Origin of the sequence: Sinorhizobium mexicanum, from assembly GCF_013488225.1 — a bacterium.
Taxonomy (GTDB): Bacteria; Pseudomonadota; Alphaproteobacteria; order Rhizobiales; family Rhizobiaceae; genus Sinorhizobium; species Sinorhizobium mexicanum.
Genome location: NZ_CP041241.1, coordinates 285,679 through 341,891, shown reverse-complemented (window position 1 = coordinate 341,891; position 56,213 = coordinate 285,679). Strand labels below are relative to the sequence as shown.

Below are 56,213 nucleotides of genomic sequence, written 5' to 3'. Positions count from 1 at the left end.
CGGCCATGTGCAGCATGTCACCCTGGCCGAGCAACTGCTCGGCGCCCTGCTCGCCGAGGATCGTGCGACTGTCGATCTTCGACGTAACCTGGAAGGAAATGCGCGTCGGGAAGTTCGCCTTGATCGTGCCGGTGATGACGTCGACCGACGGGCGCTGTGTCGCCATGATCAGGTGGATGCCGGCGGCGCGCGCCATCTGCGCCAGCCGCTGGATCGCGCCTTCAATCTCCTTGCCGGCGACCATCATCAGGTCGGCCATCTCGTCGACGATGACGACGATATAAGGCATCGGCGCCAGATCCATTTCCTGCTGTTCGAAAAGCGGCTCGCCGGTCCCCTTCTCAAAGCCGGTCTGGACCGTTGCGAGGATCGGTTCGCCCTTCTCGCGAGCCGCCGCCGCCCGCTGGTTGTAGCCGTCGATGTTGCGCACACCGAGGCGCGACATCTTGCGATAACGGTCCTCCATCTCGCGCACCGCCCATTTGAGCGCCATCACGGCCTTCTTCGGATCGGTCACGACGGGCGTCAAAAGGTGTGGAATTCCGTCGTAGACGGAGAGTTCCAGCATCTTCGGATCGACCATGATCAGCCGGCATTCCTCCGGCTTCAGCCGATAGAGCAAAGACAGGATCATCGTGTTGATCGCCACCGACTTGCCCGAACCGGTTGTGCCGGCGACGAGCAGATGCGGCATCTTGGCAAGCTCGGCGATCACCGGTTCGCCGCCGATGGTCTTGCCGAGGCAAAGTGCCAGCTTGTAGCCGGTCTTGCGGAAATCAGCGGACTCGATCAGTTCGCGGAAGTAGACCGTCTCGCGCGTGGCATTCGGCAGCTCTATGCCGATGACGTTGCGGCCTGGTACCACCGCGACGCGCGCCGAGAGCGCCGACATCGAGCGGGCGATATCGTCGGCGAGGTTGATCACGCGGGAGGATTTGACACCCGGCGCCGGCTCGAATTCGTAGAGCGTGACGACAGGGCCTGGCCGCACGTGGATGATCTCGCCCTTGACGCCGAAATCTTCGAGCACGCTTTCGAGCAGCCCGGCATTCTGCTCGAGTTGCTCCTGCGTCATGAAGAAGCCGCGTCCTTCCGGCGGCTCCTGCAGGAGTTCTTCGGACGGAAACTCGTATGCGTCGCCGGTCTGGACCGGCTCGATCGCTCCGATCAACGGCAGCGACGGCGAGGAGCGCTGCACGACGGCCGGCATGGTGACCATTGCTTTCGCCACCGGCGCTTCGGAAACCTTCACGGGCGCCGCGGCGAACACGATCGGCTCGGCGGGCGCTACGGATTCAGGCACGACCGCTGTGGCTGCCGCCGGAGCGGGTTCCTCCACCGGCGGCCGGTCGATCACGTCAGGCGTCGGAGCGGAAGCAGGCAAGTCGGCGGCCGGTGCTGGACGCCGGCATTCGACGACCCGGAACAGCGATGTGATTGCAGCCGTCGGCAGTGCGGGGATTTTCACCGGCCGGATAGGCGTCGTTTCTACCGCGACCACAGGCAAGGTTGCCACTGCAATGACCGATGGCGCAGCGACCGCAGCGGCTGAAGGGATCGCGACCTCGGGCTGCATGAATTCGAAGAAGGCATGATCGGAAAGATAGGCCAGGCGCGCATCGGGCTGAGCGCCGCTCTCCGTGACCGCAGAGGTGGTGATCGTCGGGGGCTCCGGGAACGCATCCCCAAGCTTCACGTCTTGTGCGGATGCCGGTGGCGTGACCACCGCTGTCGGGGCTTGCGGCGCTGCGGCCGGTGCCGAAGCCAACGCTGCCTCGACCGCACCGGTATCGTCAGCTTGGGAACTCCAAGAGGGAAGCTGCTGCATCAGGACGCGCAGGAGTTCGGATGGACTGTATTTGGCCGTTTCCGGCTCAACGGCCGGCACATCATTCGCCGGTGCCACTTCGACCGCCGCCGTCACTCCGGCATTCTCCTCGGCCGCGACAGTTGGCTCGGCAACCTCGGCCGCCACCTCTGCTTCCGTTTCGCCTTCCTCGATCGCCGGCGCGCGGCGCTTCATGAATTCGCGCTCGGGCGTGCGGGTGAAGCGGACGTTGGGCGACAGGAAGAAATGGCTCTCCCAGGTCGTATCGCCGGCATGGCCGGTGATTTCGGCAAGCGTCGGAAGCGGGTCTCGCGTGGAGGCAGTCACTTGCGCCGGAGCATAGGCCGAGCCCTGCCCATAGAGCCGCGCCGCGCGCCCGGCATAGCCTGTGTCGTCAGCTACCTGGCCGGCAGCCCGCCGCGGCGCTTCCGGCGCCTCGAACAGATGGTCGTGTTCGCTGGACCCTGCCGTCTGGGCGTGAGCGCTGCTCAAAGCACCCGGATGGGGAGCCTCGAAATCGTCCGCCTGGTTTGCATCATACAAAACTGCCGTCGAGAAATTTGTCCGGGGAATACGCATGGCCTGAAAACTCGAAATTCATTATCGAAGGGCTGTCCCTAGCGAATAGGAAATGAAGGTTAACAACTCCCTTCCAGGCATCGCGCGGGAAGGACCGCATGCTCACGGAAGAGCTTCGCAAAACGCCCTTCCGGCCGCCCGCATCCAAGGCTTTCAGGGCTTCGGCAGCCGGTTATTGCCACCGTTCAAATTCTGTTTCAGACCGGGAAGATTTTCGAAGCGTGAGCGCTATCTTTGCAAACATAGATTGCTATCGCGATCCGCCCCTGCCGAGGATCGGCGAAAGGCTTAATAGCGCTGGCGATGCGCGGTCGTCGCAAACCCTTGGTGTCGACCGCTTTGCCCCCCGCCCCCCAAGAAAGGCACCCGACATGAGCGACAACCTTGCACTTCAGAGCGTCCTGGCCTTCATCGGTCGTCTGCTTCTCGTTGCCATTTTCCTCTCGTCCGGCTTTGAAAAATTGGCGGATCCCGCAGGAACGATCGAGTATATAAGGGCGGCCAATCTGCCCCTGCCCTCGGTAGCCTTTGCCATCGCTCTCGTCGTGGAACTCGTTGGCAGCGTCCTTCTTCTCGTCGGCTATCAGGCCCGCTTGGCGGCACTCGCCCTGGCGCTCTTCACCGTGGCATCGGCACTCGGATTTCACACCAATTTCGCAGACCAAAACCAGATGATCCACTTCATGAAGAATCTCGCCATCACGGGCGGGTTCCTACAGATCGTCGCCTTCGGAGCGGGTGCTTTCAGTCTGGATCGACGCGCAGGCCGCGTCTGAGCGACATCCTCCCCGGGCAACCTTTGGTCGCCGAATCAGGGCCGGATAGCTTGCTGTGCTCGATCCCCCCATTATCGCCTTAGTCAGCCTCTAGGCAGTCCCTTGTGCGTCGCAACATGACACGCAGGCAGTAACCTTTACTGCATGTTTCCTTAAATCGTAGGCGATCTAAGGGCAAAAACATGCAGCACTTCAAAGTGCTACGGCGTCCTTTGCGCATAAGACGCGCGGCGCTGCAGTCGCCAACAAGGACGAAGATTGCTGATGGCTGACTATGATCCCCGCAAAATCCGAATCGATTGCCTGGATGGACTTCGAGGCGTGGCATCGCTCTGGGTGATGATTGGCCATGCGCTGTTGCTGACGGGTTGGCGCTTGCCGATCCTGTCGGAACCCGATCTCGGTGTCGACCTCTTCATCATGCTTTCCGGGTTCCTGATGGTGTTTCACTATCAGCTTCGGGCCGCCAAAGAGCCGTGGGAACTGACCTCGACCTGGGGAAGCTTCTGGATCCGGCGTTTTCTGAGAATTGCGCCGCTCTACTATGTTCTTCTCGCCGTTGCCTTCGCGCTCGGCGCCTGGCTGTTCGAATCGAGAATGATCATCGACGCCTTCCTCGGAAGAACGCCGCAGGCACCCTACCGCTATCTCGACAACGGATTAACCAACGGGCTGATGCACGCGAGCTTCCTTTTCGGCCTCTCTCCCGACTACGCCTACCGGACACCACTCCCGGACTGGAGCATAGGGCTCGAAATGCAGTTCTATGCCGTCTTTCCGTTCATCATGCTCCTGCTCAAGAAAGGCGGCTGGCTGAAGGGCGCGCTCTTTACAGCCCTTGTTGCCGTCGCGATCGTGTCGACGGCCGGCGTGCTGGGAGTCCGCTTTCCGATGCCGGCGTTCCTGCCGTTGAAGATGCATATCTTTCTTTGCGGAATGCTGTTGGCGCTCGGCCTTCACGCGGGCAGGTCGAAGGCTCTCCTCCACGGCGGGGCCGCCGTGGCGCTGGCGCTTCTGCCGATCGGCGGCGATATGACAATGACGAAAATGCTGATGCGCGTCATGCTCGTCGCCGTCTTCTTCGCGCTGCTCTATCATCGCCTGATCGACAACGTAGTGGGCATCAGGCTCCGCGCGCTTTCTTCGTCGCTCGGCAACGGGTTCTTTCACTGGCTCGGCGAACTTTCGTTCGGGGCCTATCTCTGGCACCTTATCTTCCTGCAGCCGATTGCAGCCTATTTCATTGCCGCTTTCGGCGACACGATCACGGCGCCCATGCGCTTCGCCGTGGTTACTGCCATTCTCGTGCCATTGGTTTACGCGGCCGCCTGCATGACTTTCCTCGCAGTCGAAAGACCTGGTCAGCGGCTCGCCAAACGTGTGATCGGGAGACGAAAACCTCAGCCGGTCAGTGCCTGACGCAGGTTGTCGAAATTCGCCCTGTCGGGCGGCGAAGTTGACGAAGGCAGGCACGTAGCTCGTACACGTGAGTGGAGCAGATTTGAAGCGCGCGTAGTCAACCGCGCGCCCCACCTATATCGTCGTCGTTAGACCCAGCATTTATTCGGCATTGGGAGCCGGCGCGGCGTCGCCACGGCGGATCACCGGCGCCGCTCATGAGATCGGCGAGCGCATCCGCACGCTCTTCTATATCGACGCTTATGCGCCTGCCGATGGTCAGTCGCTGGTCGACATCACGGGAGCCGAAACCGCCTTGGCCTTTCTCGACCAGGCGAACGGACACGATGGGATGATCCCGCCTATTCCCGCTGCCATATTCAACGTGAACGAGGCCGATGCTGCTTGGGTCGACGCAATGTAGGTGCCGCAGCCGCTCGCAACGTTCGTTCAAGGTGTCCGCGCGGGCACGGATTCGGCGCCTGTCGCCAATCGCACCTACGTCTTCGCGACCGCAAACGGCGGAGACTGGTTTGTCTCGGCTTAAGGACCATTCACAGTGGAAGGTCCACACAGGACCGTGTGGCCATTCGATCATGCTCGATCGTCCGGCGGCGCTGGCCGCGCTGCTCCTGGCAGAAACGACGCGCTGAGAGCGCTCCGCTTCGCCGGGTCGCAGTCCCCGTCAAGATTCTGGAAGCGGCATGGTGCGAGCGTCCCAGCACGTCAGCGCGACCTGCGCAACCACTTCCAGTTCGGCGCGTCCGACCCCGTCGCGCGCCAGGATGGACATGCCGAACTGAATGGTCTGCACGAAGCGAGCGAGCGCATGGATGTCGGTCGCGGCTGGAACTTCGCCATCCTCGATGGCCCGGCCGAAGCGCGCCTCCAGGCGCTCGAGCGTTGCGGCGCGCGCGGTACGAACACGTTCGCCGAGTTGCGCATGGCCCTCGCTGCCGACAGAGGAGAGCGTCACCATGCAGCCCAGCGGAAGATCCGCGACACAGCCCGTCAGGGCGGCAGCGGAGTCCATGAGTAAGGAGGCGACCGCCTCGCGCGCCGTGGCCGCGGAGAAGAACCCAGCCCACACCAGCGCCTCGTTGCTCTGGTGATAAAATTCGAGCGCCTCCGCATAAAGCGCCTCCTTCGAGCCGAAGGCCGCATAAAGGCTGGGCGACCCGATCCCCATCGCCTCGGTCAGATCGACCATCGAGGTGGCCTCGAAACCCTTGAGCCAGAAAAGGCGGGTGGCCTGAGCCAAGGCGGCTTCGCGATCAAACGCGCGACGGCGGCCCCGCGAGCGAGTAGGCGAGGATTCGGATTTCCGAGGGTCTTGGTCAGATTTCTGCATCGATCGTTATATAAACTTTCGCCCTCCGGCCAGCAACGCTCCGCATTTTGTGCTGATCGATACATAAATACCTTGACAGGCCGCAACCGCTCCCCCAGTTATTCTGTGTCGAACATTACAGAAAGGTTCAATGATGACTGAATTGAGTGGTAAGCGGGCGCTCGTCACCGGCGCCTCGCGCGGGATTGGCGCCGCCATCGCAATAATGCTCGCGGACAAGGGCGCGGATGTCGCCATCACCTACGAGCGTTCGGCCGAGCGTGCCGCGGAGGTCGTCAGAGCAATCGAGAGCAAGGGTCGTAGATCGGTCGCCATCCAGGCGGACAGCGCCGATCCGGCGGCCGTGAAGCGATCGGTCGACGAGGCGGTCCAGGCGCTCGGCGGCCTTGACATCCTCGTCAACAACGCCGCCATTGCGCTCTACGATACGATTGCCAACATCAGTGTCGGCGACATCGATGCCCTGCTGAGCGTCAATGTCCGGTCGCCCTTGCTCGCCTCGCAGGCCGCCATTCCGCATCTCAAGGAGGGCGGCCGTATCGTCACCATCGGCTCGGCCGGCGCCGAACGCATCGTCGGCGACACCGGCACGGTGTACTACATGACGAAATCCGCGCTGCATTCTTTCACACGCGGCCTTGCGCGCGAACTCGGGTCCCGTGACGTCACCGTCAATCTGGTCCAGCCAGGATCGACGGATACGGACATGAACCCGGCCAATGGTGAATTCGCCGATTTCCAGCGCTCGCTCAGTCCCCTCGGCCGTTTTGGCAAACCGGATGACATCGCCGCCGCCGTGGCCTTCCTGGCAAGCCCCGCGGCAAGGCAGATCACCGGCGCGATCCTTACGGTCGACGGCGGTCAAACCACCTGATCGGGTGGCGGCGCGAGATACCGGACCGACGAAGTTGCTCCCAGAAGCGATAGCAAACGGCCTCGATGCCATTACCGCAGACTTCGCCGCCGCCAGATGGTGTAAGCGTGCTTATTCAACACCTGGACCCCTGACTGCGTCATGATGATGACATTCCGGCCCGGCGGCCGAAAACGCCGGACCGGGGCGTTTCAGCGAATAATTCGAACCTTTCCGCTGAAACAGCCCTTAAAGACTGATCGTTCGCAGCCACTCCCTCCTCTCGATCCGATGCGCTTGCGCATCGAACCCTGCCTGGCCCTCAGAAACAGAGACCTACGAGGGGCGATGCATGGACACATGAGCAAGTGGGACGGTTACAGAATCTGCGTCCATCTCGAGCATGGGCAGGTGCGAATCCTGACACGCGGTGGGCACGATTGGACGCACCGGTTCCCGGAGGAATCATGCCCGTTGGAGCGCGGATTGCCGCAGCTACCCGTATCCGGGACTTCATGCCTGGATCGAAAGGTGGACTCATTCAAGTGATTATGGTCGAACGGCCCATAGCGGGGTAGGAATCTGAAGTCGGAGGCTGCAAGCAATGGCGACTTCGAGCAGAAAGGCGAGAAAGTGGTTGACCGCTTTGCGCGCCACTGCCGGACAAACCTCTCATGGTCGCAAGGCAAGCTCGCCGAGGTGACTGCGGACCCATTTTACCTCCTCTGAGGCGGTGCGGCGGAAGTGCCTTTTGAAGTCGCGGCTGAATTGGGCTGGGCTGAGGTAACCAACCGACAGCGCGGCCTCTGCGATCGTTTTTTCCTGGCGCGCCATGATCAGCCTTGCTTCGTGAAGCCGCATCGCTTTGACGTATTGCATTGGGCTGCTGCCTGTCAGCGCCTTGAAATGTGCGTGATAGGAGGGGACGCTCATGCCCGCTTCCTGTGCGAGCGCAGTCACTGAAATCTCCGAGCTGTAAGTTTCGCGCAATCGGGCGAGGCTTTGCACGATCTTGCCGGAGGTGCCTTTCTGCTGTAGCGCTGCAATCATCTGTGCGCCCTGGGGGCCGACGAGGATGCGATAGTGCAACTCGCGCAAGATGCATGCGCCGAGAACCACCATCTCCATGGGATCGTTGAGCACTCGCAACAGGCGTAGCACGGCATCCTCGACGTCGGGTTCCATTCTGCTGGAAATAAGACTTCTCGCCGTGGTGCTCGCCGGTCCGCAACGCCGTGCCTCGACGTCCGAGGCGATCTCGGCCGCAAGCGCCATGTCGAATTCGAGATAGACCGCAAGCAGGGGGCATTCTGCGCTGGCTACCGATTCCATCCGGAACGGAACCGGGACCGAGACCGCCAGATAATGCTCTTCGTCGTAAAGATAGACCTCGCCTTCAAGCATTCCCTGCTTGCGACCTTGCAGCACGAAAACAGCACCAGGCTTGTAGAGGACGGGGATGTCGTGGAGGACCTCTTCGGTCCTGAGGATGCGGACGCCATGAAGCCCCGTCGCATTGTAACCGTGATGCGGAGCAAGGCGTCCAGCCAATGCCACAAGCTCCCGGCGCTTGGATGGCGCACTCGCCATATTCATAGGATTTGGCAAGAAACTCATAGTTTTCGCAATCGATGAGCCTGAAGCGCAAGATTATCAGTCAAATGGTATTTCACCAATCAGGAAGAGATTGTCAAACATGTCACAGAAGACTTTCTTCATCACGGGCGCGAATTCCGGGTTCGGCCTGGCAGTCGCGACAGCGGCCAGCGAACAGGGGCATACGGTCATCGGCACCGTCCGCTCGGAAGCCTCGCAAGCAAGGCTTGCAGAACGCCTGCCGGCGGTCCGTTGCGCCCTTTGCGACGTGACAGAGTTCGACCGGATACCGGATGTCGTCGAGCAGGCCGAGAAAGACCACGGCCCGGTCGACGTCCTAATCAACAATGCCGGTTACGGCCACGAAGGGCTCCTCGAGGAGTCGCCGCTCGAAGAAATGCGTCGTCAGTTCGACGTGAACGTCTTCGGCGCGGTTGCGGTTGCCAAGGCTTTCCTGCCGCGGTTTCGCCGGAGGCGCCGCGGGTTCATCGTCAATGTCACGTCGATGGGCGGCATGATCACCATGCCCGGCATCGCCTATTACTGCGGCAGCAAGTTCGCGCTTCAGGGGATATCGGAGGTGATGCGTGCGGAAATGGCGCCGTTCGGTGTCCACGTCACCGCACTCTGCCCTGGCTCGTTCCGGACCGACTGGGCCGGACGCTCGATGGTGAGGACTGGGCGGTCCATCGACGACTACGACGCGCTGTTCGATCCGATCCGAGAAGCGCGGCAAGCAAGAAGCGGCAAGCAGCTTGGCGATCCCAACAAACTCGCGGCAGCCGTGCTTAACCTCATCGAGTCCGCCAATCCTCCACCGCAACTCCTGCTTGGCAGCGATGCGCTTAAACTCGTGTCTGGCAGGATCGAGCGCCTGCAGCAGGAGATTGAGGAATGGAAACCCGTCGCTGTCTCTACCGACGAGTGACAGCGCAGGGACAAAGGGAGACGTGAGGATTTCCGATCAGCGGTCTGCCGCTCTCCTCGATCCGGAAGATGAGCAACTCGGTCCCTGCCGGAGAGGCGTGGGTATGTAGAGGTCCCTCCGCTTCGATCCTCTTCACAAAGGTCAAAGAGCCAGCCGAGCCTTTGTAAATCACTGTTTCGTCTGTCCTGTCGCGCGGAAGAAGGGTTGCAGGCGAGCGCAACGATGAATAAGCTCCGCTGGCGGCGTTCAAGCCGCCCATCTCACGAGGATATTCATGGCGACCGGTACCGTTAAATTTTTCAATCAGGACAAGGGCTTTGGCTTCATCACGCCCGACAATGGCGGCGCAGATGTGTTTGTGCATGTGTCGGCGGTGCAGGGCTCCGGACCTCTTCGGGACGGCCAGAAGGTCAGCTACGAACTGGGTCAGGACCGCAAGACCGGGAAGTCGAAAGCGGAAGACGTAAGACCTGTCTGATCTGTCCTCTCACTGGTTCAGGCAGTTCTTGTGGCTGCAACTCGATTGACGGGACAGCAAGCCGCGAACATTCGGAGTCCGCCGGTTGTTTGCGGTCGAGTGATGGGACCGGCGGCGCTGTAGTCGCGTGGCGCCACGACATTCAAGCCGACGCTTCGGTCAGTTGCGTCAGCGTGATGCTGCGCGGAGCGAGGCGAGATCAGCCTCGCTCCGGAAATAGCGCGACGCAGCCTCCGTCCGGTTGCGCACGTCCATCTTCTTGCAGATGTTGCGGACATGGACTTTGACGGTGTTTTCGGAAAGCCCGAGACGATCGGCGATGATCTTGTTCTGCGTGCCCATGCAGATGAGCTCGAGAACCTGGATCTCGCGCACCGTCAGGAGGCCTTGGCCAAAGTCGTTCTTGCGTTCCAGACCTGTGGCTTGCGAAGACGCCTGTTGTTGCTCACCAAGGTCGCCTCCTGAGCGCCCTCTCGGCGCCAGGCGCCGAAGCAACGCGGCGGGAAAATGCTCACCGCCCTTCATCAAGAGATCGATGGCGGTAAGGCATACGTCGAGATTGAGGTTCAGCGGCAGCACGCCGTGAACCAACCCTTCGTCGACAACGCGCGTGATCGACGAGTCGAGCTCGTCCGCATCCTGCACCATCAGGCCGATTGCGGCCTTCGGATGGCACTCGCGGATCATCCTCATGATCGATTGAAATGCTGCCGCCGGCAGGCGGTAGACCATGACCAGGCTTACGTCGATAAGTTTGCCGTCCAGGAGACACTCGGCGTTGGAAAGGCTTACGACGTCCCGATCTTGAAAACGCGCGCTGATCGCCTGCGTCAAACATTCGGCGAACAGGTCGGTCTTAGCGAGCACTACAATCTTGCTTTTCTTCGGCGATACCTTGTTGTGATCTTCAAAATTGCTCAGGGACGAGCTCGTGCGGTACATTTATCCCTCCTTGGCACTCCCTGTCGTTCGCCGGCTCCTTGTCGCCAGCTGAGGGCGCTAAAATTCGCCCGAGAACATTTCTGCAAAATTTCAAAAAAAATCCTTCGTTACGATAGAATTCTAGTAGAAGTCCGAAAATAATAGATAGTGAAATGACGCAAATTCAACAAACTACGTCGATAAATACTTGACAATATCCATATGTTTATGAATACAACCATTGAGCGCCATTGTCATTATCGCCCAGTTCCGATAGTTATCCCACTGTTCATTTCTACGCAAAATGGACTAACTCAGATCGTCGTCAACCAAGGGCAGCGTCTGAGTTCGGCTTTTTGTTGCCTTCGGCTCTTTTCCTGAGCATCGCCTGCATGATGGCGGCCAGCCGCGGCCCGGCGAGCGCGATAGGAAGCGCTAACAACGGGAAATGGAATCGAGGCACGGCCTTGGATAAGTTACTCGCCCTCTGGGGAGGCCTCATTCATTCGCATCTGTCGCAACATGCTCCGTCCTGCCATGAGCATCTCAAGAAGGAATGCCACGAGCGATCCGATCAGCGAGAGGATCGCACCACCGAAAAACCAGAAGAGGTTTTCTTCGCGGAACCCAAACTTGAGTGCACCTGCAAGCAGATTCAGGATCGCCCATCCGGTGCAAATCGCGGCCAATGTTCCCAAGGCAACCGCTACCTCCAAGGCAAGTGTCCGCCGGCGCAGATAGGCCAGTTGAGAGCGTCTCGCTTCGCCTCGCTCCCCGCTCTCCTGGATCGCATTGACCCGATCCGAGACCCTGCCAAGGCGAAATTCATACACGCTTACAAAGCCAGCCGTACCTGCAAGGAGAAACACCGGCGCCAGAGCGGTTTGGACGATCAAGGCAAGGTCACTGACGCTTGGTGGCGGCTCCATGAGTACTCTTCCTCAACGCACGGATTACGATCAGCCGGAAGTCAGTAGCGCTTGAGTGAAGTAGAGCAGCGTCCAAAATAGACAAATCACCGGCTGCCGATCCCCGCCAGCGACTGGGCGATGTCGATGATGTCGTCCCGCCCAGCGGTCGGATCCTCGCTATTCCAGGCAATGCCAAGCCCGGCAATCACCTATTGAACGGCCGTCGCGCCGTAAACGAGGTTCGGTAGCCAGAGCGAAAGTTGCGGAAACATGCTGAGCATCAGCAGCAACACCATCATCATCGCGAGATAGGGCAACACCTCGCGTGCATAGGCCATCATTGGAACCTTCAGCACCATCGACGAGATGTACATCAGGCCGCCGACCGGCGGCGTGATGCCGGCGATGGTCAGGTTGGTGATGAAGACGATCCCGAAATGCACACGGTCGATACCGACGCCGTCGATGATCGGGATCAACATCGGCGTCAGGATAATCAACGCCGCCGAGCCCTCGATCGCTGTGCCGATGACGATCAGAAGCACGTTGATCAGCAGCAGCATCAGCAGCGGGTTGTCGGTTGCGCCTCCGAGCCAGCTCGACATCGCCTGCGGCACCTGTTCCCAGGCGAGGTAGAAACCGAAGGCCGCAGCGGCGCAGATCATGATCATGACCACGGCTGAATCGCGCACGGACTCGGCAAGTACCTCGGGGATCTGACGGATGGTGAACTCGCGGTAACCGAAGACGGCAACGAACAGCACGTAGACGACGACGACCGCGCCAGCCTCTGTGGTCGTGAACAGCCCATAGCGGGTGCCAACGAAGATGACCACCGGGATCGAAAGCGCCCAGATGCCATCGACAAGCGCCTTCACGCCTTCCGCGCGGGTGGCCCGCTCCTTGCGCAGCGGCTTGTAACCGCGCTTCCTGGCAATGAAGTAGGTGGTGATCATCAGCCCACCGGCAAGCACGAGGCCGGGCACGACACCGGCCGCAAACAGCCGACCGATCGAGGTTTCGGCAAGGAAGCCATAGACGATGAGACCGATTGACGGTGGTATGAGGCTGGTGATGATGGCGGCAGACGAGGTGATGACCGCGGCGAAAGCACGGCTGTATCCCCTCTGCGACATCTCGACACCGAGGGTCTTCGCCAGCATCGCCGCGTCGGCGTTGGCGGACGCGGTCAAGCCGCCGAGCAGCGTGCCGAGGACCGTGCACATTTGCGCGAGCGCGCCGGTCATATGGCCGACGAGAACGTCGGCGAGGTTGAGCAGCCGACGGGTGATGCCCGAGGCGTTCATGATGCAGCCCGCGAGCACGAAAAGCGGCAGCGCCAGCAGAGACACCGACTGACTTCCTTCGGCCATCTCCTGGGCGAAGTTGGCAAGCGGAATCATGTCCATGTTGAACAGGAAGAAGGCCAGCGCTCCGATCGCCATCGCCCAGGTGATCGGAGTCGAAAGCAGGAAGAGCACGACGACGAGCAACGATGGGCCGGCAAGATGAAAGAAGGTCATATCAGCGATTCCACATTGCGATGCATCCGGACGGTCCATGGTCTTTCGACAATGAGGTGCTGGATGAACATGCCGGCAGATGCCAAGGCGAGCGGGCCGTAGGAGAGGCTGCGCGACAGATCGAGTGCGATGGTGTGGACATGGCGCGACGTCCAGGCCTGCCACGCAAACAGTACCGTCATCACCACGAAGAAGACGGCGAGCAACAGGTAATTGAACCAGGCAATCGCCTTTTGCCAGCTCGCAGGAAACGCCGCGACCAGCACATCGATCGCCGCATGGGTGCCGAGACGGACGCCGGCAACGGCGCCGAAAAAGACGAGATAAGCGAAGGCCATGATCGCCAGCTCGTAGGTCCAGGCGGCCGGTTGAGGGAAAATGTAGCGGCTGACAACGCCCCAGAGGATCGAGAAGACGATGACGATGAGCGCGGCAACGCCGATCGCCTCGTCGGCTCGGCGAAAACTAAGAAGAGGAATGGTCTCTTCCGGCAAGGGTGAGGTTTCCATGGCGGCCTCAGTCATTTGGGGGGAAGGAGATGGGTGGCTCGATGGGCCACCCATTTTCGGCTCGGCTGTGCCTGTCTCACGTTCTGCGTCAGTTCAAATCACCCGATGCGGTGTCGCCGTCAGGCCAGCGCCGGGTGCCGGCAGCAGGCGGCTTCGTCGCCCTACTCCGCCATCGCCTTCTGTACGCGGTCGTAGATGCCCGGGGTGATATTCGGCACCTTGTCATAGGCGACGCGCGACGCTTCGACGAAAGCCGGAATGTCGACGTCTGTTACGATCTCGACACCGGAATCGGCCAACTGCTTTGCATAGGCGTCGTCGGTTTCAAGGGTCATCTGCGTCAGTTCCTTGGCGATCGTCTGCCCCTCCTCCAGGAGGATCTTCTGCAGGTCTTCGGGCAAGCCGTTGAAAAACTGGGTGGATGCGACCCAAGCGGTGAACATGATCTGATGGCCCGTCTTCGAGATGACCTTCCGGGTTTCGTTCAACTTCGCGCCGGCGATCGATCCGAATGGCCCCTCAGCGGCGTCGACGACGCCGGTCTGCAGCGCGTTGTAGACATCACCCCAGGGCAGTTCCGTCGGGCGCGCGCCGTAGCCGCCGAAGGTCGCCATCATGATCGGCGAGGACGGCACGCGGATCGTCACGCCGGAAAGATCAGCCGGGGTGCGGACCGGTTTGTTGGAGATGATGTGACGGTATCCGAAGAGACCGTTGGGCATGATGATCTTGATGCCCTGCGCCTCGAGCTTGCCGGACAATTCCTTGTAGAGATCGGATGCGAACAGGCGATCCGTGGCCTCGAGGCTCGGATAGACGTAAGGGCCGGCCAGGATCGACATGTCGGGCACGAACTGGCCGAGCTGGCCGTAGTCGGTGGCGCTGAGCAGGCTGGCACCGCTCATCACCATTTCATTGACCTTCTTCTGGGCGCCGAGCTGATCACCGGTCATCACGGTAATCGCGATTCGGCCTTCCGAGCGCTTCTCGACGCGTTCGGAGAAGGCCTTCATCGCCTTGACGATGGGCTCGTTGGGATTCACCTGCGAGGTCGAGAAACGCAGGCTGTATTCCTGCGCGTTCGCGCCGCAATAGGATAGAGCGGCCATGGCGACGGCGAGCATGAACTTCTTCATTAATCCTCCTCTTCCGGACTCCCCTCCGGATCATTCATAAGCGAATGAATAAGTTATTTACGAATGATGCAAGGGCGTCAAGAGGGATGTCGCAAGATGGCAGATGATACAGTGCAGGGCCCCTAAATCGCGCCAACTTCGGAAAATATAGAGCCGCCGCAGGATTCCTGCGACGGCCCATAAAACATGATTTAAATAGGTGCGTTATATATGAATACGCACCGGGTCTAACCTCGGAAGGTGTAGTCCTCGATCGATTGCGGCTTCATCTCGATCGAAAAGCCCGGCCGAAGCGGCGGCATGTAGGCCGCATCGCGGATGACGCACGGTTCAAGGAAGTGTTCATGCAAGTGGTCGACATATTCGATCACCCGGCCATCCTTGGTCCCTGACACGGCGACATAGTCGATCATCGACAGGTGCTGGACGTATTCGCAGAGCCCTACTCCGCCCGCATGCGGCCAGACCGGAAGCTCATACTTCGCCGCCACCAGCAAGACCGCCAGCACCTCGTTGAGACCGCCCATGCGGCAGGAATCGATCTGCACGATGTCGATCGCACCTTCGGCGATGAACTGCTTGAACATAATCCGGTTCTGGCACATCTCGCCGGTCGCGACTTTTACCGGGCCGATTGCCTCGCGGATCTTGCGATGGCCGGCGACGTCGTCGGGGCTCGTCGGTTCCTCGATGAAAAACGGCTTGGCAAAGGCCAATTGCTTGATCCAGTCGATCGCTTCCCCGACTTCCCAAACCTGATTGGCATCGATCATCAGATAGCGGTCCGGGCCGATTACCTCGCGGGCGATCGTCAAGCGGCGAATGTCGTCTGCGAGATCGCGCCCGACTTTCATCTTGATGTGGTTGAAACCCTGATCGATCGCGTCTTGGGCGAGCCGCCGCAGTTTGTCGTCGTCGTAGCCAAGCCAGCCGGCCGAGGTCGTGTAGCAGGCATAGCCCTCCCGCTCGAGCGTGGCGATGCGCTCGGACTTGCCCTGCTCCCCTTTCCGCAGAATGGTGATCGCCTCGTCGCGGGTCAGCACATCGGTCAGGTAGCGATAGTCGACGATGTCGGCGATCTGTTCCGGTGTCATCTCGGCGACCAGCCGCCAGACGGGCTTGCCCGCTTCCTTGGCCAGGAGGTCCCAGATCGCGTTCACGATGGCACCCGTCGCCAGGTGGATCGCTCCCTTCTCCGGGCCAATCCAGCGCAACTGGCTGTCACCAGTCAGATGCCGCCAGAACCGACCCGGATTGGCGAGGATGTCCGCGGTGTTCTGGCCGACGACGAGGTGACGCATGGCCCTGATGGCCATGCAGCAGATGTCGTTACCCCGCCCGATCGTGAAAGTCAGGCCATGCCCTGCCAGTGCCGGATCGTCGCTGTCGAGGATGACATACGCCGCGGAATAGTCGGGATCCGGGTTCATGGCATCGGATCCGTCGAGGCTCTGCGAAGTGGGAAAGCGCAGATCGAAGACGCGCAGATCGGTGATGCGGGTCATGTTTTGCTCCAATCGGTACGCGTTCAGGCGTCGGCGCGAACGCGTTGCTTCTGAGTGCCGAGGCCCTCGATGCCGAGTTCGACGACGTCGCCAGCCTTCAGATAGCGCGGCGGCTTCATGCCCATGCCGACGCCCGGCGGCGTGCCGGTCGAGATGATATCGCCCGGCTGCAGCGACATGAACTGCGAGAGATACGAAACGAGGTAGGCAACGCCAAAGACCATGGTCTTGGACGAACCGTTCTGCATCGTTTCGCCGTTGACCTTCAGCCACATCGGCAGGTTCTGCGGATCCGGCACCTCCTCCTTGGTGACGAGCCAGGGTCCGGTCGGCCCGAACGTGTCGCAGGACTTGCCCTTCGTCCATTGGCCATGGCGCTCGGTCTGGAAGGCGCGTTCGGAAACATCGTGGATAGTACAATAACCGGCGACATGGTCGAGTGCATCGGCTTCGCTGACATATTTGGCCGTGCGGCCGATGACGATGCCGAGTTCCACTTCCCAGTCGGTCTTTTCCGAGCCGCGCGGCAGGACGAGATCGTCGTTCGGGCCGCCGATCGCCGACGTCGCCTTCATGAAGATGATCGGCTCGGGCGGCACCGTCGCTCCGGTCTCGGCGGCGTGATCGGAATAATTGAGGCCGATGCAGATGAACTTGCCGGTACCGGCCACGCAGGGGCCGAGCCGCGGATCGCCGGCGACCGCCGGCAAGGTCTCCGCGTTGAGCCTGGAGAGCTTTGCCAGCCTTTCGGGATCGAGGATATCCCCGGCCAGATCCGCCACTTCTCCGGAAAGGTCGCGGATTGTGCCATTGGAGTCGATGAAGCCCGGCTTTTCGCGGCCCGGTTCGCCATAGCGAAGAAATTTCATGTGCTGTTTCCTTGGATAGAGGTCAGATGGTCCAGCCGCCGTCAATGGCGTAGGTCTGCCCGGAGGTATACGTCGCGCCGGCGAGGTAGAGAGCAAGATCGGCGATCTCTTCCGGCGTGCCGATCCGCCCCATCGGCTGGCGGGCGATGAATGCGGCCCGCGCCGTCTCGAAGTCGCCCTGAGCGCGCATGCGCTCATGCAAGGACGGACTTTCCACGGTGCCCGGGCAAATGGCGTTGCAGCGAATACCCTGCGCGACATAGTCGGCGGCGACCGATTTCGTAAGGCCGATCACCGCCGCCTTGGTGACGCCATAGGCGAAGCGGTTGGGCACGCCTTTGATGCTCGAAGCGACCGAAGCCATGTTGATAATCGAGCCGTCCTTGCGCGCAAGCATGCCCGGCAATACGGCGCGGATGGTGCGGATCATCGCCTTGACATTGAGGTCGAAGGCGAATTCGAGATCGGCATCCTTCATCTCGAGGATCGAGCCCGCATGCACGAACCCGGCGCAATTGAAAAGTACGTCCACTCGGCCGATCTTTGCGACCAGCGCCTCGACCGCGCTACCGTCGAGGACGTCGAGCCGGTGGGTTTTGACATTACCCTCCGTCGCCAGCGTTGCGAGCGCATCGACGTTGATATCGGTGGCATGCACCGTCGCGCCGGCCTTGGCAAAGGCGAGCGCGGTGGCACGGCCGATGCCCTGGGCTGCGGCGGTGACAAGGACGACCTTGCCAGAAAGATCCGTTGTCATGGTTGATCCCTTATGCTTTGCGTTCGACGATCAGGATATGGTCGGCGGCAAGGACGACCTCGCCACGCTGGTTGATAACTTCGCATCGCTCGACGACGCGCCCCGCCGTCGGTCGCTTCGGATCGCCCTCCTTGGCTGAGATCGTCACGCGGGTGCGGATCGTGTCGCCGATATGGACCGGACGCACAAACCGCAGCCGATCATAGCCATAAGAAAAGGCGACCGGATTGATCAGCGACGCTGTGAGGCCGACGCCGATCGAAAAGATCATGGTGCCATGGGCGATGCGCTGCCCGCCCGGCAGGGTCTTGGCGAATTCAGCATCCATGTGATGCGGGAAGAAATCGCCCGTATGTCCGGCGTGGACCACGAAATCGGTTTCCGTGATCGTCCGGCCCGTTGTCAGTCTGACATGGCCGAGTTCATAGTCTTCGAAGTGGATTGTCTGTTCTGTCATCGTCAACGTCCGGGAAGTGGCGCGATCGGGGTTGCGGGCCGCGCGCTGGATTGATAGGCCGCCTCGACCAGCGCCATGGTCTGCCAGGCGTCGTCGACAGAGCCGGTCAACTGCTCGTCCTCGCCGCTGGCGAAGCGTTGCAGGTTGGCCATGCGATTGGCAAAAGCGTCCGGGAACCAGGCGCCCTTGAGCGGTACCTCAACCCATTCCATGCCGCCGGCAGGACGGATCCAGAGTTCGTCGGGCTCGCCGCGCGGGTAGTCGAGATTGACACCAAGCTTGACGTATGCGGCGCCCTCCGTCCCCGAAATGCGGAACTCGCAAGCCTGGAACTTGCGGCCGAAATCGTGATCGTGATTGACCGAAAGCACACAGCGCACGCTGTCTCCGTAGTCGAGGATTGCGGCCGTGCGAGTCTGCGCCACCTCATGATTGGGGTGACCTATCGTCTTTGCATGCACACCGTTCGGATTGCCAAGGAACCCACGGATCAGGTCGAGATAGTGGATCGAGTGCATTGCAATCTCGATCCGCGGCAGTCCTTTCAGGAATGGCCAGAGGCCCCAGGGCGTGGCGAGAGCAAGCCACGCATCGAAATCGACAAGCTGGCCGAGGTAGCCCTTTCCGATTGCGTCGCGCAGCGCCAGCATCATCGGGGCAAAGCGCAGCTGGAAATTGACAGCCGCCTTCAGTTGCCGATCGCGGCAGATGTTGAGGATCTCCGTCGCAGCTGCGAGGTCCCCGCCCATCGGCTTCTGGATCAGCGCGGCCGATCCGACCGGCAGTTTCGACAGTATCAAGGCATGGGCGGCCGGCGGCGTTGCTAAGTCGAAAAGCGCATCTGGACTGGCCAGCGCCTCCGCTTCGGTGGCAAACGCCCGAATGCCCCAGTCGGCAGCAAGCGAGGCTGCCTTCTCGCCGTTCGGGTCGAAGATGCCGGCAACAGGAAAGCCCGCCTTTCGGTAGGCCGGAAGATGCGCGTCGCCAACAATGCTGCCGGCGCCGAAGATGACGATCGGCCGCGGGTTTTCAGGTGCCGGCCACGATTGCTTCAGGGACGTGGGGTCGAAGCGGTCAGCCATGATGGAAGACTTCCTCCATCATCGCCCACCATTCGCCGTGCTTGCGTGTTTCGAGCGGCTTCTGGCAAGGCATGCACACGGACCACCATTCCTGGTTCTTCGGGTGCGCCGCCATCTTGGCCATATCGGCGGCGAAGTCGTCGCCGACATATTCCCAATAGCCGAACAGCAGGTTCTCCGGTTCCTTCAAGAAGATGGAGTAATTCGTGACGTTGCAATCGGAGATCAGCGCTAGGATCTCCGGCCAGACGGCAGCGTGCAGTTTCTTGTATTCGGCGATCTTTTCGGGCTCAAGGCCGATCACCATTCCCATCCGTTGCATGGCAGCCCCCTATTTCGTAAATTCGCGGGTGAACTCGTCGATAGAGCGCGCGTTGACCGCATCCCAGTCCCAGGCAATGCCGATGCCGGCTTCCGACGGCGCGATCGCGCGTCCGTCGCGGATCTCCATGCCCGTCGTCGTCAGTTCATCAAGCTGCGGAATGTATTCGACATACTTGCCATTCGGCACGGCGCAGACGAGGCTGACATGCAGTTCCATCAGGAAGTGCGGGCAGACCGGAATATCGAACGCCTCGGCAGCATGCGCAACTTTCAGCCAGGGGGTAATGCCGCCAATGCGGGCGACGTCGACCTGCACGATCGAGCAGGCCCCCTTCTGCATATACTCCCGGAAATGCCGTATCGAATACATGGATTCGCCGACGGCGATCGGGGTCGGCGTCGAGCGGGTCAGGCGGATGTGGCCATCGAGGTCGTCGGCCGGCAACGGCTCCTCGATCCAGGCCAGATCCAGCTCCCTCAGGCGTGTGGCCCGGCGGATCGCCTCATCGACGGAGAAACCCTGGTTGCAATCGGTCATGATCTCGAAGCCATCGCCGAGCGCCTTTCGCATGGCCGAAAGGCGGTCATAGTCTTCGGATCCGTGCGGCTTGCCGATCTTGACTTTGGAGCCGGAAAAACCCCTGGCCTTGGCCTGGAGAGCATCCTCGACGAGGGCTTCCTTTTCGATATGCAGCCAGCCGCCTTCGGTGGTGTAGAGCGGGCAACTGTCCTTGGCGCCACCGGCGAGCTTCCAGAGCGGCAGCTTCTGCTTGCGGGCGCGCAGGTCCCAAAGGGCGGTGTCAACGGCGGCCAGCGCCAGCGCCGTTATCGCGCCGATCGTCGTGGCATGGGTGGCAAACTCCATCTTGTGCCATATGGCCTCGATGCAATCGGCGTCCTCGCCGATCAGGATCGGAACGAGGTGATCGGACAACAGGCGCATGACGGAGGATCCGCCGGTGCCGATCGTGTAACTGTAGCCGGTGCCGGTTGCGCCATCGGAATCCGTTATGGTGACGATCGGCGTTTCCTGGCTGACGAAGCTCTGGATCGCGTCGGTCCGCTTCACCTTCGGCTGCAGATCGACCATGCGCAGCTCAATTTTCTCGATCCTTGCCATGTCAGCGTCCCATCGCCTTTCCGGTCTCGATATCGAAGAGATGGGCGCGCGAAAGGTCGAAGCTCATGCGCACACGTTCGCCGGAGCGCAGGGGACGCGGATTGAGCATGCGCGAAACCCAGTCGCGACCATTGAATTGGATAAACACCAGAGTCTCGTTGCCGAGCGGTTCCGTAATTGTGACCGGTAGATCGGCCTCATGCACGGCAGCGGCATCGCCCGCATGAAGTCCATGCCCCGAGGGATAGATGTCATCCGGGCGCAGGCCGAAGGTGACCTTCTGTCCTGCACGAACAGCACCGACAAATCGGGGCGGGATCGGCAGGCGGATGCCGGTCGCAAAGACCAGCTGTCCTTGATCGACGATGGCTTCGTCCATGTTCATCGGCGGCGAACCGATGAAGCCGGCGACGAATTTCGTGGCGGGCCGCTGGAACACTTCCTCCGGCGTCCCGACCTGCTCGATATGGCCGTCGCGCATGATGACGATGCGATCGGAGAGCGTCATCGCCTCGACCTGGTCATGGGTCACATAGATCATCGTCGCCTGCATGCGCGCATGCAGCTTCTTGATTTCGGTGCGGACCTGGGTTCGCAGCTTCGCGTCGAGGTTCGACAGCGGCTCGTCAAACAGGAAGACATCGGGCTGACGCACGATCGCACGCCCCATGGCCACGCGTTGACGCTGGCCGCCCGAAAGTTGCGACGGACGGCGCTCCAGCAGATGGCCAAGGTCGAGAATGGTTGCAGCCTCTTCGACGCGCGCCTTGATTTCAGCCGCAGAGCGGCCGGCGATCTTCAGCGAGAAACCCATGTTCTCCGCGACAGTCATATGCGGATAGAGCGCGTAGGACTGGAAGACCATCGAGATGTTGCGGGCGCGCGGCGGCAGGTCGTTAACCTTGCGGCCGCCGATCTCGATTGCACCGTCGCTGACATCCTCGAGGCCAGCGATCATCCGCAGTGTCGTCGATTTTCCGCAACCGGAGGGGCCGACGAGCGCGATGAACTCGCGGTCCTTCACCTCGAGATCGATGCCGTGAACGACGTCGAGCGCGCCATAGCGTTTGACAAGTTTCCTGAGGGTGACAGGAGCCATGAATGTTATCCTTTCACCGCGCCGAAGGTGAGGCCCGAAACGAGGTGCTTTTGAATGATGAAGGTGAGCGTGAGCGCCGGAACGATCATGACCACGGCGAGCGCGCACATGCCGCGCCAATCGATCGTGAACTCGGCGGTATAGTCGAGCAGGCCAACGGGCAGGGTTTTCGAATTGACCGAGCGGGTGATTTGCGACGCCAGGCCATATTCGTTCCAGGAAGTTAGGAAAGCGAAGATGCCGGCGGACGCGATTCCGGGACCGGCAAGCGGAAACTCCACTTGCCAGAAAGCCTGCCAGGGCGTGCAACCGTCGATCTGCGCGGCTTCGGCGAGATCCTTTGGAACCTGGCGGAAGAAACCGTCGATCAACCAGATGGTGAACGGCACGTTCAGCGCGACATAGGTCAGGATCAGGCTGAAATGGGTATCGATGATGCCGGTGCGGGCATAGATCATGAAGAGCGGGAGCGAGAGCGCGATGCCGGGCACCGCCCGCGTCAGCATGAAGCCGAGAAAGATCGCCGACTTTGCCTTGAAGCGATAGCGGGCAAAAGCGTAACCGCCCGCCATGCCTATCGCCAGAGCAACCACCGTCGACGTGACGGAAATGATCAGCGAGTTGCGGAAATAGTCCCAGACGGGCACCCCGCCCTGCCCGGCCCCGGAGAACATGGCGCGATAGGCATCGAGTGACAGGCTTTCCGGGATCCAGACCGGCGGTTTTGCCATGATCTCGACCGTTGGACGCAGCGACGACAGCACGATCCACAGGCCGGGCAGGCAGATCACGGCCATAGCAATAAACAGCCCGATCAGATGCGCCGTTTTCAGGAGGCGCCGGCGCAGGCGATGCGACGAATTGATATCCATTACCACTCGGCTCCGATCTGCTGGCGCGCGGCGGCGAGCTTGCGGAAGAAATAGACGGTGAAGACGATCGAAAGCAGAATGGCGACGTAGGCCATGGCGTTCGCCATCCCCATGCGCGCGTCGGCATAGGCCGTACGGCCGATCAAGGTCCACAGAAGCTCGGTGCGCTTGGCCGGTCCGCCATCGGTCATGATTTTCACGATGTCATAAGCGCGTGCGACGTCGAGCGAGCGGATCGTCATGGCGATGAAGGCAAACGGCATCAGATAGGGCCAGGTGACGTAGCGGAAGGTCTGCCACGGCGTGCAACCGTCAACATGCGCTGCCTCGACCGGATCCTTGGGCATGGCCAGAAGTCCGGCAAGGATGAGGATGGCGAAGACTGCGGTCGATGACCAGACCTCGGCAATGATGATCGAGACGAGCGCAAGATTGCCGTCGATCAACCACGGGATGGCTCGATCCGTCAGCCCGAGCGACTGCAGCGCGTTGTTCACGAAACCGATGTTGTCGTTGAACATGAACTTGAATTGGAAGCCGACGAGCACGGGGGAAAACATCATCGGAAACATCATCACCGTGCGAAGCAGCCGCTGGCCGTGAGTGGCCTTGTCGACGAGCAGCGCGAGGCCCAGGCCAAGCAGCATCTCCGTGTTCAGGGCGATGGTGAGCAGCAGGACGGTACGGCCGAAGGCAATCCAGAAATCCCAGTTGCTCAACACCGCGATGTAATTGCGCAGACCGACGAAGATCCAGAGGGATTCAGGCTTGGTCAACCGAAACGGCGTGAAGCTCGAATAAAATGAAAAGACAAGCGGCAGCACGATGACCGCTGCCAGCACGACAAAGGCCGGCAGCAGCAGAAGGACCGGCGCAGACAGTTTCTTGAGCTTCATCAGGCATTCCTGAGGGTGACATGACAACGCCGCGCGTCAGGCGCGGCGCGCAAGGGGCGCTGCAAGGCTGAAACTTGCGGCATGATTTTCCCTCGGGTCGCCTTGATCCGAGGAGCTGCGCAGGAATGGGCGAAGGCGGCGCCGGCACCTTGGTATCGGCGCCGCCTTGCTTATTTACCGTTCAGAGCTTTCCAGCATCTTCCAGGATGCCGGTTGCCTTTTCGGCGGCGGCGTCGAGCGCCTCCTTCGACGTCTTGTCGCCGAGGATGGCGGCCTGGAGTTCAGGATAGACGGCGTTGGAGATTTCGATCCATTCCGCCGTCTGCGGAACCGGGAATGCGTGTTTGGCCGCTTCCTGGAACGCCTGCAACACCTCGGTCTTGTAGGCGTCGCCTTCGGCAGCCTTGATGTTGTACTCCCACACGGCGGTGCGCGTCGGCAGCGGACCGGACGCCGATTCCAGTTTCTGGCTGTCCTCGTTGGTCAGCCACCAGACGAGCGATGCGGCCGCCTCCTTGTTGGCGCAATCCTCCGTAACCGAGAAGCCATGGTGACCGGACCAGCCTGTGCGCTTGCCCGAGGAGCCTGCCGGTTGAACCTTGACGCCGACATTGCCGGCAATCTTCGATGACTTCGGATCGTTGAAGAAGCCTGCCCAGCCGGGCCAGTCGAGATTGACGGCGATCGAGCCGGACGCAAAGCCCTGACCAAGATCGTCCCAGAGATAGTTCGTCGTGCCCGGGGGCACAGCCTTGTCCTTGTAGAGCTTGACGAACCAGTCGAGCGCCTTGACACCCGCCTCCGAGTTGAAGGCCGGACGACCATCCTTGTCGAGGTATTCGCCGCCCTCGGCGACCAGCATTTCATAAAAGCGGCCATTGATGGCCTCTTCCTTGCCAGCAAACTGCGTGCCGTAGAAGTTCGGAGGGGCCGCGAAGAATTCGGCCTGGTCGCTGACCTGGGCCCAGGTATCCGGCGGCGCAAGGTCGTAGCCGTACTTTTCCTTGAAGGCGGCCTTCTTGGCGTCGTCCTGATAGAGGCTCTTTTGATAGTAGAGCGCCGAGACGTCGAACTGCGCGCGCGGAAGCATGACGAGCTTGCCGCCGAGCGTCGAGGCGTCGATTACGGCCGGAACGAACTTCGCGATCTCGTCCGACGGAAGCAGGGCGAAGAGATCGGTGTAGATATCGGGATACTGCGGGGCGAAGGAGGAGTGATTCGAGCCGACGCACCAGCTGATGCCGCCCGTGGCGATATCCGACTTGATCTCCTTGTCCAGTTCGAAGTGGTTCTTCTTCGACAGGATGTTGACCTTGGCGCCGGTCGCCTTCTCCCATTCCGCGATCCGCTCATAGAGCTTTTCGTATTGCTGTCCGCCAATCAGCTTGGCGTCGATGGTGACGCCCTCGAACTTGCCGGGCAGTTCCGCGGCACTGGCCGCTCCCACTGCGCAGGCGAGCATGATGACTCCGGCCGAGACGCCGGAAAGCAGCCTGTTCATAACCTCTCCTCCACTGAAGCGCCCCTATTCCCGGCGCGCATTTCTCATTTGTGAGAAACTAATTCATATACAAACAACGATTTTATCGTCCGTCAAGGGCAAACTTTCTTTTGTCGACGGCTCTCTCTGCGTATATGGATATTCCTATTCACTAAGGAGGACGCTCATGGACGCTGAAGACTCCGATCGCTACCGCGCCCCCGCGCTGGACAAGGGACTTGACATTCTCGAACTGCTTGCGAGCGTCGATGGCGGCCTGACGCAGGCTGAGATATCGAAGAGGCTCAATCGCAGCCCGAACGAATTCTACCGGATGCTCGACCGGCTCGTGCGCCGTGGCTATGTCACGCGTATCGATGGCGACCGCTATGCCCTGACACTGAAGCTTTTCGGTCTAGCCCAGTTGCACGCGCCGGTGCGGCGCCTCGTCTCCTATGCGACGCCTCTGATGCGCGACCTTGCGCAAAAGTCCAAGCAGGCAAACCAGTTGACGGTGTTCGATCGAGGCTCCGCCGTGGTCATTGCCCAGCAGGAAGCGCCGGACTATTGGGGTATCTCGATTAGGGTCGGCTCACATATCAGCCTGTTCGACACCGGTTCCGGGCATGTTCTGCTCGCCTTCCGCACCCCTGAGGAGCGTGAGATGATGATTTCCGAGCACGCACGCAGCAAGGACGAGATCTCGCTCGGGCCGGAATTCTATGCGCGTCTCGACCAGATCCGCGAGCGTGGCTACGAAATGATGGCGAGCGCGCAGACGGCAGGGGTCTACAACCTTTCAGCTCCCATTCTTGGTCCCGATGGACGCGGCATCGCAGCCCTGACCATTCCCTATATCGCGCTGGTCAACGCGCCATCTGCTCCCGATATCACCGAGACCATATCGCTCTTGCGCAACGCGGCGACACAGCTTTCGGTGCTCGCTGGATCGGACGTGGCGCAATCGTCTGAATGAGCAGGCGCCGACAAAAGCGTCGGCGCTTGACGTCACGATCAACCCGCAAAATTTCTTATTTGAATGGGTTCTTCTTATGTGAGAGGGTGAGGCATACGGAGGAGGCCTGATCTTGATCGTCGATACCCATCTGCATCTCATCAACAAGTCCGCGCTGACCTATCCTTGGCTAGGAGGTGTTCCCGCCCTGGATCGGGACTTTCTCTATTCGACTTATGAGGCGGAAGCTCGGCGTGTCGGCATCGATACCGCGTTGCACATGGAAGTCGATGTCGATCCGCGTGAGATCGAGATGGAGACCAGCGAAGTTGGGCAGCTTTCACGACGGGAGGGCAGTCTGCTCAAGGGCGCGATTGCCGCGTGCCGCCCGGAAGAGGATGGCTTCGCCGCCTATCTCGAACGGCAGCAGGGCGATCCTCTCGTCAAGGGTTTTCGTCGCGTCTTGCATGTCGTCCCCGACGATCTGTCCGACGGTGCCGTCTTCCGCGAGAACCTCAAGCGGCTTGCCGGCAGCCGCTTTACCTTCGATCTCTGCGTCTTGCCGCACCAGATCCCAAAGGCCATCGCTCTTGCCGATCTCGTGCCCGATCTGCAGTTCGTGCTCGACCATTGCGGTGTTCCCGATATTCGCAGCGGCGCCGAGCATCCCTGGTGCGAGCACATAAGCGAGATCGCGCGACGGCCGAACGTTGTCGCCAAGATTTCCGGCGTCGTCGCCTATGCCGATGAAAGCTGGAATGCCGAGACGCTGCGACCTTACGTCGAACATACGATCGGCGTCTTCGGCTGGGACCGCGTCGTCTGGGGCAGCGATTGGCCGGTCTGCACCCTCGGCGGCAACCTCTCCACCTGGGTTGCGACCACCCACGCGTTGCTCAACGGCTGCAGTCCTGACGAACGGACAAAGCTGCTCTCGGCAAACGCCCGTCGGATCTGGAGGCTCGCGTAGAGCGGCGCGGCCAGTCGTGGCAGCGCACCCGCAGGCAAGGCATAAGCCGCCGGTTGCGGACATATTGTGCAAGCGTCGGAGACGGGCCCATCGCACATCTCCGACGTTTGTCGTCACACCTTATTGGCGAAGCTCTCGACGAAGAGCCGGTTAAGATCGTCTACGACCTGCCTCGCCTTTTCCTTGCGCAGCAGCCCGCTGTTGATGCGATCCGAGGCCGCCTGCTGGAATGGCATGTAGCCATCGTGTCGCGGACGCACCCAGGCGGCTTCCAGCGTCGCGCGGGTCGCGCGGTAAAAGTCGGCCGTTGCCGCGTTCACCGCATCGTCGTCCCAGGCGTCGCCGTGTCCGGCTTGTCCGCCACCAAAGGCGTAGGTCTGGCGCTGCACCTCTCCGCTTGCAACCCAATAGGCAAAATCGCTCGCTTGCCTGATGGACGACGAGAAGGCGGAGACGGCAATTCCTGTTCCACCGAGCGCAGAACCGCTCGGGCCATTCTGGCCGGCAACCGGGATGTCGCCAAACAGGATAAGCGATGGCCTGAAACCGGCAATGGAATAGCTGACATAGCCGTAAATCAACGGGGCGCAGGCGGCCGTTGCCTCCGGTCCTGACATCGCCTCCAGTACAGCGATCGGATCCATCTCGAAGCAGGCTGGATCGATAAGCGAGACAAGCTCACGAAGCATCTCGAAGGCGGCCACACCCCCTTCGTGGTCGACGAGGTCTGTTTGTCCGTCCACCGCGCAGGGATGACCGAGATTGCCGCAGAGAGTATAGAAGCTCATCAGCGAATGCGGCGGCCGCAGCGGCAGCAGCACGGCACCCGTGCGGGCGAGGTAAAGCAGGTCGGACCAGTTCGAAACACGGTCGCCAAGGTCCGGACGCCAGGCCTGGACCTGTGTCGCAGCATCGATCGGAAAGGCCCATTGGCGCCCGTTCCAGGCGTAGCTTGGATAGGATTGCCCGACTGAGCTCGCAGCCAGCGCCTGACATTCGGCCTCCCGGCCGGCCACGTCGAGGGGCGCGAGGCACCCTTCGTTGGTGATCTGCCCGACATGCGGGTGATCGATAACGATCAGGTCATAAGCCTTGGCCAGTTCCTCGACCGGATAGGTCTCGAAATCCTGCAGCGAGCGCTTCTCCCAGTGGATGGCAACCCCGGTCTTTTCCTGCCAGAGCCGGGAACACGCCACCATGGGATCGTAGCCGCGCGGATGGCTCCACGTCATGCCTTTCAAGGTGATGCTCATAGGCCGAATTCCTCGCGAATGGATGCACTGTGTTCGCCGATCCGTGGGGCCGCGCGGTCGACCTGAGCGCGCCGACCGTTGACCCGCAGCGGCGAACGCGTCGTCAGGATCGACACGTCGTCTTCGCGATTGACGGTCTGCAGCATGTCGAGGACGCGAAAACCGTCGCTCTCAAGCAACTCGTTCCAGTTGAGCACGCGAGCGCACCAGATGTCGGCCGGTTCGAGCACTGCCAACCAATGGCCAACGGTGTTCTCGCCGATGCGCTCCGCGATCAGGGTCTTGATCTCGTCGCGCGCGGAGAACCAGGAAGACGGGTCGTCGCAATAGGGTGCGAGCTGCGGCATCTCGAGCAGCTGGGCAAGTCTTGAGATCGGCGTCATCGCAATGGCGAGATAGCCATCCTTGGCCGGATAGACCCCATAAGGTGCGGACAGATAAGCGTGAGCGCTGCGGAAATCGGAGCGCTTCGGCAGCCGTCTGCCATCGTTGAGGTGGGTCGTCAGCACCTCGAACTGGAAATCGACCAGCGCTTCGAGCAGGCTCGTTTCAACGAGGCTGCCTTTGCCGGATATGCCGCGGCGGACGAGGGCAGCGAGAATGCCCTGTGCGGCGGCGGCGCCGGCAAGCATGTCGCCAACGGCAAGACCGAAAGGGACCGGCCCTTGCGCTTCGTCGCCGTTCAGCCACATCACGCCGGAGCGTGCCTGCGCCAGAAGGTCTTGACCGGGGCGCGTGACCCAGGGACCCTCTTCCCCATAGCCGCTGATCGAAGCGTAGACGATGCGTGGATTGATCGCCCGAACGGCCTCGTAGTCGAGCCCGAGCCGTTGGATGACGCCCGGTCGGAAGTTCTGGATCAGGACGTCGGCCCTGGCGAGCAGCGCCTTCAGTGCCGCCACGTCCGCTTCGTCCTTGAGATCGATTGCCAAGCTCTCCTTGGCACGATTGATTGCGTGGAAAATCGTGGAGTCGCCACCGATCTCGGTGTCGCTCAGGTAGAGGCGGCGCGAAAGATCGCCGCCGTCCGGGCGCTCGATCTTGATGACGCGCGCACCGAGGTCCATCAGCCTCAGGGAGCAATAAGGACCGGAGAGAAACTGGCTCATGTCGACGACGACAAGACCGGCAAGTGGCAGTTCGTTTTCCTCGTGCATCGCTGTTCTTATTTCTCTGTCTTGCCGGCGAAGTCTGCCGGATTCCTGTATTTCACCGTCTGCAGGTGCTCGCAGTAGAGCACCGGTTCGCCCTCGTTCTTGAAGACCTGGTAGCTGGCTCGGATCAGGCCCAACTCCTTGTAGCGCGGTGTTTTGTCCATGTTGGTGCGGATCGTGTAGATCGTGTCGCCCAGAAAGACCGGCTTGATGAAACGCAGCTTGTCGTAGCCATAGGAAAAGGCGTTGACACAGTTCGTGGCGACGAGGCCGAGACCGGCCGAGAAGACAAAGGCGCCAGCCACCAGGCGACGACCGAAAATTCCTTCGCGCTCCGCGAACATCTGATCCTGGACGTAAGGGTGAATGTCGACGACCAGCGTGTTGAACAGGTGGCTGTCGCTCTCCGAGATCGTCCTGCGCAACGAACGAATGCGCTGACCGACCGGCCAGTCCTCGTAAAACCAATTCTCCGCGTTCCAGACCGGAAGGGCCGCATGATCGTCCGGCATGTCGGAGGGGCGCGTCGTCGAGACGCCGACGGTCGGTGCGAATTCATTCATGAGGAAGTCCTGCACAGATTCGCGCCAGGTTCCGCAGTTGGCCATTATTGGTCGTGCTTATCAAAAGGGCGCGACCGCAGTCGTCGAGCATGATCTCCTCCTCGTTTTTCTTATGTAAAGATATTGTTCACATATGGAGCCGCTTTGCAAGATGCAAATGGCCGATCGCTGCCAGGCTCGCCTCCGACAATAGGCACCGACCGCAACCTGACGCGTGATCCGCTAGGGGATGGCCGTTCAAACTCAGAAATCCACTTGCCATTCACTGGCGAGATGCCTCGAGCAATGGCGCCGTCCAGCAATACAATGCGCATACGAGGCGCTTCAGCGCCGGAGCCAGTTCGCGCGCACCTTGACTGGTTACAGGGTCACTACACCGCGCGAAGGGCGGAAACCGGGACCGACTGCCCGGCAAACCGCTCGGTTGCGCGGCGAAGACCACGGATGAACGAGACTAGATCAGCTCACGCCGTGCCAGGTTGCGCATCAGATGCGAGGCACTGAACGTCCATTCCGGGCACTCGGTCGAGAGTTTCACACGGTTGACGAGCGCACCGAGCTGGCCGTTGGAGATGGTCACCACGTCGCCGATCTTGTGCGTGAAGCCTTGGCCCGGCGCGTCGCGGTCCTCGACGGGTGCGAAGAGCTTGCCGAGGAAGAGCACGAAGCCGTCGGGATATTGGTGGTGCCGGCCGCGGGTCTGGGCGACGAGATCGAGGGGATCGCGGCTGATTTCCTTCATGGAACTCTTGCCGCGCAGCACGAAACCATCCTCAACTTCGACGGCGAGATCGAGTTCCGCATTGCGGACGTCCTCGATCGAATAAGTGTCGTCGAACAGACGGAAGAACGGGCCGATCGCACAGGAGGCGTTGTTGTCCTTGGCCTTGCCGAGGAGGAGCGCGGAGCGACCCTCGACATCGCGAAGATTGACGTCGTTGCCGAGGGTGACGCCTTTGATCTTGCCTTGGCTGTCAACGGCCAGCACGATCTCCGGCTCGGGGTTATTCCAGTTCGAGATCGGATGCAGGCCGACAGCAGCACCCGTTCCGACCGAGGACATCACCTGTGACTTGGTGAAGACTTCCGCGTCCGGGCCGATCCCGACTTCGAGATATTGCGACCAGAGGCCTTCCTCGATCAGCGCGGCCTTGACCTTCTGCGCGGTCTCGGAGCCCGCCTTCAGATCGCGCAAGCTCGTGCCGATGATCTGGGCGACCTTTTCGCGGATGCCGGCGGCGCGCTCGGGGTTGCCGGCGGCGCGCTCTTCGATCACCCGCTCGATCATGGAGCGCGCAAAAGTCACGCCGCAGGCCTTTACCGCCTGGAGATCGACGGGTGCGAGAAGATGCAGTTGCGACAGTGTAGCCTCCCGGATCGAGAGCAACTCCGCGAGCGAACCGACGTCCTTGCCCTCCGCCTTGCTCACGAATGCGGCCGGTGCCTCCAGCTCAAGCAGGTCGCGCATGGTTGCAGCCTGTTTCGAGGTAATGTCGTAGACACGGCCGTTGCGGACCGCCACCAGGATCGGCCCCTCCACTTCGGGCGACCAGGCACGGCCGACAAACATTCCGCTGGCGAAAACGCTGGTTGAGCTGTCCAATGGATTACTCCTTGAATCCGAGGTGACCGAAATCGCCGGCTTTTGTCTCTTTCCGGACACGTGCAGTCCCGGCCGCCCCCATCGAATTGGCCTGAGCTTTCGCGGCTTCAGCGTCGAGACGGCGGGCGCGATCGACGCTCAGAACCGAGACCAGCGTAATCAGGCAATAGACCGCCGTGATGATCGCGACGGGCCAGGGCGAGCCATACCATTCGACCAGCGTCGTCGCGAGCAGCGGCAGCGGTCCGATCAGCAGTGCACCCGTGACCTCGCGTGCGAATGCGATCGCGCTGTAGCGCACCTCCGTCGGGAAGATATCGCAATAGAAGGCGGGTTGGACACCGAAAGAGGAGCGCGCGCCGATCGCGTGGCCAAGGATGATCAGCAGCACCGCCGTCCACGGCGTTCCTGCGCCAAGCATATGGAAGTAAAAGAGCGAATAGACCGCAGCGACACCCGCGCCGATCGCCATGACCGGAACGCGTCCGACACGGTCCGACAGAGCGCCGAACACGACGCACATTACCGCGCCGAACGCACTCGACAGCATGACACCGGTCAGCACGATCTCGCGCGCGAAGCCCAGCTTCGATGTTGCATAAGCCAGCGTGAAGGTCTGGAAGACGTAAGAGAGATTGGGCGCGAGGTTTGCTCCCATTGCTGCAAGCATGGTGCGGGGATGCTGGCGGAGAACCTGTACCACAGGCAGCTTCGTGTCACGGCGCTCTTCCTTGACCTGCAAGAACTCCGGCGATTCCGGAACCCGCTGGCGGATATAGATGCCGAGGAAAAGCACCAGGCCGCTGGCGAGGAAGGGAATGCGCCATCCCCAGGAGTTGAAGTCGTCTTCCGGCAGCAGGGTGAACAGCGCGAACACTCCTGACGCAAGGATCGTCGCCACGTCAACGGCGGCCGCAGGAAGGCTCGCGAAGAGGCCGCGGCGCGTTCCAGCAACTTCGCCCGCCATCACCACCGCACCTGCATATTCCGCACCAGCGCCCAACCCCTGGACGACACGCAGGAGAAGCAAAAGAACAGGCGCCCAGATGCCGATGGTTTCATAGGTCGGAAGGCAGCCGACCAAGGTCGTGCTCACACCCATCATTATGAGGGTCAGCATCAACACCGGCTTGCGGCCGATGCGGTCGCCCATCCAGCCGAACACGATCCCGCCGATCGGCCGCACGAGGAAGCCGACCGCGTAGGTCGCGAACGAGGCGAGGATCCCGGTTGTCGGATCGAACTGCGGGAAGAATAGATGGTTGAAGATCAGTGCCGCCGCCGTCGCATACAGGATGAAGTCGTACCATTCGACAACCGTACCGATCGTGCTGGCGAAGATAGTCCTGGCGAGCGCTTTCGACTTGTCCAAGGTTTCCGTCGTCAATTCATCCTCCCTTGATTGAATGTCATTCATTGCCGCCACTGACCGGCGGCGGTCCTGGTCAATGCTCGCTGAAGGCGAGCCTCAGCATCCGCTCCTCGCTCATCTGATCGCGGTCGAGCAGACCGGCGAGCCGGCCTTTCGAGAGCACCGCGACGCGATCGCAAAGCGCCAGGATCTCTGGCACTTCCGACGACGCCATGAGGACGGTCAGGCCGCTTTCCGCAGCCTTGGATATGATGGCGTAGAGATCGGCCTTCGCGCCGACATCGACACCATGGGTCGGCTCGTCGAGCAGCAGAAGACGCGGCTCCGCCATCAGCGCGCGGGCGAAGATGACCTTCTGCTGGTTCCCGCCGGAGAGCGTGGAGATGGGCTGAAGGTCGTTGGCCATGCGTATGCCGAGGCTTTTGGTGAACGCCGCCATGCGATCTGGTTCGCCTCGCAGATCGGAAAATAAGCGGCCTGCAAACCGGCGAAGGCTGGAGACGGCCGCGTTCTCGCGCACGGAATGCTGAGGGAGGATGCCTGCCGTCTTCCGGCCTTCCGGCACGAGAGCAACACCCGCCTTGACTGCCTCGCTCGGCGATTTCGGCGAGAAGGGCCGTCCATTGAGGGAAAGCTCACCGGCAATCGGCTTTCGAACGCCATGCACGACGTCCAGAAGCTCGGTGCGACCTGCACCCACGAGGCCAAAGAGGCCAAGGATCTCGCCGCGCCGAACCTCGAGGTTGATATCCTGGAGATGATGGCCGTCCGATACGTTCCTGAGCGATAGCGCGACCGTTCCGTGGTCGATCGGCCGCGGCTTGTAGTCGTAGATGGCCGGCTTGCCGGTCATGTCGGCGATGAGCTGATCGCGTGAGGTATCCGCCGGCTTTCGCTCGCTGACGATCGCGCCGTTGCGCAACACGACCAACCGGTCGCAAAGGCCGAGCGCCTCTTCCAGCCGATGGGTAATGAAGATGATTGCCGTACCGGCTGCGCGCGCTGTGCGCACATAGGCAAAGAAGCTTTCGACCTCGTGTGGCGTGAGCGAGGATGTCGGTTCATCGAGGATGAGCAGTCGCGGCTGCCGTCTGGCTGCCTTTGCGATTTCGATAAGTTGCTGCTCGCCGGCGCGCAATGCGCCCGCTTCCTGAGCGGGATCGATATTGCCGGCACCTACCCTGTGCAGCAGGGCCTTCGACGATGCCCGCATCAAGGCGTAGTCGACGAAGCCGAGGCGGGTCTTCGGGAAGCGGCCGAGGTAGAGATTTTCGGCGACCGACAGCGCGCCAACTACGGAGAGCTCCTGGTGAACAAAGCTGATGCCGGCGTCGATGCCGTCGCTGACATTGCCGAACTGCACGGGCTGGCCAGCAAGCTCGATCCTGCCGGAATCCGCCTGGAGGCCGCCCGACAGGATGTGCATCAGCGTCGATTTGCCGGCACCGTTTTCGCCAAGCAGTCCCACGACCTCGCCCGGATAAAGGTCGAGATCGACGGAATGGAGAACGGCATTGCCGGAGAAGGCCTTGGCGACCGCCCGTGCACGCACGAGCGGTTCCCTTGATAGGCCGGAATGGGAGCCGCGTTCCACGTCCGTCATTGCATCGGTTGTGTTATTTTGCATCGGCGGGGGTCAGCAGCTTGCCGACGACCGGGATGACCTTCGCGGGCGGCGCAGTGCCGGCAACGAGGTAGTTGTAGAGCATGACGCTGGCATCGAGGGCCTGCTGATAAGGAGCCTGGTCGAGCAGGCCGACCATTTCACCGGTCTTCAGATAGGCCATGTTGTCGGGCGTGTGGTCGAATCCGACGACGCCGATCTTGCCGGTCAGGCCGAGGTCCTTGATGGCCTTGGCTGCACCGAAAGGGCCACCGGCGGTCACATAGACCATGGAGAGGTCCGGATTTGAGGTCACCATGTCTTGGACCAGCGAATAGGCTTCTTCGGCCTTGTCCTTGTTCTCGAACGGCCCGACGACCTGAAGGTCAGGCGCATTGGCCTTGAGGTAGTCGAGCGCGCCATTCATGCGCTGGGTATGTTGGGTGGCACCGAAGTAGCCGGTGATTACGCCGAGCTTGCCCTTGCCGCCCGTCTTTTCCTGAATGAACTTGCCGATCTGCTCGCCGGCCGAGGCCGCGTCCTGGCCGATGAAGGCGAGACGTTCCGATGGAGCGGCACCTTCCGCGACGATGTTGAAGACGGGGACGCCGGCTTCCGTCGCTTCGTTGATGATGCGCGCGGTGCCGTCGAAGATCGGCACGACGACGATGCCGTTATATTGCTTTGCGAGCGCGCCCTCGATGCCGGCGACGACAGCCTCAGCCGAGAGCTCGTTGCCAAGGTCGACGAAATCCACGGTCGCGTTGAAGTTCTCCAGGTACTTGTTGGCAGCCTTCGCGCCTTCGGTGACCGGCGTCCAGAACGGGTTGTTCTGGAACGACAGAAACGCGATCTTGATCGGCCCCTTGGTGTTTTCGACGGCGGCCACAGTACCGCCTTCCGGCGGCTCGCTCGCCTGTGCCGCAGCCAGGATCGAGGCCAGGCCGAATGCGGCAGCGGCCGTTGTTTTCAGAAGTCTGCTGATCATTTTCATTTCCTCCGTTGGAATGATCAATCGTCGTCGCCGCCGCGCTGAAGCCCGTCCAACGCCACCGCGAAGATGATCACGAGGCCCTTGGTGACCACCTGCCAGTAGGCGGAGATGCCGAGCAGCACGAAGGCATTGTTGAGAAGCGCCATCAGCAGCGCGCCGATGACGACGCCGACGATCGAGCCGCGGCCACCGCTGAGCGCGGTTCCGCCCAGGATGACGGCGGCGATTACGTCGAGTTCGTAGCCCATGCCGAGATTCGGATCGGCGCTGGCCAGGTTGCCGGACAGGATCAGCCCGCCGAGACCGGCGAGCAGACCGCAGAAAGCGAAAACGAACAAGCGCGTCGCCTTGAGGTCGACGCCAGCAAGCCGCGCAGCCTTGGGATTATCGCCGATCGCGTAGATCTCCCGGCCGCGCACAGTGCGCACCGCAAAGATATGAACGGCTATCGCCAGCACCACCATCAGCAGGAAGGATACCGGAATGCCGGCGATGCGGCCCGCACCGACGAACTCGGCAAATCCGCCCATCGACACCGGAATACCGCCCGTCATCAGCAGCGCGACGCCGCGCGCGACGGAAAGCGTACCGAGGGTGGCTATGAACGGATTGATTTTCAGCCGAGTGTAAAGCAGGCCGTTGACGATGCCGCAGGCAAGGCCTGTAAGCAGGCCGGCTGCAAGGCCAATGCTCTCTACACCGGTATCACGGATGACAACCGCCGCGACGACGGCCGAAAGTCCAATGACCGAGCCGACAGAAAGATCGATGCCGCGGCCGATGATGACCAGCGCCTGCCCCAGCGCCACGATCGCAACGACCGATGCCTGACGGCCTACGTTCAGAAGATTGCGTGGCGACAGAAAATAGTCGCTCGCAAAGGCAAGATAGACGGTGACAGCGACGAGCATCAGCAGAACCGATGCCTCCCGATGTCGGCCAAACCGCTTGATGGTGGAGAGTCCCGCGTCCATGCCTGCCCCTAACGCCGCCGGAAAACGGGCGAACGCTTTTCCTTGAAGGCTTGCCGGCCCTCCCTGGCGTCCTCGGTGGCAAAGCAGATCGTCTGGAGATCGCGCTCGTATTCCACGGCCTTGTCATGCGGCATGGAGACGGCGGCCTTAAGGTTCAGCTTGGCGGTTTCGGCGGCGATCGGGGCGCGGGATGCGATCGTTTCGGCGACGGCGCGTGCACGCGGCAGCAGCTCTTCGGAGCTGACGACCTCGCTGACGAGACCCCAGCTCAGCGCCTTCTCGGCTGAGATCGGATCGCCCGTCATGATCATCAGCGCGGCATTCGACATGCCCATGGAGTGGACGAGGCCGGCTGCCATACCGCCACCGCCGATCCAGCCAAGCTTGATCTCGGGAGCAGCGAACTGCGCATTCGCCGCGGCGATGCGAATATCGCAGGCCATGGCCGTTTCAAGCCCACCGCCAAAGGCGTAGCCATTCACGGCGGCGATCGTCGGCTTCAGCAGCGCATGGAACGCGTCGCAATAGTCCGGACGATTGCGGAACTGCCACGGCGTCTCATAGGTGTCGAGTTCGCGAATGTCGGAGCCGGCGCAGAAGGCGCGCTCCCCTGCCCCGGTCAGGATGACGCAGCGGATCGCATCGCTGTCGTTGCATTCCCTGACCGCCTCCACGATGGCATCCGCCATTTCGGGCGTCACGGCGTTCAGCTTGGCCGGGCGGTTCAAGGTGATCGTCGCAATCGCGCCGTCCACCTCAAAAATGATCTCCTCCGTCATCGTATTCTCCTATCGCTCCTCGCCAGCCCGACGGTGGGCCTGATAGAGTTCCTGCAGCCGAGCAAGCACGCCCGACGCTTCAGCGCGCGCTTCGAACGCGTCGCGCAGGAGCGCGGATGCTTTGCCCTGAAAGGCGATGTAGCCATGGTGGCGCGGGCGCACGTAGGCAGCCTCAAGCGTCTCGGCAGTATTCTTGTAAAAGTTGCCCCAGCGGGCGTTCACCCCGGCGTCATGCCAGGCCTCCCGCCGGGACGGCTGACCGTCATGGCCAGGGATGAAACCGATCTGTGCATCGTGGCTCATGAGCCAGAGGAGATGCGCTTTCAGCTCCGGGCCCGGATCACACCGTTTGGAAATGCCGATGCCGGTGCCGCCGAGTGTCGAGCCCGGCCGACCGCCAGGGGTACGGCGTGGTGCGTCGGCAAACGTGACGACATGGCCTTCGGTCGGTGCGGCATAGTTCACGTAGCCGTAGACGAGCGGGCAGAGAATGACGTCGGCCTCGTGTGCCATGTGGCCGAGGATACTAATCGGATTCTTGTCGCGCACAGAGCGAGGGCTGTGCGATGCGAGCTCGGACATCAGGTCGTAGACCGCCCGGCCGATCTCGTTGGAGACCAGCATATCCGGATCGGCTTCGGCCGGCGGCTCGCCATGGGCAGCGGCGATCGAAAGGAAGCTCAGCGCTGCATGGGGTCCCGCGAGAGACAAGGCCACTTTGCCGGTTCGCTTCGAAACGTCGAGAACCGCATCCCAGGTCTTTGGCGCGCCGCCTTCGATATGATCGGCGCGCAAGGCCATGACCTGCGTGGCTGCATCGAGCGGCAAAGCCCAGTGCTTCCCGGCATAGCGATAGCTCGAAAGCGACGGGCCGATGCTGTCGGCGCCGAGTTGTCTCACGGTGTCCTCGCCGAAAACGCTTTCGAGCGAACGCAGACAGTCGCCGGCCACCGCTTCACCGACATGCGGATGGTCGATGACGACGAGGTCGTAACGGGCGCAAAGGTCCGCGATCGGGTGAGATTCGAAGCCTTCGAGCGGCTGCTTTTCCCACTGTATGTCGAGACCGGCGGCGATCACCTCGTCGCGCTTTGAAGCGGCGGCGAGCGCATTGTAACCGCGCGGATGGTCCCAGGTCAGCGCCTTGATCGTCGCCATGGTCAGAGGCTTCCCTTCGCGATGGCGCCTTCGGCGACGAGCAACGCGATTGCCGCATCGTCATATCCGGCTTCCTTCAGAACCTCTTCAGTGTGCTGACCGGTAACCGGCGCACCGCGTGCGACGATCGAGGGCGTCTTGGAGAACTTGATCGGGAAGCCCGGCGTCTTCACCTTGCCTTCGGTCGGGTGCTCGTATTCGACAAAGGTGCCGTTGTGCTTGATCTGCTCGTCGTCGACGAGGTCGGCATAGCCATAGACCGGGCCGCACCAGATATCGGCCGCGCGCAGAAGCTCGAGCCATTCGGCGGAGGTCTTGGTCTTCAGCCTGTCACGGGTCTTGGCGAAGATTTCGTCACGCCGCGCCCAGGTATCGACCTCATCGTCCATCGCCAGGAAGCTGTCCTCGCCGATCACTTCGCCGAGCGTCTTGAGCTTCGGGAAGGCAACGATGATGAAGCCATCGCTGGTCGCGAAGGCGCCGTAGGGCGCGCGGATGAAGACATGGGCGTGCGGCTCTGCGGAGCGCTGCTGCGGCTTTCGGCCGACCGTGAAGACCGAAAGCTCCTGCATCTGAATCGTGGTGATCGCGTCGAGCATGTTGACCTGCACGAGCTGGCCTTCGCCTGTGCGCTCGCGATGGAAGAGCGCAGCAAGAGCCCCTTCGAAAGCGGTGTAGGCAGTGATCGCGTCAACCAGATACTGGCCGGCTGCCGTCGGCGCCTCGCCTTCACGGCCGGCCGAAAGCATGGCGCCGGACATGCCCTGAAGCACGAGGTCCTGGCCGGGGCGGTTTACATAGGGACCGTCCTCGCCGTAACCGGACATGGAAACGTAGACAAGGCGCGGATTGATCTTCGACAGGCTCTCGTAGTCGACGCCCAGACGCTTTGCGACACCGGGCCGATAGTTCTGCAGGAAAACGTCGGCCGACTTCACGAGATCGATCAGCACCTTCTTGCCGCCCTCCGACTTCAGGTCCACGGCGAGCGAGCGCTTGTTGCGGTTGAGCGAGAGGAAGGAAACGTTGACTCGCTTGCCGCCCGCACCACCGGCCGCGACATGGCGCTGCCATTCACCGGTCGTCGGCTCCACCTTGATGACGTCGGCGCCAAGGTCGCCAAGCCGCTGAGCCGCAAAGGGCCCGGCCATCGCAATTGAGCAATCCAGAACCCGGATGCCTGACAAGATGCCCATAGAAATCGCCTTCCGAATGTCCGTTCACTGTGGCGGCGAACATACCGACAAAATTCGGCCTGTCCAGAGTGAGCGCTAACTTTTTTATCCAAAAAACGTGCGCACCACGCAATGACCTATGCAGATTTGCGTGCTTGATGGATTAGCGCTAACTTTGGGATTGACCGGAACCGGTATCATGAATAAAGAATTCACTGATAAAGCTAACACGGCCTGGGAAGCCGCGGAGGAGGAAATTCATGAAGACTTTTGAATCGGGCTTCAGCCTGAGCCTGGTTGCGGCCGCGCTGCTTTCGTCGGCAGCCGTTCCCGCCTACGCCGATGCGCGCTCCGACGCGCTCCAGGCGCTGCCGGAAAACGCCCGCGCACTCTATACCGACGCCGTCGATGTCGGCCCGTCCCAATTCGCGGACTTCAAGGCGCCTGCCAAGCCCTGGCGCTGGTGCCACTCGGAATCGTACATGGGCAATCCGTGGCGCGTCACCTTCAACGACGAACTCGCCCGCCTCGTGAACGGCGCCAAGGAAGCCGGCGACGTTTCCGAGTTCGTGGTCTCCGACTCGAACGGCGACACCACACAGCAGATCTCGCAGATTCGCTCCTTCATCGAACGCGGCTGCTCGGTCATCACCACGATCGCCGGCTCTTCGACGGCGCTCAATGCCGTGATCGAGGAAGCCTACAAGGCTGGTATTCCGGTGATCACCTCTGCCGGCGCCGTGACGTCGTCGGCCGCAGTCAACGTGATGCACAACCAGAACCTCTGGGGCTACCAGATGGGCAAGGGCATTGCCGAAGGACTTCCGAACGGCGGCACGATCCTGCAGGTCGAAGGCATTTCCGGCCATCCACTCGTGCAGCAGGAAAATGCCGGCCTCGACAAGGCCGTTGCTGAAAGCGGCAACCTGACGATCGCCCGCAAGGTCAGCGGCGAATGGACAGGCACAACCACGAAGTCCGTTATCCTGCAGGCGCTGGCAACGACCCCGCAGCAGATCGACGCCGTCTGGTCCACCGGCTCGGAAGCACGCTTCATCGCCGAAGCCTTCCAGCAGGCTGGCCGCCCGCTGCCGCTGATCGCAGCCTCCATTTCCGGCGATGCGCTCGGCTACTGGAATGCGAACCGGGATGGGTTCAAGTTCTACGGCGGTGAGGTCTCGCCTCATGTTGCGGCTCAGAACGCCTTCCGCGTTGCGCTCCGCGTCGTGAGTGGCCAAAAGCCAATCGTCAACACGATCATCGCGCCGATGCCAACCATCACGCAGGCGGACCTGCCGATCTGGTACAAGGACTGCATGAAGCCGGATTCGGCCGCAATCTTCCCGATCCCGCCGCAGGATCCGTTCCCGGAAGAGCTGCTCAACGCCTATTTCACGAATGGTGAGGCGACGCCGCTCTACGACTTCTCCAAGGTTCCGGCCTCCTGCTCGAATTGATCCCTCGTTCCGAGAAGGCCGCCGCCGGCATCACCGGCGGCGGCCACCTTTGTTCAGGCTGTGTAGTAGGCTCATGAATGCTTGAAACGATGAAGACGGCATCCGAGCCGATGAGCGGGCAATCGCGCCTCCATCGCATCGTTGCCGAAAACGGCGGCATCGCACCCGCACGCAGCGGATCGGTGCGACTGAAGACGAATGGCCTGACGAAGCGCTATGGCGAGACGCTCGCGCTGAGCAATGCCTCCGTCGATTTCCGCCCTGGCATTCATACGATCCTCGGCGAAAACGGCTCCGGCAAGAGCACGATGCTGAAGATCCTCTCCGGCGTCGTCACGCAGACCGAAGGCGCGGTGCTGCTGAACGATAGCGCCATCGCGCCGCGCAGCCCGCGCGACATGCACGATCTCGGTCTTTCCACCGTGTTCCAGGAGGTGTTGATCGCACCGCATCGCTCGGTGCTGGAGAACATCTTCCTTGGATATGACAGCCCGCTGAAGCGCCGCATACCAAAAGCCAAGCGCGCGCCGCTCGCCAACGCGCTGCTCGCGCGGATTTCCCGATTTCCAATCCCTCTCTTTGCGACGGCCGGCGAACTGCCGCTGGCGAGCCAGCAACTGATCGTGCTTGCCCGCGCGTTCCTACGCCTGCCGTCGATCCTGCTGCTGGACGAGGCGACCGCGGCGCTCGACTACGCCGACCGCGATCTCGTCTTCGACGCCATCGAGGATTATGCAGCAGCCGGCAACATCGTGATCTTCATCTCGCACCGACTGGAGGAGGTTCGCCGCCTGTCGAACCGCGTTACCGTCCTGCGCAGCGGCCAGGTCGTCGAGACGCTGGAGCGCGACGACATCACAGCCCAGCGCCTCCTTAAACTCATGGCCCCGGAGGCAGCGCTCCATGTCCTCTAAGAACGTCGTCCTTCGCTATGACAATCTCGTGCTGGCCCCCGGCAGGAGACCGCTGTCGGGCGTCATTCGGGCCGGCGAGATCACCGGCGTCGCCGGCCTCGAAGGCCATGGGCAGGAACAGTTCCTGCTGGCACTCGCCGGCCTCAGCCGCTCGCGTGACGGTTCGATCGCCGTCGCAGGTTCGGGCAAGGGTGGCGTCGGCTATAAGGATCATTACGAGGCCGCACACTACGGCGTCGTATATCTGCCGCGCGACCGGCGATCGACGGGCATCTTCCCGGTGCTCTCCGTGCTCGACAATTTCGCCGTTCCCGCGATGCCGCGCTTCTCGTTCGCCGGTATTCTCGATCGCAAGAGGCTGAAGCAGGAGCTCGCCTCCTACACGGCCTTCCTGTCGATCCGCTATCCCTCGGCGGATGCACCGATCTCGGCGCTCAGCGGAGGTAACCAGCAGAAGGTTCTGCTTGCGCGCCTGCTGGCGTTGAAGCCGCGCGTGATGCTGCTCAACGATCCGACGCGTGGCGTCGATCTCAACACCCGCCTCAAATTCTACGAAGCCTTCCGAACGCTGGCTGCGGAAAACGGCATCGCTCTCGTCATTCTTTCCAGCGAGATCGAGGAAATCCTGCAGCTCTGCCACACAGTCGCGATCTTTCGGGACTTCGAGTGCAGCACGGTTCTCGACCGCGCCTCGATGTCGATGGATCGGGTAATGGCCGCCATGTTCGGCCAGGAAGGAGGTCACGAATGAGCGCCGACCCCGTGACATTCCGCAAGCCGCCCTTTTGGGGGCGCAGCGAGACGCGGCTCGCGGCTATCCTTTTCGTCGTACTCCTCGCGTTCAACGTCTTCCTTAATCCGGTGCGTTTCTCGCCGGGCAACTGGCCGGCGGTGCTCGGCCTTGCCTCGCCCCTGCTGCTTGCGACGCTGGCGGCGACCCTTCCCTTCCTCGCCGGTCGCGGTTCGATCGACGTCTCGGTCGGCCCGCTGATGGGGCTTATCAACGTCATCATCATCAAGGTGGTCATCGGCGATCTCGGCTTGACCGCCCCATGGATCATCGTGCCGGCCGCCTTGCTGTTCGGTCTGGCATCGGGCGCGCTCAATGGCTTGCTCGCTGCAATCTTGCGCATCCAGCCGATCGTCGCGACGCTTGCCACTTATCTGATCTATAGCGGGCTTGCGCTCTCCATCCTGCCGTCGCCCTCGGGTAGCGTGCCGGGCTGGCTTTCGAGCCTTGCCGGACCGATGTCGATCCTCCCTGTCGGGCTGGTCGTCATCGCCTGGATCCTCATCAAACGCCTGCCGTTTTACGAACTGCTGATGGCGGTCGGCAGTGATGACCGGGCGGCCTTTACAGCAGGTGTCGGTGTTCCGGCCATCCGGTTCTTCTCCTATGTTCTCGGCGGCCTGATCGCCGGTGTGGCGGCACTGGCGCTGACGGCCCTGATCGGCTCGGGCGATCCCAATATCGGACCCGGCTACACGCTGATCGCCATCGCTGCAACAGCACTCGGCGGCGTCAGCCTTGCCGGTGGTGTCGGCGGCCTGGCGGCCGCCTTCATCGGCGCGGCAGACATCTTCCTGCTGCAGAACATGCTGACCTCCTTCAATGTATCGACCTTCGTGCTTCAGGCCGCCTACGGCAGCGTGCTCGTGCTCGCCGTCTGCCTCAACTCGGAGAAACTCAAGCAGCGATTCCAGACCTGGATGGAAAGCCGATGAAGACGTCCGTCGCCTCCAATCGCGCCCTGATCGCCTTCATCGGCGTCGCTGTGGTGTTCCTGCTGGGGATGCTTTTCATCCCGGGCTTCGGCAGCCTGTTCTCCGTACGCGCCATGCTGATCCTTGCCTCGCTGCTCGCGATCGCCGCGCTCGGCCAGACGCTCGTCATGATCCTCGGCGGCATCGACCTGTCGATTCCCTTCGTCATCGGCTTCGCCAACGTGGTCTTTGCCAGCCTCTATGGCAACGGCATGCCGGCCGTTGTGTCCCTCCTGATCGTAATTGCCCTTGCCGCATGCATCGGCGCGATATCCGGCGGCCTCTCGGCCGGGCTCTCGATCCATCCGCTGATCGTTACACTCGGCATCGGCACCGTGGTTCAGGCCGGCGTCCAGATTTGGACGCGCGGCCTCCCGACCGGCTCCGCCCCGCCCTTCATCAACGAGTTCGTGTCCTTGGGCGGCACGATCGGCCCGCTGCCCTTCCCCTGGCTCATTCCCTTCACGCTGGCACTAACGCTCGGCTGCCGTTTTGTGCTGCAGCGGACAGTCTATGGTCGCCGGCTCTATGCATTGGGCTCAAACCTTAGAGCGGCCGAACTCGCGCTCGTCCGCCCCGTCGCCATGTGGATGACAACCTTTGCTCTCAGCGCCGTGTTCGCGGCGCTGGCCGGCATTCTGTTTCTCGGCTTTACCGGATCATCCAGCGCCACTGTCGGCACGCCCTATCTATTCCAGACGGTCTCGGCCGTCGTGATCGGCGGCACCGCGCTCATCGGCGGTCGCGGCGGCTTCGTCGGCACCGTCGCGGGCGCAGTCGTCCTCGTCGAACTGCGCACGCTGCTGATCGGTCTCGGCCTCTCCGAAGCACTGGTCCAGTCGGCCCTCGGTATTCTCATTCTCGCCCTCGTCGCTGCCTACGGTCGCGACCAGCACATCCGCAACCTGATCTGAGGAGGGACCCGTGGAGGAACGGCTCGCCAAGACCATTGCCGCCATCAAGGAATCGGGAGCGGATTGGGGCCTCTTTACGAGCCCGGATGGGGTTGCCTACGCGCTCGGCCATGTCTGCGGCATCGAGGCCGGACCATCGCCCTTTGCCGGCGGCCCGAGCCTCGGCATCGTCGGCGCCGGCGGCGAAACCGCCCTGCTCGTCACCAATCTCGAGGCCGCTACCCCGAGCTGGGCGGAGACGATCGTCACCTATACCGGCTTTTCCTACCAGCAGCCTACCGATGTCCTCGAAAACTACCTGGCGGAAGCGAAGACGCTTTTCGCGCGCCTCAAGGTGGGCGGGCGAATAGCCGTCGAGCGTCACGCCTTGCCGTCCTCGATCGCCAGCCTGCTTGAGGACCACGCACTCCTTTCGATCGAACCCGCATTTCGCCGGCAGCGGTCAATCAAGACCAAAGCCGAGATCGGCCAGCTGAGGGAAGCAGCGCTCACAGCATCCGCCGGCCAGAAGGCCTTTCTCGCTGCCACGCGCGCCGGCATAAGCGAACTCGAAGCCTTCGCCGCCATCCGCCTTGCGATGGAAACCCGTGCTGGCGAACGCCTGCCCGTGACTGGCGACCTGATCTCCGGCCGGGAGCGCACTTCCCAGTTCATGGGCTGGCCCAACAACCGCATCATCGAAAAGGGTGATCCGCTCATCTGCGATCTCGCCCCACGTGTTGCCGGCTACTGGGGCGACAGCTGCGCCTCCGCCATGATCGGCACGCCGTCGGATGGCTTCCGCAGGCTCTTCTCGGCGGCTCGCTCGGCACTCGATCTTGCAATCGAGACGAGCCGGCCTGGACTCGTCATCGGCGAGCTCGACAGGAGTCTCCAAGCGGTGATCGCCCGCAACGGCTACAGCTATGCGCATCATTCCGGCCACTCGATCGGCACCGGGGTGCACGAATGGCCACGCATCGTCGGTTACGAGCGTGAGGCGCTCAAAGAGGACATGGTGATCATGATCGAGCCCACGGCGCTCGATCATGATGTCGGCGGCGTGCGGTTGGAATTTATGCTGCATGTGACGGCGACGGGCTGCGAAATCCTGACCGATTTCGAGCATCGGCCGGACATTCCGGCGTGATCAGCCGCTGTCGCGGATCATCAGCTTGAAGCCCATGTCGATCAGCGTCGGTTCGGACTTGATACCGCGCATACCCTCGAGCAACAGCCGGCCGGCCTCCCGGCCGATTTCAGCGGATGGCACCGCGACCGTCGTCAGCGACGGAATTAGATGTCGCGCCAGTTCAAAGTCGCCGAAACCCGTGATCGCCAACCGCTCCGGAACTTTGAGCCCGATGCGGATGCTCTCCTGCAACGCGCCCGATGCGATGATGTCCGACGAGAACATCACCGCATCCGCCTCCGGATAACGTGCGAGAGCCTTGCGCAGCATGTCGGCACCGGATGCCATTGTGAGCGGCAGATCCCGCGAAATGGCGATGCGCGGCGTCTTGCCGGGGAAGAGCTCCTCCATTGCCGCCGCGAACCCGTCACGACGTTCGGCGGCACGGCTGTCGCCCTTGCGCAGGACGCCGGCGAAGACGATGTTCGTCCTGCCGGAGCGGGCCAGATGACGAGCCATTTCGGCAATCGCAGCAGAGTTCGAGAAACCGACGAGCCGGTCGATGGGCTTATCGATCATGTCCCAGCCTTCGACAACGGGTATACCGGCGCGCTTCAGGAGGGTGATGCTCGTGCGCGTATGGTGCGCGCCAATCAGGAAAACCCCGTCCGGTCGCCGGCCGAGCAGGCTTCGGATCACCTCTTCTTCCCGGTCCTGACGGTAATCGGTGTTCCCGAGGAAGATCTGATAGCCTTCCTGATGAAGCACGTCGGAGAAATGCTGCATGGTTTCGGCGAAGACCGAAGCCGAGAGTGTCGGGATGACGGCCGCGACCGTGTTGCTCTTGTGGGATGCCAGATGGCTCGCGGCGAGATTATGCACGTAATGCGTCTTGCGGATCGCCTCGTCGATCAGCTTGCGGTTCTCGGGCGTTACCGTGTCGGGAAAGCGCAGCGCACGCGATACCGTCTGCATGGAAACGCCGGCCGCCGCGGCCACGTCCGCCATCGTCACGCCGGCACCCTTGCGCCGGCCCCTCTTCAAGGTCTGCTTCTCGCCCGTCACAGGATGAATGGCCTCACGCAGACAGGTGTGCCGATCTCGATGCGTTTGCCGCTATCCGTCAGGGCCCCTGTTTCCTCGTCGCGTCGGAAGATGACGATCGCATCGCCGTTCTGGTTGGCGACCAGCATATGCCGGCCGCTTGGGGTCAGCGTGAAATTACGCGGCGTCGCGCCGCCGGAGGAAACAATATCCAGAAGAGTGAGCGTACCCGTCTCCTGCTCCACCGAGAAACAGGCGATGCTGTCATCGCCGCGGTTCGAACAATAGAGAAAACGGCCGTCCAGGGACAGGTGGATATCGGCGGCGTGGGATTCCACACCCGGCCGGACAGTGGAGATAGTCTGCTTCACGCTCAACGCCCCCGGTGACCTTCGAATGAACGACACCGTCGAAGCGAGCTCGTTGGAGACATACACATAGCATCCGTTCGAATGCTGGGCGATGTGGCGAGGACCGCCACCCGCCGGAACGCAAACAGATGCGATCAACGACAGCGCACCATTCTCCGCCAGCCTGTATTCCGCAACCATGTCGAGGCCGAGATCGGCAACGAGCACGCTGCCGCCTTCCGGCACTTCGGTAACCATGTGCGCATGCGGCCGCTCCTGCCGGTCGCCGATCGGCCCGAGTTTGCCATCGAGCCGAAGCGATGCGGTCGCCGGCCCAACACAGCCATCAGTCATAACCGGAAACACGGCGAGTGATTTGTCGGGGCCGCCCGACCCCATCGCATAATTGGCGACCAACACGAAGCGCCGGTCGCGCGTCACCATGTTGTGGGCTGCAATGCTGCCAAGCGTCGGCTGCTTGTTGAGATAGGAGAGTAATCCGTCCTTTGCCTCGAAGCGGAAAGCACTGAGCGTGCCCTCGTGCCACCCGAATACTTCGGAGTTCGCGTAGATAACTCCGGTCGCCGCATTCACAGTGAGGAAAGTGGGATTGTCGACCGTGTTCGTCCCGACGATCCGGTTCCATTCCAGCTTCTTCTCGTCTAACAAGTAAATGGTAAGCCCTTCGCCGCGCGCCCCCTGAAAATAGGGCGCTTGCCTGTTGAGCGACCCGACGGCGAGATAGAACTGCTGACCCACCCCGAACTCCCATTTTGGCGGACGACACGGACGAATGGCACATTCGCTGCAGTGATGCTAGTTCATCACCCAGCCGCCATCGACATTGAGCGTCTGGCCGGTGATAAAGCCGGCTGCATCTGATGCCAGAAACATCAGGGCGTTGGCAATGTCGCTCGCGCTGCCCCGTCGCTTGATTGCCTGATGGTCGAGCACGAAGCGCGTGTAGCTTTCGGGGTCGGCATGGATCTTTTCGGCATCCGTTGGGAAGGCCCCCGGAGCGATGGCGTTCACGGTCACGCCATAAGCACCGAACTCCCGCGCCCAGGCGCGCGCAAGACCGATCAATGCGCCCTTGGACTGGACATAGGGCGACAGGTTCGCCCAGCCACCATAGGCCGTGACGCTCGCGATGTTGATGATGCGACCCCAGCGCTTCTCGCGCATGTGCGGGAGGGCCACCTGCACGCAGACGATACCGGCATCGACATTGATGCGCTGGACGCGCTGCATTTCCTCGATGGAATATTCCTCGAACGGTTTGGAGGGATAGATCGCGGCGTTGTTGATCACGACGTCGATACCACCGACCTCCATAGCGAGGGCTTCTAGGGATTTGCGCAACGTTTCAAGGTTGGATAGATCCAGCGCCCGCAGGACCAACCCCTTCAGGCTCTCCTTACTTGCGGCAAATTCCAACGCGGCGTTCTTGGCCGGATCGTTGTCGATCGCTACGACCTTGGCGCCGGCTCTCAGGAACGCGAGCGTTGTCTCCGCGCCCAGGCCTCCGGCAGCACCGGTGTACAGAATGACTTTGCCGGCAACGGACATGGCGGATTTCCTTTCTTCAGCAACGGCGGTGAGCTGGCCGTTCATTTGCGCCCCTCCAGGGCAACGTGATTGCCGGATGGCTCCGGATAGTCTTCGGCCGGCTGCCCGGCGATCGCCGTAATCCGCGCCTCGCTCGCCGCGACTTGAGCGGTATCGCCAAGAATGCGGATGGTCGTGTCGTAGCGCCGCTCTTCGCCGTTCTCTAGCCAGATCAGTTCACCGCGTTCGCGTGCGGCACCATGCCCGAGAACATGGTTGGTCGAGGGCTCGATGCCGAGCGCATACTGGCCCGCCTGCAGGTTCTGCCATTCGTACATGCAGGGGAACTGATCCTTGCGGGTCACGACCTCAAAGCCCAGCCCCAGGCGATCATTGACCAGCGCGACCGGGACCTCCCCGTTTGCGTCCGCTCCCATCTCGTGCTGCCAGACCTGTTCGTGGAAGCCGAGCTGCGGCGCCGGCATGGTGCGATAACCAACACCCTGCTTCCGGTAATCCGCGCCGGCGTGCGCGGCCCAGACCACATCACGGATCGGCGCGAGATAGCGCGAGCCTTCGCTCAGCACCGGATGGCCGGTATTGATGTGGTAGCAATACATATGCGGGGTGCGATAAAACCCGCGATTGACCACCCTATCCGCGATGCTGATGTCATTGGTGCCGACCTTGATCTCGATGCGGCGCTTAAGTTCCAGGTGCTCGCCGAACACGGTGCCCTGGATGACGGTGCCTTCGCACCAGAGATAGCAGTGATCACCATCCCAGCGTTCGCCATAACCGTCGAGCTTGCCGGGAATGGTGCCGATGCGGCCGTGGATCGAGTGACTCACCGTCTGCTTCGGCTTGTAGTTATAGTGATCGGCCGGCTCGTCATACATGAATAGGATGTGGTCAAGACCGCAGGTGACCATCAGGCCGGAGAACGAGCGCATCCAGCCAAGACCGCCCTCACCTTCATATTCGTGCAGCCCCGGATGGCGGAAACCGGACGGGGAATGCCAGCCGATCGCCATGCCGCGATACTCGCAATCCGCAATATCCAATGCGCGATCGACCAACACCGTGAAGCGCAGCCCCGTGCCGCTCCTGAATTCGAGCAGGCGTATGCCGCGCTCCAGGCCATCGCCGAGCGTCATCAGCCGAACGCCGGCAAATTGCGAAAGAGATCCTGCACTGGCGGCGAGTTCGCGGCGTGACCTCGCTTGCCCGTAAAGTTCGACCATCGTGACTTTCCTTCTCACCTGCGGATGCAGGTCATGCTGTCTTGGGAGCGGCCGGGCGAAGCCCGGCCATATTCATCAGAGGCCTTGGGCGCGCAGCTTGCCGTCGAGGAACTTCTTGGCGCGCGGAACATCGCTTTCATCGAGGTGCTCGATGATCATCGGGATGTTCGGATGCTTCTGGCTGAGGCGCTTGAGGTAGAGGTCGTAGTTCAGCGAACCTAGGCCGGGAGCCGGCAGCTCGATTTCGCCCACGCCGCGGAAGGTGTGGCTTTCGAGCGCTTCGGCATCGCCGATATCGGCATGCTTTTCCGACTTGTCGTCGCCCGAACGCTTCACGTCCTTGGCATGGCCGATCTTGATCTTGTCGGAGAGCGTGTCGAAGACCTGGTTCAGGATCTCGTCCATGCTGTCGATGTTGTGGGTCTCGAAATAGTTGGTCGGGTCCATCAGCAGGCCGAGCCCCGGATGATCGACCTGCGCGAACATCTTCACGGTTTCCTCTACCGAGCCGACGACGTTGTTGACGTAGGTTTCAAGCAGGAAGACCGCGCCGTGGTCATAGGCGAACTGCGAGAGGTCGGCGATGACCTTGCGGCACTCCTCGAAACCTTCAGCGGTCTTGTTCTTCGGGTGATGCACCCAGTCCGACTCGGTGTTGAACGTGCCGGTCTCGGAGATGACGTAGGGCGTGCCGAGATCCTGGGCGTGGCGGATAATTTCCTTCAGGTAGCCGACGCGGCGTTCGCGCTCTGCCTTGTCCGGATGGATGATGTTCGTATAGCCGGATATGCAGGAGATCGGCAGGTTATGATCGCGGAACGTCTCGCGGATCCTGACGCACTTTTCCTTGGTGATCTGGCCGGCCGAGAGGTCGATGTCCTTGAAGTGCATGTCGAGCTGGACGGTATTGAAATCCAGTGCGCGGATCTTCTTTGCGGTCTCTTCGAGGCCGTAGGGGAAATAGCCCGTAAAAATACCAGTCTGCATCATGATGAGTATCCTCCCTCGGTGTTCATGAATGGATCGAAATTTCGGAAAGCTCGACGGTTCGGCGTTCGTTGATCGACCTGTAGCCGGCCTCGATGAGCGCCACGGTCTTGACATTGTCGGCGACGGAAAGCGCAGGCGGTTCGCCGGTCTTCACCGCATACTGGAGCTGCTCCATCACACCGAGGAAGGCATGCGGGAACCACATGGTTTCCCATTTGGGCGAGACCCATTTGCCGCCGGTCGTCTTCTTCGATGCGTAGGTGAGCGTCGACGGCGAACCATCCGGCCAGCCGATCGTGCCCTGGGCGACGCCGTCCGTCCCCTCGACACGCCACTTGATGTAGATATCGCTGTCGAAGCCCTCTTCGCGCGGACCAGACCAGACGTCTTCCATCGAGACCGCCATGAGGCCGCTCGGGAAGTCGAGGGTGGAGACGGTGATGCCGTCCTTATGCTCGAACCTGGTGCGCGGGTCCTTGCGCGTCAGCGTGGTGATCCTGTCCGGATCGCCGAACAGGAAACGCAGTACATCGAGATGGTGAACGCTCATGTTGGAGAGCGTCAGGCGGTCATACTCCTCGAGGAAGGTCTGCCAATGCGGAATGGCGCGCATCTCGATCGTGGCGATGACAGGCGTACCGAGCTCTTGCCTGTCGAGGATCTGCTTCAGCACGCGCATCGACTGGTCGTAGCGCATATTCTGGTTCACCGAGAGGACCTTGCCGGCCTTGGCGGCGGCATCGCGCAGCTCGATCGCCTCTTCGAGGGTGAGCGCCAGCGGCTTCTGCGCCAGAATGCCCTTGATATGAGCCTGGGCCAGCGCCTTGCGGATGAGCTCCGGCTGCTGGTCCGGAGGAAAGGCGATGTCGAGGATTTCGATGCTCGGATCGGAAATGAGCGCATCCGGCGTGTCGTGCACAGTCGGGATTCCCCAGCGCTCCGCAACGGCCGCGGCCTTGTCACGCGTGCGCGAGGCGATGGCGACGACCGGGAAGCCGGCTTCCTTGTAGGCCGCCAGATGGCACTCCGCCATGATCATGCCGGCGCCGATGCAGCCGATCTTGAAATCCCGCACTCGCACCTGCGGATCCGGTGCAAAACCCTTGGGTTCCCTCATAATCACCTCCCGTTTGATATGTTCGTTCACAGGCTGACCGGCCCCCGCCTGCTTGAAGAAATAGTCACGTGCCGGATTGCAGCTAACCGCCACCGCGCTGTCGATGCGGGGTATCCGGCTGACCACGCACCAGTGCCTTCAGCTTTTCCGAGCCGGTATCGACGGCTCCCCCCGGACGCACGCCGATCTCGGATACGTTCGCCGGCACGACATCGAGCGGCAGACTAATCATGCCTTCCGCCGCTCGCAGCCCGGCGCTCCACACAGCCGGCATGATGTTCATCATCGGCCCGCCAGCAGCTGCGACCGGCCTCCACGCTCGTCACGGTGATGAGTAATGACGATGCAGCCGATCAGAGTCAACATCAAAATAAATCAAATTCCATCTTTCAGTTGGATTGGTTCCGTCTTATGATGAGCTCAGGTCGCCTAGTTATGAGAGATGAGGTGATCTGATGTGAGGCGCGGGTATTCCGCGTGATTTCTGAGGATAAGGCCGCGATGTCGCTGATGTCGCCCTTGTTTTAGGGCAGCATCGAAATACTCATTTCCCATCAATGCGTGAAAGGACAGGCCTTGCGTTCGACTTTGATGGACATTGCGCGCGAAGCCGGCGTTTCCACGGCGACGGTAGATCGGGTCCTCAACAATCGGGAGGGCGTGCGGGAAAGAACGCGGCAGGCCGTGCTCGAAACAGCCCGTAAGCTGGGCTACGTCACGCCACCGGACGAGGAGGGCGGTAACGCGAACGCTCCCGTGCGCCTCGATTTTGTACTGCCGGCCGGCACCAACACCTTCATCGCCAATCTTCTCGATCAGCTTGTCACTCAAGCCGGTGCACAGGATGGCATGGACGTGCACGTGCATTCCATCGAGGGCTTCAATCCGGACAGCCTCGCACGACAGCTCGACGCCCTCACCGGCACCACCCAGGGCGTTGGTGTCCTCGCGCTCGATCATCCGACCGTGCGGGAAGCCATGCGCAAGCTGGCGGCGTCAGGCGTCCCGATCGTCACTCTGGTCTCCGACATCCTGCACGTACCGCGTCTCGGCTATGTGGGCATCGACAACCGCGCCGCCGGGCGCCTCGCCGGTTACCTTCTCGGCCGCCTTCTAGGCAAAGGCGCAAAGCGCAAGATCGCCCTCTTCGCAGGATCCCTCTCCTATCGCGGCCATGAAGAGCGCGAGATGGGCTTCCGGCACGTCATCGCCGAGGAGTTCCAGGACCTGGAGGTGGTGGAACTGCGCGAAATCCGCGACGACCGTCAGCGCGCCTTTGAGGAAACCGCCGCCCTCCTGAAGCGCCACCCGGACCTCTCCGGCATCTACAACATCGGCGCCGGCAACGCCGGCATCGGCCAGGCCCTGCAGGAAGCAGGCTTCGCCCAATCCGTGATCTTCGTCGGCCACGAACTCACCGAACGCACCAAGCGCTTCCTGCTCGACGGCACAATGGACGCCGTCATCGACCAAAATCCCCGCGTTGAAGCTCGCGAGGCTCTGGCCATGCTGAAGAACACGGTGCTTGGCCGGCGGTTCGACTATCATCCCCCAAGGCTGCAGGTGATTTTCCGGGAGAACATTCCGGAGTTTTGAGAAGCCGCCCCTGCGGGATCGTCGAAGTAAGCGAGCACACCGTCGCCCATGTACTTCCTTGCTCGATATTCATCGGGCGGTTGGCGGCCGTCATCTCTTCGCGATTGGCGTCGGCAATGCCAATCCGTCCTGCGCAGTCGAACGTGTCGTCAACCGCTCAGTCGCGGATGCGCTGAATCAAGCCGAACGGCTGCTGATCGGCAGATTGGGCGAGGTCACACTCCCTGAGTTGGCGGAAACGATTCGATGCCGTTTGCCGAGCGGAACTTAAGCAGTAGCGCCAGTCGGTGCATTGCCGTCCTCGATCAGTTGTCGGGTGTCAAAGGGTAGCGGCTCACATCGCCTGAGGGGCCGATCCTCTTAGCACACAAGAGGAACATGCTCGTGATGAGCCGGGCACGAGGCCCGTGAAGGACGGATGCCCAAGCCACCCGCTTGACACCGACGGCCGTGCCCCAAGGCCTTAGGCGTCGGCGAATCGAGTTTTGCGCCATTCAGCGTAACGGACAAGCGTTTCCTCATTGGGTGGATAAACACCAAGCGTTGAGCGCCCGGATTCGATCTCGGTTTTCAGGAATTCCTCTTGTTCTTCCATTGCAATCGCCTCATCCGCGATTTCCTCCACATATTCCCGTGGAATGACGATGACGGCTTCGCTGTCACCGAAGATGATGTCGCCCGGATAGACCGCCACGCCGCCGCAGGCGATCGGCTGGTTCATGTCGGAAGCATGATGCGCCACCAGATTGGCAGGCGCGGCCGGCCCGAGGCAGTAGGTCGGAAAACCGAGAGAAGCGATGTCGACGGTATCACGCACCCCGCCATCCAGAACCATTCCCGCAGCATTGCGATAAACGAGGCGTCGCGCGAGCATAGCGCCAATGCCGGCGACTTCGGCGAGCGCCCGGCAATCAAACACGAGCACATGACCATCCGGTATCGTGTCGATTGCCTTGCGCTGGAAGTTCGACGGATCGGAACTGTAGGTGGAACCGTCAATGTCTTCTCGGGCCGGGATGTAGCGCACCGTTACAGCCGGACCGATCATTGGCTTATCGAGCGCTGAAAGAGGGCGTACGCCGCGAATAGCCGTGTTGCGCAATCCCCGCTTCAAAAGCAGGGTGCTCAAGCTTGCCGAATTGGTACGCGCCAGTTTGGCCAGAACCGAAGAATTCAAGGTCGTCATGAAGCTCCTCCATCGCATGTTGGAAAAGCATCTAACAGGCAGCTCGCCTATGTTCAATATAGAATTTCATATTTCTTATTTGGATAGAGGATGTCGCCCGTCTATGGCTTTTGTCAGAAGGGTGGCACAATCGAGCGCCTCCCGGCGGATTGAACGCGCCCTATCCGGCGTAGCCTCCCCGATAAATGGGACACTGATGGTCGCAACGAGCTGACCATTACCGTCGAAAACGGGCGTAGAAATCGCACGCACCCCGAGGTTGGATTCCTGATTGTCCTCGGCATAGCCATTGCGGCGGATTTCTATAAGAGCCTCCTTCAGGGCGTCCGGGTCGGTGATTGTATAGGGCGTTCGCGCCTCGAGTCCGGCGGCGCAATAAGCCTCGACCTCGCTGTAATCGGAAAAAGCGAGCGCCAGCTTCCCCCCTGCCCCGACATGCTTGCGGGAACGCCCGCCAACCTTGATGAAAAGCGAATAGTCGCCGGGGCTTGGCGCTGCAAAAATCGTCATCATTTCAAGACCTTCGGGTGCAGCGAGCTTAAAGGATTCCATTATCCTGTCGGCTGCGGCCGTCAGAAGCGGCTTTGCCGCCTCCACCAGCAAAGCTTTGTCCGCACCGGGAGAAATGCGGCGCGCGAGCTCGACGAATTTCGGCCCGAGTTCATAAATGGAGCCGCCGTTGACGCGCGCCACCAGTCCATGAGCACTCAAGGAATTCAGGATTCTATAGACCGTGGAACGCGGCACGCCCAGCTGCTCGACCAGCGACGCGAGCGAAATTCCTGTACGCGCGTCCGCGATCGCCTCAAGGAGATGCGCGGTCTTCTCAACCACCGGCGAACCATGCTTAAGTTCACTCATGAACTATTTATTCCTCATTTGAATTATCAATATTGACATTCTGTCCTCATATGCGCATTTTTCCCCGGCAAATGTCAGATGTGACACTACGCGCTTGCGGGAGGAAGTAAAGCGGCTTGAATGCGCCTTGCGCGCCGGAACAAAGCCGCTTCAGCAACAACGTGCGCCTGACAAAAAACACAGCAACGGCGTGGCCTTGCAGGAGGAGGATTTCATGTGGACTACATCGATCGGCAAATCTGCAAAGATTGGCCTTCTTGCGTTTTCACTGGCAGCCAGCGTCGCCATTCCCAGCTATGCCGCATCTGACGCACTA

55 protein-coding genes and 2 pseudogenes (2 of these 57 only partly in view) are annotated in these 56,213 nt (G+C 61.5%); 17 read left to right on the top strand and 40 right to left on the bottom strand.

Annotated elements, in window-relative coordinates:
* Positions 1–2,407 carry the 5' portion of a DNA translocase FtsK gene (locus FKV68_RS25745; RefSeq protein WP_180943358.1) on the bottom strand. 416 nt of this gene lie to the left of the window's left edge, so 2,407 of the gene's 2,823 nt are visible here — the first part of the coding sequence; the start codon lies at positions 2,405–2,407; the stop codon falls past the left edge of the window.
* Between the two features lie 371 nt (positions 2,408–2,778).
* Between FKV68_RS25745 and FKV68_RS25740 the strand changes: the two genes are divergently transcribed.
* The 3 genes from FKV68_RS25740 (at position 2,779) to FKV68_RS33390 (ending at position 5,005) form a co-directional block, all read left to right on the top strand.
* Positions 2,779–3,183, top strand: coding sequence for a DoxX family protein (locus FKV68_RS25740; protein WP_180943357.1), 405 nt, complete (start codon positions 2,779–2,781; stop codon positions 3,181–3,183).
* Positions 3,184–3,447: 264 nt separating this feature from the next.
* Positions 3,448–4,602: an acyltransferase family protein gene (locus FKV68_RS25735; protein WP_180943356.1), complete on the top strand. Its 1,155-nt coding sequence runs from the start codon at positions 3,448–3,450 to the stop codon at positions 4,600–4,602.
* A gap of 151 nt (positions 4,603–4,753) precedes the next feature.
* On the top strand, positions 4,754–5,005 hold the full coding sequence (locus FKV68_RS33390) for a hypothetical protein (protein WP_209647231.1): 252 nt from the start codon (positions 4,754–4,756) through the stop codon (positions 5,003–5,005).
* A 261-nt stretch (positions 5,006–5,266) separates the two neighbouring features.
* Here FKV68_RS33390 and FKV68_RS25725 read toward each other — a convergent pair whose 3' ends face one another.
* Positions 5,267–5,932, bottom strand: coding sequence for a TetR/AcrR family transcriptional regulator (locus FKV68_RS25725; RefSeq protein ID WP_180943355.1), 666 nt, complete (start codon positions 5,930–5,932; stop codon positions 5,267–5,269).
* A 133-nt stretch (positions 5,933–6,065) separates the two neighbouring features.
* Here FKV68_RS25725 and FKV68_RS25720 point away from each other — a divergent pair, with 133 nt between their 5' ends.
* Complete coding sequence (locus FKV68_RS25720) at positions 6,066–6,806, top strand: SDR family NAD(P)-dependent oxidoreductase (RefSeq protein WP_180943354.1); 741 nt, start codon at positions 6,066–6,068, stop codon at positions 6,804–6,806.
* A 651-nt stretch (positions 6,807–7,457) separates the two neighbouring features.
* Here FKV68_RS25720 and FKV68_RS25715 read toward each other — a convergent pair.
* On the bottom strand, positions 7,458–8,402 hold the full coding sequence (locus tag FKV68_RS25715; RefSeq protein WP_180943353.1) for an AraC family transcriptional regulator: 945 nt from the start codon (positions 8,400–8,402) through the stop codon (positions 7,458–7,460).
* A gap of 79 nt (positions 8,403–8,481) precedes the next feature.
* Between FKV68_RS25715 and FKV68_RS25710 the strand changes: the two genes are divergently transcribed.
* Positions 8,482–9,309, top strand: coding sequence for an oxidoreductase (locus FKV68_RS25710; protein ID WP_180943352.1), 828 nt, complete (start codon positions 8,482–8,484; stop codon positions 9,307–9,309).
* Between the two features lie 274 nt (positions 9,310–9,583).
* Positions 9,584–9,787: a cold-shock protein gene (locus tag FKV68_RS25705; protein ID WP_180943351.1), complete on the top strand. Its 204-nt coding sequence runs from the start codon at positions 9,584–9,586 to the stop codon at positions 9,785–9,787.
* A 168-nt stretch (positions 9,788–9,955) separates the two neighbouring features.
* On the opposite strand, the gene FKV68_RS25700 is transcribed toward FKV68_RS25705, so the two are convergent.
* From FKV68_RS25700 to FKV68_RS25625, 17 genes and pseudogenes are all read right to left on the bottom strand, one after another.
* Positions 9,956–10,729, bottom strand: coding sequence for a helix-turn-helix transcriptional regulator (locus FKV68_RS25700; RefSeq protein ID WP_180943350.1), 774 nt, complete (start codon positions 10,727–10,729; stop codon positions 9,956–9,958).
* A gap of 455 nt (positions 10,730–11,184) precedes the next feature.
* Positions 11,185–11,637 carry a DUF2721 domain-containing protein gene (locus FKV68_RS25695; RefSeq protein ID WP_180943349.1) on the bottom strand — a complete coding sequence of 151 codons (453 nt, stop codon included), beginning with the start codon at positions 11,635–11,637 and terminating at the stop codon, positions 11,185–11,187.
* An 86-nt stretch (positions 11,638–11,723) separates the two neighbouring features.
* A pseudogene (locus FKV68_RS33890) lies at positions 11,724–11,819 on the bottom strand (LysR substrate-binding domain-containing protein); the annotation flags it as partial.
* Positions 11,820–11,828: 9 nt separating this feature from the next.
* Complete coding sequence (locus tag FKV68_RS25690) at positions 11,829–13,142, bottom strand: TRAP transporter large permease (protein ID WP_180943348.1); 1,314 nt, start codon at positions 13,140–13,142, stop codon at positions 11,829–11,831.
* Complete coding sequence (locus FKV68_RS25685; protein WP_180943347.1) at positions 13,139–13,651, bottom strand: TRAP transporter small permease; 513 nt, start codon at positions 13,649–13,651, stop codon at positions 13,139–13,141. Before FKV68_RS25685 ends, FKV68_RS25690 begins: the two co-directional genes overlap by 4 nt.
* 161 nt (positions 13,652–13,812) lie before the next feature.
* The gene (locus FKV68_RS25680; protein ID WP_180943346.1) at positions 13,813–14,787 is read right to left on the bottom strand and encodes a C4-dicarboxylate TRAP transporter substrate-binding protein; all 975 of its coding nucleotides are present in this window, start codon (positions 14,785–14,787) and stop codon (positions 13,813–13,815) included.
* Positions 14,788–15,014: 227 nt separating this feature from the next.
* Positions 15,015–16,292, bottom strand: coding sequence for an L-fuconate dehydratase (locus FKV68_RS25675; RefSeq protein WP_180943345.1), 1,278 nt, complete (start codon positions 16,290–16,292; stop codon positions 15,015–15,017).
* A 23-nt stretch (positions 16,293–16,315) separates the two neighbouring features.
* A complete protein-coding gene (locus FKV68_RS25670) occupies positions 16,316–17,161 on the bottom strand; it encodes a fumarylacetoacetate hydrolase family protein (protein WP_180943344.1) in 846 nt (281 codons plus the stop codon).
* Positions 17,162–17,183: 22 nt separating this feature from the next.
* Complete coding sequence (locus FKV68_RS25665; protein WP_180943343.1) at positions 17,184–17,918, bottom strand: SDR family oxidoreductase; 735 nt, start codon at positions 17,916–17,918, stop codon at positions 17,184–17,186.
* A 10-nt stretch (positions 17,919–17,928) separates the two neighbouring features.
* The gene (locus tag FKV68_RS25660) at positions 17,929–18,375 is read right to left on the bottom strand and encodes a MaoC/PaaZ C-terminal domain-containing protein (protein WP_180943342.1); all 447 of its coding nucleotides are present in this window, start codon (positions 18,373–18,375) and stop codon (positions 17,929–17,931) included.
* A gap of 2 nt (positions 18,376–18,377) precedes the next feature.
* The gene (locus tag FKV68_RS25655) at positions 18,378–19,457 is read right to left on the bottom strand and encodes a Gfo/Idh/MocA family protein (RefSeq protein ID WP_180943341.1); all 1,080 of its coding nucleotides are present in this window, start codon (positions 19,455–19,457) and stop codon (positions 18,378–18,380) included.
* Positions 19,450–19,779, bottom strand: a complete 330-nt coding sequence (locus tag FKV68_RS25650) for an L-rhamnose mutarotase (RefSeq protein WP_180943340.1) — start codon at positions 19,777–19,779, stop codon at positions 19,450–19,452. Before FKV68_RS25650 ends, FKV68_RS25655 begins: the two co-directional genes overlap by 8 nt.
* 9 nt (positions 19,780–19,788) lie before the next feature.
* Complete coding sequence (locus tag FKV68_RS25645; protein WP_180943339.1) at positions 19,789–20,901, bottom strand: mandelate racemase/muconate lactonizing enzyme family protein; 1,113 nt, start codon at positions 20,899–20,901, stop codon at positions 19,789–19,791.
* Between the two features lies 1 nt (position 20,902).
* Positions 20,903–22,000, bottom strand: coding sequence for an ABC transporter ATP-binding protein (locus tag FKV68_RS25640; protein WP_180943338.1), 1,098 nt, complete (start codon positions 21,998–22,000; stop codon positions 20,903–20,905).
* 5 nt (positions 22,001–22,005) lie between these two features.
* On the bottom strand, positions 22,006–22,872 hold the full coding sequence (locus FKV68_RS25635; RefSeq protein ID WP_180943337.1) for a carbohydrate ABC transporter permease: 867 nt from the start codon (positions 22,870–22,872) through the stop codon (positions 22,006–22,008).
* Complete coding sequence (locus FKV68_RS25630; RefSeq protein WP_180943336.1) at positions 22,872–23,768, bottom strand: carbohydrate ABC transporter permease; 897 nt, start codon at positions 23,766–23,768, stop codon at positions 22,872–22,874. Before FKV68_RS25630 ends, FKV68_RS25635 begins: the two co-directional genes overlap by 1 nt.
* 181 nt (positions 23,769–23,949) lie before the next feature.
* Positions 23,950–25,269, bottom strand: coding sequence for an ABC transporter substrate-binding protein (locus FKV68_RS25625; protein ID WP_180943335.1), 1,320 nt, complete (start codon positions 25,267–25,269; stop codon positions 23,950–23,952).
* A 166-nt stretch (positions 25,270–25,435) separates the two neighbouring features.
* Between FKV68_RS25625 and FKV68_RS25620 the strand changes: the two genes are divergently transcribed.
* Both FKV68_RS25620 and FKV68_RS25615 read left to right on the top strand, forming a co-directional pair.
* Positions 25,436–26,224, top strand: coding sequence for an IclR family transcriptional regulator (locus tag FKV68_RS25620; protein WP_180943334.1), 789 nt, complete (start codon positions 25,436–25,438; stop codon positions 26,222–26,224).
* Positions 26,225–26,336: 112 nt separating this feature from the next.
* The gene (locus FKV68_RS25615) at positions 26,337–27,173 is read left to right on the top strand and encodes an amidohydrolase family protein (RefSeq protein WP_180943333.1); all 837 of its coding nucleotides are present in this window, start codon (positions 26,337–26,339) and stop codon (positions 27,171–27,173) included.
* Positions 27,174–27,286: 113 nt separating this feature from the next.
* Here FKV68_RS25615 and FKV68_RS25610 read toward each other — a convergent pair whose 3' ends face one another.
* The 11 genes from FKV68_RS25610 to FKV68_RS25560 all read right to left on the bottom strand — a co-directional run bounded on the left by FKV68_RS25610 (position 27,287) and on the right by FKV68_RS25560 (position 39,822).
* Positions 27,287–28,426: an ABC transporter substrate-binding protein gene (locus tag FKV68_RS25610; protein ID WP_180943332.1), complete on the bottom strand. Its 1,140-nt coding sequence runs from the start codon at positions 28,424–28,426 to the stop codon at positions 27,287–27,289.
* Positions 28,423–29,583 carry a CaiB/BaiF CoA transferase family protein gene (locus FKV68_RS25605; RefSeq protein ID WP_180943331.1) on the bottom strand — a complete coding sequence of 387 codons (1,161 nt, stop codon included), beginning with the start codon at positions 29,581–29,583 and terminating at the stop codon, positions 28,423–28,425. The genes FKV68_RS25610 and FKV68_RS25605 overlap by 4 nt, the downstream gene beginning before the upstream one ends.
* Before the next feature lie 8 nt (positions 29,584–29,591).
* On the bottom strand, positions 29,592–30,143 hold the full coding sequence (locus FKV68_RS25600; protein WP_180943330.1) for a MaoC family dehydratase: 552 nt from the start codon (positions 30,141–30,143) through the stop codon (positions 29,592–29,594).
* A 454-nt stretch (positions 30,144–30,597) separates the two neighbouring features.
* Complete coding sequence (locus FKV68_RS25595; protein ID WP_180943902.1) at positions 30,598–31,713, bottom strand: fumarylacetoacetate hydrolase family protein; 1,116 nt, start codon at positions 31,711–31,713, stop codon at positions 30,598–30,600.
* 37 nt (positions 31,714–31,750) lie between these two features.
* Positions 31,751–33,133 (bottom strand): MFS transporter, encoded by a 1,383-nt coding sequence (locus tag FKV68_RS25590; protein ID WP_180943329.1) that lies wholly within the window; start codon positions 33,131–33,133, stop codon positions 31,751–31,753.
* Positions 33,134–33,191: 58 nt separating this feature from the next.
* The gene (locus FKV68_RS25585) at positions 33,192–34,670 is read right to left on the bottom strand and encodes a sugar ABC transporter ATP-binding protein (protein WP_246452753.1); all 1,479 of its coding nucleotides are present in this window, start codon (positions 34,668–34,670) and stop codon (positions 33,192–33,194) included.
* Positions 34,671–34,734: 64 nt separating this feature from the next.
* Positions 34,735–35,709 carry a sugar ABC transporter substrate-binding protein gene (locus tag FKV68_RS25580; protein ID WP_180943328.1) on the bottom strand — a complete coding sequence of 325 codons (975 nt, stop codon included), beginning with the start codon at positions 35,707–35,709 and terminating at the stop codon, positions 34,735–34,737.
* Between the two features lie 23 nt (positions 35,710–35,732).
* Complete coding sequence (locus tag FKV68_RS25575; protein ID WP_180943327.1) at positions 35,733–36,689, bottom strand: ABC transporter permease; 957 nt, start codon at positions 36,687–36,689, stop codon at positions 35,733–35,735.
* Positions 36,690–36,697: 8 nt separating this feature from the next.
* Positions 36,698–37,468, bottom strand: a complete 771-nt coding sequence (locus tag FKV68_RS25570; RefSeq protein ID WP_180943326.1) for an enoyl-CoA hydratase/isomerase family protein — start codon at positions 37,466–37,468, stop codon at positions 36,698–36,700.
* Positions 37,469–37,477: 9 nt separating this feature from the next.
* Positions 37,478–38,626 carry an ABC transporter substrate-binding protein gene (locus FKV68_RS25565; protein WP_180943325.1) on the bottom strand — a complete coding sequence of 383 codons (1,149 nt, stop codon included), beginning with the start codon at positions 38,624–38,626 and terminating at the stop codon, positions 37,478–37,480.
* 2 nt (positions 38,627–38,628) lie between these two features.
* On the bottom strand, positions 38,629–39,822 hold the full coding sequence (locus FKV68_RS25560) for a CaiB/BaiF CoA transferase family protein (RefSeq protein WP_180943324.1): 1,194 nt from the start codon (positions 39,820–39,822) through the stop codon (positions 38,629–38,631).
* 239 nt (positions 39,823–40,061) lie between these two features.
* Between FKV68_RS25560 and FKV68_RS25555 the strand changes: the two genes are divergently transcribed.
* The 6 genes from FKV68_RS25555 to FKV68_RS25530 all read left to right on the top strand — a co-directional run bounded on the left by FKV68_RS25555 (position 40,062) and on the right by FKV68_RS25530 (position 45,979).
* Positions 40,062–41,258 (top strand): substrate-binding domain-containing protein, encoded by a 1,197-nt coding sequence (locus FKV68_RS25555; protein WP_180943323.1) that lies wholly within the window; start codon positions 40,062–40,064, stop codon positions 41,256–41,258.
* A 77-nt stretch (positions 41,259–41,335) separates the two neighbouring features.
* Positions 41,336–42,172, top strand: a complete 837-nt coding sequence (locus FKV68_RS25550) for an ATP-binding cassette domain-containing protein (RefSeq protein WP_245181373.1) — start codon at positions 41,336–41,338, stop codon at positions 42,170–42,172.
* A complete protein-coding gene (locus tag FKV68_RS25545; RefSeq protein ID WP_180943322.1) occupies positions 42,162–42,923 on the top strand; it encodes an ATP-binding cassette domain-containing protein in 762 nt (253 codons plus the stop codon). The genes FKV68_RS25550 and FKV68_RS25545 overlap by 11 nt, the downstream gene beginning before the upstream one ends.
* Positions 42,920–43,897 carry an ABC transporter permease gene (locus tag FKV68_RS25540; RefSeq protein WP_180943321.1) on the top strand — a complete coding sequence of 326 codons (978 nt, stop codon included), beginning with the start codon at positions 42,920–42,922 and terminating at the stop codon, positions 43,895–43,897. The genes FKV68_RS25545 and FKV68_RS25540 overlap by 4 nt, the downstream gene beginning before the upstream one ends.
* Positions 43,894–44,850, top strand: a complete 957-nt coding sequence (locus tag FKV68_RS25535; RefSeq protein WP_180943320.1) for an ABC transporter permease — start codon at positions 43,894–43,896, stop codon at positions 44,848–44,850. The genes FKV68_RS25540 and FKV68_RS25535 overlap by 4 nt, the downstream gene beginning before the upstream one ends.
* 10 nt (positions 44,851–44,860) lie before the next feature.
* The gene (locus tag FKV68_RS25530; RefSeq protein ID WP_180943319.1) at positions 44,861–45,979 is read left to right on the top strand and encodes a M24 family metallopeptidase; all 1,119 of its coding nucleotides are present in this window, start codon (positions 44,861–44,863) and stop codon (positions 45,977–45,979) included.
* Here FKV68_RS25530 and FKV68_RS25525 read toward each other — a convergent pair whose 3' ends face one another.
* The 7 genes from FKV68_RS25525 to FKV68_RS25495 all read right to left on the bottom strand — a co-directional run bounded on the left by FKV68_RS25525 (position 45,980) and on the right by FKV68_RS25495 (position 52,540).
* Positions 45,980–47,005, bottom strand: coding sequence for a LacI family DNA-binding transcriptional regulator (locus FKV68_RS25525; RefSeq protein WP_245181372.1), 1,026 nt, complete (start codon positions 47,003–47,005; stop codon positions 45,980–45,982).
* Between the two features lie 17 nt (positions 47,006–47,022).
* Positions 47,023–48,114 carry a lactonase family protein gene (locus FKV68_RS25520; protein ID WP_180943317.1) on the bottom strand — a complete coding sequence of 364 codons (1,092 nt, stop codon included), beginning with the start codon at positions 48,112–48,114 and terminating at the stop codon, positions 47,023–47,025.
* A gap of 57 nt (positions 48,115–48,171) precedes the next feature.
* Positions 48,172–48,969 carry an SDR family NAD(P)-dependent oxidoreductase gene (locus tag FKV68_RS25515; protein WP_245181371.1) on the bottom strand — a complete coding sequence of 266 codons (798 nt, stop codon included), beginning with the start codon at positions 48,967–48,969 and terminating at the stop codon, positions 48,172–48,174.
* Entirely contained in the window at positions 48,966–50,147 is a 1,182-nt protein-coding gene (locus FKV68_RS25510) for an aldose 1-epimerase family protein (RefSeq protein WP_180943316.1), read from the bottom strand. The genes FKV68_RS25515 and FKV68_RS25510 overlap by 4 nt, the downstream gene beginning before the upstream one ends.
* Before the next feature lie 75 nt (positions 50,148–50,222).
* Positions 50,223–51,137, bottom strand: a complete 915-nt coding sequence (locus tag FKV68_RS25505; protein ID WP_180943315.1) for a sugar phosphate isomerase/epimerase family protein — start codon at positions 51,135–51,137, stop codon at positions 50,223–50,225.
* A 22-nt stretch (positions 51,138–51,159) separates the two neighbouring features.
* A complete protein-coding gene (locus FKV68_RS25500; RefSeq protein ID WP_180943314.1) occupies positions 51,160–52,254 on the bottom strand; it encodes a Gfo/Idh/MocA family protein in 1,095 nt (364 codons plus the stop codon).
* An 82-nt stretch (positions 52,255–52,336) separates the two neighbouring features.
* Positions 52,337–52,540, bottom strand: coding sequence for a hypothetical protein (locus tag FKV68_RS25495; protein ID WP_180943313.1), 204 nt, complete (start codon positions 52,538–52,540; stop codon positions 52,337–52,339).
* Between the two features lie 290 nt (positions 52,541–52,830).
* On the opposite strand from FKV68_RS25495, the gene FKV68_RS25490 reads away from it, so the two are divergent.
* Complete coding sequence (locus FKV68_RS25490) at positions 52,831–53,850, top strand: LacI family DNA-binding transcriptional regulator (RefSeq protein WP_180943312.1); 1,020 nt, start codon at positions 52,831–52,833, stop codon at positions 53,848–53,850.
* A gap of 55 nt (positions 53,851–53,905) precedes the next feature.
* Positions 53,906–54,128: pseudogene (locus tag FKV68_RS33385) on the top strand (transcriptional regulator); the annotation flags it as partial.
* A 185-nt stretch (positions 54,129–54,313) separates the two neighbouring features.
* Here the strand turns inward: FKV68_RS33385 and FKV68_RS25485 are convergent.
* Both FKV68_RS25485 and FKV68_RS25480 read right to left on the bottom strand, forming a co-directional pair.
* A complete protein-coding gene (locus FKV68_RS25485) occupies positions 54,314–55,036 on the bottom strand; it encodes a ribonuclease activity regulator RraA (RefSeq protein ID WP_180943311.1) in 723 nt (240 codons plus the stop codon).
* 75 nt (positions 55,037–55,111) lie between these two features.
* Positions 55,112–55,897: an IclR family transcriptional regulator gene (locus FKV68_RS25480; RefSeq protein WP_180943310.1), complete on the bottom strand. Its 786-nt coding sequence runs from the start codon at positions 55,895–55,897 to the stop codon at positions 55,112–55,114.
* 214 nt (positions 55,898–56,111) lie between these two features.
* On the opposite strand from FKV68_RS25480, the gene FKV68_RS25475 reads away from it, so the two are divergent.
* Positions 56,112–56,213, top strand: partial view of an ABC transporter substrate-binding protein gene (locus FKV68_RS25475; protein ID WP_180943309.1) — the beginning only. It continues 1,422 nt past the right edge of the window; the window shows 102 of its 1,524 coding nt (coding positions 1–102); its start codon is at positions 56,112–56,114; its stop codon lies beyond the right edge, outside the window.

Excerpts from the sequence above, each read along its gene's own strand:
- FKV68_RS25740 (WP_180943357.1), top strand. The coding sequence starts at position 2,779 with ATGAGCGACAACCTTGCACTTCAGAGCGTCCTGGCCTTCATCGGTCGT.
- FKV68_RS25735 (WP_180943356.1), top strand. The coding sequence starts at position 3,448 with ATGGCTGACTATGATCCCCGCAAAATCCGAATCGATTGCCTGGATGGA.
- FKV68_RS25725 (WP_180943355.1), bottom strand. The coding sequence starts at position 5,932 with ATGCAGAAATCTGACCAAGACCCTCGGAAATCCGAATCCTCGCCTACT.
- FKV68_RS25720 (WP_180943354.1), top strand. The coding sequence starts at position 6,066 with ATGACTGAATTGAGTGGTAAGCGGGCGCTCGTCACCGGCGCCTCGCGC.
- FKV68_RS25715 (WP_180943353.1), bottom strand. The coding sequence starts at position 8,402 with ATGAGTTTCTTGCCAAATCCTATGAATATGGCGAGTGCGCCATCCAAG.
- FKV68_RS25710 (WP_180943352.1), top strand. The coding sequence starts at position 8,482 with ATGTCACAGAAGACTTTCTTCATCACGGGCGCGAATTCCGGGTTCGGC.
- FKV68_RS25705 (WP_180943351.1), top strand. The coding sequence starts at position 9,584 with ATGGCGACCGGTACCGTTAAATTTTTCAATCAGGACAAGGGCTTTGGC.
- FKV68_RS25700 (WP_180943350.1), bottom strand. The coding sequence starts at position 10,729 with ATGTACCGCACGAGCTCGTCCCTGAGCAATTTTGAAGATCACAACAAG.
- FKV68_RS25695 (WP_180943349.1), bottom strand. The coding sequence starts at position 11,637 with ATGGAGCCGCCACCAAGCGTCAGTGACCTTGCCTTGATCGTCCAAACC.
- FKV68_RS25690 (WP_180943348.1), bottom strand. The coding sequence starts at position 13,142 with ATGACCTTCTTTCATCTTGCCGGCCCATCGTTGCTCGTCGTCGTGCTC.
- FKV68_RS25685 (WP_180943347.1), bottom strand. The coding sequence starts at position 13,651 with ATGGAAACCTCACCCTTGCCGGAAGAGACCATTCCTCTTCTTAGTTTT.
- FKV68_RS25680 (WP_180943346.1), bottom strand. The coding sequence starts at position 14,787 with ATGAAGAAGTTCATGCTCGCCGTCGCCATGGCCGCTCTATCCTATTGC.
- FKV68_RS25675 (WP_180943345.1), bottom strand. The coding sequence starts at position 16,292 with ATGACCCGCATCACCGATCTGCGCGTCTTCGATCTGCGCTTTCCCACT.
- FKV68_RS25670 (WP_180943344.1), bottom strand. The coding sequence starts at position 17,161 with ATGAAATTTCTTCGCTATGGCGAACCGGGCCGCGAAAAGCCGGGCTTC.
- FKV68_RS25665 (WP_180943343.1), bottom strand. The coding sequence starts at position 17,918 with ATGACAACGGATCTTTCTGGCAAGGTCGTCCTTGTCACCGCCGCAGCC.
- FKV68_RS25660 (WP_180943342.1), bottom strand. The coding sequence starts at position 18,375 with ATGACAGAACAGACAATCCACTTCGAAGACTATGAACTCGGCCATGTC.
- FKV68_RS25655 (WP_180943341.1), bottom strand. The coding sequence starts at position 19,457 with ATGGCTGACCGCTTCGACCCCACGTCCCTGAAGCAATCGTGGCCGGCA.
- FKV68_RS25650 (WP_180943340.1), bottom strand. The coding sequence starts at position 19,779 with ATGCAACGGATGGGAATGGTGATCGGCCTTGAGCCCGAAAAGATCGCC.
- FKV68_RS25645 (WP_180943339.1), bottom strand. The coding sequence starts at position 20,901 with ATGGCAAGGATCGAGAAAATTGAGCTGCGCATGGTCGATCTGCAGCCG.
- FKV68_RS25640 (WP_180943338.1), bottom strand. The coding sequence starts at position 22,000 with ATGGCTCCTGTCACCCTCAGGAAACTTGTCAAACGCTATGGCGCGCTC.
- FKV68_RS25635 (WP_180943337.1), bottom strand. The coding sequence starts at position 22,872 with ATGGATATCAATTCGTCGCATCGCCTGCGCCGGCGCCTCCTGAAAACG.
- FKV68_RS25630 (WP_180943336.1), bottom strand. The coding sequence starts at position 23,768 with ATGAAGCTCAAGAAACTGTCTGCGCCGGTCCTTCTGCTGCTGCCGGCC.
- FKV68_RS25625 (WP_180943335.1), bottom strand. The coding sequence starts at position 25,269 with ATGAACAGGCTGCTTTCCGGCGTCTCGGCCGGAGTCATCATGCTCGCC.
- FKV68_RS25620 (WP_180943334.1), top strand. The coding sequence starts at position 25,436 with ATGGACGCTGAAGACTCCGATCGCTACCGCGCCCCCGCGCTGGACAAG.
- FKV68_RS25610 (WP_180943332.1), bottom strand. The coding sequence starts at position 28,426 with ATGAGCATCACCTTGAAAGGCATGACGTGGAGCCATCCGCGCGGCTAC.
- FKV68_RS25605 (WP_180943331.1), bottom strand. The coding sequence starts at position 29,583 with ATGCACGAGGAAAACGAACTGCCACTTGCCGGTCTTGTCGTCGTCGAC.
- FKV68_RS25600 (WP_180943330.1), bottom strand. The coding sequence starts at position 30,143 with ATGAATGAATTCGCACCGACCGTCGGCGTCTCGACGACGCGCCCCTCC.
- FKV68_RS25595 (WP_180943902.1), bottom strand. The coding sequence starts at position 31,713 with ATGTTTGTCGGCCGTGCCTGGTCGCCCGAAGTGGAGGGGCCGATCCTG.
- FKV68_RS25580 (WP_180943328.1), bottom strand. The coding sequence starts at position 35,709 with ATGATCAGCAGACTTCTGAAAACAACGGCCGCTGCCGCATTCGGCCTG.
- FKV68_RS25575 (WP_180943327.1), bottom strand. The coding sequence starts at position 36,689 with ATGGACGCGGGACTCTCCACCATCAAGCGGTTTGGCCGACATCGGGAG.
- FKV68_RS25570 (WP_180943326.1), bottom strand. The coding sequence starts at position 37,468 with ATGACGGAGGAGATCATTTTTGAGGTGGACGGCGCGATTGCGACGATC.
- FKV68_RS25565 (WP_180943325.1), bottom strand. The coding sequence starts at position 38,626 with ATGGCGACGATCAAGGCGCTGACCTGGGACCATCCGCGCGGTTACAAT.
- FKV68_RS25560 (WP_180943324.1), bottom strand. The coding sequence starts at position 39,822 with ATGGGCATCTTGTCAGGCATCCGGGTTCTGGATTGCTCAATTGCGATG.
- FKV68_RS25555 (WP_180943323.1), top strand. The coding sequence starts at position 40,062 with ATGAAGACTTTTGAATCGGGCTTCAGCCTGAGCCTGGTTGCGGCCGCG.
- FKV68_RS25550 (WP_245181373.1), top strand. The coding sequence starts at position 41,336 with ATGCTTGAAACGATGAAGACGGCATCCGAGCCGATGAGCGGGCAATCG.
- FKV68_RS25545 (WP_180943322.1), top strand. The coding sequence starts at position 42,162 with ATGTCCTCTAAGAACGTCGTCCTTCGCTATGACAATCTCGTGCTGGCC.
- FKV68_RS25540 (WP_180943321.1), top strand. The coding sequence starts at position 42,920 with ATGAGCGCCGACCCCGTGACATTCCGCAAGCCGCCCTTTTGGGGGCGC.
- FKV68_RS25535 (WP_180943320.1), top strand. The coding sequence starts at position 43,894 with ATGAAGACGTCCGTCGCCTCCAATCGCGCCCTGATCGCCTTCATCGGC.
- FKV68_RS25515 (WP_245181371.1), bottom strand. The coding sequence starts at position 48,969 with ATGAACGGCCAGCTCACCGCCGTTGCTGAAGAAAGGAAATCCGCCATG.
- FKV68_RS25510 (WP_180943316.1), bottom strand. The coding sequence starts at position 50,147 with ATGGTCGAACTTTACGGGCAAGCGAGGTCACGCCGCGAACTCGCCGCC.
- FKV68_RS25505 (WP_180943315.1), bottom strand. The coding sequence starts at position 51,137 with ATGATGCAGACTGGTATTTTTACGGGCTATTTCCCCTACGGCCTCGAA.
- FKV68_RS25500 (WP_180943314.1), bottom strand. The coding sequence starts at position 52,254 with ATGAGGGAACCCAAGGGTTTTGCACCGGATCCGCAGGTGCGAGTGCGG.
- FKV68_RS25495 (WP_180943313.1), bottom strand. The coding sequence starts at position 52,540 with ATGATGAACATCATGCCGGCTGTGTGGAGCGCCGGGCTGCGAGCGGCG.
- FKV68_RS25485 (WP_180943311.1), bottom strand. The coding sequence starts at position 55,036 with ATGACGACCTTGAATTCTTCGGTTCTGGCCAAACTGGCGCGTACCAAT.
- FKV68_RS25480 (WP_180943310.1), bottom strand. The coding sequence starts at position 55,897 with ATGAGTGAACTTAAGCATGGTTCGCCGGTGGTTGAGAAGACCGCGCAT.